Source organism: Paenibacillus alkalitolerans, assembly GCF_016482785.1.
Lineage (GTDB): Bacteria > Bacillota > Bacilli > Paenibacillales > YIM-B00363 > Paenibacillus_AE > Paenibacillus_AE alkalitolerans.
Genome location: NZ_JAEMXM010000017.1, coordinates 1 through 57,671, shown reverse-complemented (window position 1 = coordinate 57,671; position 57,671 = coordinate 1). Strand labels below are relative to the sequence as shown.

The window sequence follows — 57,671 nt, the reverse complement described above, 5'->3', positions numbered from 1 at the left end:
TTTACCTAGGGATAGTGCGGCTCCGCGGTGAATGCACAAATCCTTCAACGCCTTAATCCCCTGCGAAGTACGAAAGACGACAATCCGCTCTCCCATGACGACCGCACCGACCGGTTTTTCACGGACTTCTTTGGAAAACGCCACCGGATGCCACTCTTTCATTAAAACGACGTCCATTGTCATATCCGGTTTCTCCTCATTGCAAAAATTCGGTGGTATATGCATTGTTCGCTTCATCCGGATTATCGATGAGACCGATTTCGGCCAACTGACCGGCCAATGCGGTCCAACGCTCCGCGGTCATCGTGCCGGCTCCGCCCGCCTCGGCATCTCCCCCGAATATCAATTCCATTTCATTTTCCGCGGTCGCTTTCATACTTTCCAACGTCAGATCGGGATTTGCTTTTGCAATAACCGGATTAATTTCTTCATAATTGGTTTTGTAATATTCCCATCCCTTGATGCTGGCTTCAACAAACGATCTCACCAGCCCCGGCTCGTCGCTGATCATTTTCTCCGTTGTAAACAGCACGTTCGCATATGGCTGATATCCGAGATCGTGAATACGCAGAAAGGAGACCTCCGCATTTTGCTGCTTCAAGAGGTACGGATCGGATGTTACGTAGCTTTGTATAGCTGACTTTTGATCTGCAAGAAATCCGCTGTAATTTCCGGTAAAGGCCACTTCCTCGAAATCGTTCAGATCGTACGCTTTTTTCATATACTCCCAATACATGGCGCCCGGTGCGATATAAAGCGAGCGGCCGCTTAAATCTTGGGCGTTCGAAATGTTCTCCCCGGCATGAAACATGATGGCTTGCGGATTAATTTGGAAAATGGCGGCCACAGCCACAACCGGTATCCCCTCCTCTCGAGCTGCCAGGAGTTCATCCGCTTGCGCCATGCCAAATTGAACTTGACCTGAAGCCACTTGCTGAATCGCGGACACCTGCGGCCCTCCCGGCAAGATCGTCATATCCAATCCCGCTTCCTTATAAAAACCCTTCTCCAATGCGGCATATTGCCCGCCATGCTCAGGCTGCGCGAACCAATTCGTTACTTGGGAAACTTTCGCCAACTCCTTGGGCGCGGCGGAATCCGCCGGCTTGCCGCATGCGCTCATGAAAGAAACGGACAAGCCGATGATCAACAACAGGTGACGCAATTGTCTTCTTTGTTTCATTCGGTTCCCCCTCCGCCCCGGCACGCCCTATTAAGTTTGCAGATGAGTTCAATGCTATAACTTTAACAACGTGTAATTTACCTGTAAACATACATTACATATAATTGTGTAGCTGTATAAATATTTCACATTAATTTATTGTCTTTGCACAGAATACAAGCTCACTGTGTGAATATATATGACGTTGATATAACGAAAGATTCTATCGAAGCAGGCGCGGCCGTCAAACCGCCTCCTGTTTCACTTCGGCACAACGTGGTTCATCCGTGAACCACGGTGTTTCACTGTGGAACAAGCGCGCCCGTGCAACCGCCTCCTGTTTCACGTCGGCACAACATGGTTCATCCGGGCACCACGGTGTTTCACTGTGGAACAAGCGCGCCCGTGCAACCGCCTCCTGTTTCACGTCGGCACAACATGGTTCATCCGGGCACCACGGTGTTTCACTGTGGAACAAGCGCGCCCGTGCAACCGCCTCCTGTTTCACTTCGGCACAACCTGGTTCATCCGTGCACCACGGTGTTTCACTGTGGAACAAGCGAGCTATATTGATAACAATAAAGAGCGAATCGCGGTTGAAGAAACCATGATTCGCTCTTTTTTGCGGCGGTTAACCGTATTTGTAGGTGATGCCGTAACCGCCCTTCGGGTACACCCATTCGATGTTGTCGTAGGGGCATGCAATGCGGCACGTCCCGCATTCGATGCAATTTTCGTACGCGACCGTCGTGATCTTCAGCTTTTTCTCCCAATCGTACACATCGGACGGACAGAAATAGTTGCAGTCCTTCGTCGTACACTTCAGGCAGTTGTCATGTTCCTTGATGATCAAGTGGGAAACATCGTCGCACTTGTAGCGGATGGTAAACAACTTATCGGAAATCGACTCGGTCATCCGTTCATCGCCCTCCAGCTTTTAAAGCCCAGTTTCAGCAGATTCACCGTTCCGCCGGCGGCTTCCTTAATTAATTTTATGGCCAACTTTTGTTTTTGTGCCTTGGAAACGCCGTCGACCAAAAACATATGGTAGGCGGCCTCGTTAACGGCTTGGGGCAGCTTGTCGAACAGAAGCTCCGGGTCTTGCTCTTTCAGCATTTGATGCATTCCTTTATACTTCTTCAAATCTTGCTCGATAAATGAGTTTCTGATTTTTTGATCGTATTCCTTGAGTGTCTCGCGCGTGAAGTCGTTTCTCTGTTTCGCCTCGATAATCGCTTCTCCTGCGAAGCGGCCCGAAGTCATAGCGAGGTTCGTGCCCTCCCGGTGAACGAAATTGACCAGCTGCGCCGCGTCTCCGGCGATACACCATCCGTCTCCCGACAGCTGAGGAATGGAGTGATATCCGCCCTCGGGGATCAGATGCCCCGAGTATTCCAACACTTCCCCTCCTTGGATCAATTTGCGGATCATAGGATGCTGCTTCGCAGCCTCCAGCAATGCATACGGCTTTATTCTCTTTTCCCTCAGCTGGTTCACCATGACGCCGACGCCGAGGGACAGCGTTTCCTTGTTCGTATATAAAAATCCCATCCCGGCCATTCCTAAAGATGTGTCGCCGAGAAACTCGATGGTTACGCCCTCGTCTCCTTCCAGGTTAAACCGGTCCTCTATTTTCTCTTTCGGCAGGGCAATGACTTCCTTCACCGCCAACGACACTTCATCGGGCCGCCACTCCTTGTGTACGCCGAGCGACTTGCCGAGCAGCGAGTTGACTCCGTCGGCTATTACCACCACATCGGCGTACAGATCCCCGTCCGGCCGGTCCGTCTTCACTCCGACGACACGGGTGCCTTCTTTCAGCAATTCCACGGCCACGGTTTGATAGACCGGGATTGCGCCGGCTTGGACCGCCTTGTCCGCAAACCATTGATCGAATTTCACGCGCAAGCCCGTGAAGCAGTTATAAGGCAATTTGTAAGCTTCGTTGCGATGGCCGAACGTCACTACGGATTGCTTGCCCATCATCCAAACCCGCTGCTCGACGATATGCCGTTCCATCGGAAATCCTTTTTCCGTCCAAAATTCCGGAATGATGTCTTCCAATTGTTTGCGGTACAACACCCCGCCGAATATATTTTTAGCCCCCGGAAACTCGCCGCGCTCCAGCAGAACGACGCTCAGTCCGGCCCGGGCCATCGTAAGCGCCGCCGCCGCGCCAGCCGGCCCGGCGCCAACGACAACCGCGTCAAACTTCTCATTCATGAACCTCCACCCTTTCCACAGTCAGCGTTCGTTTCTTCTTCACTTCGGCCGTGATGGCGGGAACGATCTTGAACAAATCTCCGACGATCCGGTAATGGGCTGTTTGAAAAATCGGCGCATCCGCATCTTTATTAATGGCGACGATCACTTCCGAATTCGACATCCCGACCAGATGTTGAACCGCCCCCGAAATTCCTATGGCGAAGTAGAGCTTGGGTCTCACCGTATACCCGGTTTGTCCGACCTGATGCTCATGCTTGATCCAGCCCGCATCGACCGCCGCTCTCGAGGCGCCCACCACTCCTCCGAGCGCGTCGGCGAGCTCCTTCAACATCGCGAAAGGCTCCGGTCCGCCCAATCCCCGGCCGCCCGCAACGATAATTTCCGCCTCTTCCAAATTCACCTTTCCTGTCTCTTGAATGAAGTCCAGTACTTGCGTCGCAATTTGCTCCTCGCTCATCGTATTCTCGACTTTTACAATTTCCCCGCGGCGGGAATCGTCTCGCGGCAGCGCCTGAAACACGCCGGCGCGGGCGGTCGCCATCTGCGGCCGGTATTGTTTGCAAAGTATGGTGGCCATCATTTTCTCGGAAAAAGCCGGGCGGCTTGCAAGCAATAGCCGGGAAGGCGGCGGCTCGACATCCAATTCCGTCGTATCCGCAGTGAGCCCGGTCGGAAGGTGGGTCGCGATCGCCCCGGCCAAGTCCCTTCCCGTGCCCGTCGCCCCGAACAAGCAAATCTCGGGCTTCGTCTCGTTGATAACCTTCATTGCAACCCGGCTGTACGGCCTCGTCCGGTACTCTCTGAGTTCCGGCGCTTCGCACAAAAACACTTTATCGGCCCCGTAATAAAGCGCTTCTTTCGCCAGATGCGCCACATTATCTCCGATCACAAGCGCCATCAGTTGTACATCGAGCTTGTCGGCGAGCCGTTTGCCCTCTCCCAGCAGCTGCCAGGAAACTTTCTTGGCTTCCCCTCCCCGCAGTTCCACGAACACGAGCACTCCCCGATAATCCGACCAATCTTGCGTTCGTTCGGCTTCTCTCTTTGCTGACACAGCCTTCTCCTCCTTTGCTCCTTCTATGCGCCAATCCGAGGGCAACCTTCGGTTTCCTCCATGCTCGTTCTATGCGCCAATCCGCGGACAACCTTCGGTTGCCTCCTTTTACGACGTCCACCCTAATCTTTCCGGCAGTTCGGTATCCCACAGCTTCCCCACCAATTCTCCGGCGACTTGCTCCGGAGTGTCGCCGTTCACGAATAGACCGTTAATCTTCCTCACTTCAGGCACCCAAGTCTTGCTTACGATTGTCGGCGAACCTTTCAACCCGATCTTGGCGGCGTCCAAATCGGGGAAGTCGGCGGTTGTCCATATGTAAGGCTTATACCTGGCTGCACGGATCATTCCCGGGAGCGGAGCTCTGCGCACTTTGTTCAATTCCTTAAGTGCGGTGATGAGAAGCGGCATGGAAGACTCGACAACTTCGACACCGTCCTCGAGAAACCTGTGCACGGTTACTCTCCGGGCGGAAGGGTTCACATCGGCCACCTTGCCCACGTATGTCAGCTGCTCCAAGTCCAATCGGCAAGCAATTCCCGGACCAACCTGCCCGGTATCCCCGTCCAGCGTTTGCTTTCCGCAAAACACTATATCTGCCGGCCCCCACTGTTCCTCCACTTTGCGGATCGTCTTCGCCAAAACATAAGACGTCGCAAGCGTATCCGCACCGGCGAACTTCCTGTCGGTTACGAGGATGGCCTCGTCCGCGCCGAGCGAAATGCATTCCTTCAGCGATTTTTCCGCCGGTGGCGGACCCATCGTCACCACCGTAACCCTCGCGCCGTGTTCATCCTTGATGCGCAGCGCCTCTTCCAATCCATGCAAGTCATAGAAATTGACAATGCTGGGAACCCCTTGCCGGATCAACGTATTGTTAACGGGATCGATGCGAATTTCCCGGCTGTCTGGCACCTGTTTAATGCAAACGATTAGGTGAAGCATTCCGTTACCTCCTTGCTTGTGTTTAAGCACTACGCGCCAATCTTACGATTGGCTCCTTGCTTGTGTTTAAGCACTACGCGCCAATCTTACGATTGGCTCCATGTAGATGGCTCACAGCTTATCCCAGTCGTCCCAATACGGATGGACGAATGCATCGGTAAGCTGATCTTTGCGGGAACTCGTTAGGATCGCTTGCGACAGTTTCCATGCGTTATCGAACGATGAGGGAGCGGTCGTATGAAAAAGCGGCGGAACGGACCAAAAGACCCGCTCTTCGGACACCGGAAACACGGTGACTTTCCAGCCGGCACTCCATTCACCTTCGCTCCACCACAATGCAATGAGCCAATGCGTGAATGCTTGGGCAATCCCGTCTTTCCGAGGGTAGATTTGTTTCAACTCATTCTGGTCATTCTTTCCAATAGGGACAAGCGGCCTCTGAAAGAGGTTTCCAAGATTCAGTAACTGGCTCATGCATACAGCCTCCCACATGAGTTTGTAACGACGTATATTGGCCGAGGAATCGTGTCTTAAGCGCTTCTACTTCCGATACCAAGTACTGAAGGTTATGTTTAATCATATGCGGACTTAGGGAATATATTGTCTTGATCTTTGTCCAAAACAAAAAAGCCTGCCAAATCGGCCGGCTTGTATTTGTGCGAAACAAAATAAGCGCCGCGCGCGACAGCAACGGCTTCTGTCGGCACAGCGCTTATTATTGCAAATCGCGGAGCCTGTGGATCCACTCCGTTAATTTCTCTTGGGTTTGATCGTATTCGGCTGTTCCCCAAAATCATCAAAAAAAAAGAAGCGGTTTCCCGCTTACCTCTGATGAATCAGTTCAATTGCGCTTTTCGCAGGGACGCATCCCTGGATGCCCCGGCATCGATCATGTTGATCCGGTGCAGCCAAAGCTCGGGCGTGAGTCCGTTCCGGCGTGCTTGATGCAGGCGATCGGCATGATCCCCGCTGTTGTCGTAACGGCCCAGCTTCTCAATAACCGGGAGGTATGCAATTACAAGTTCACGTGCATCCGACAACGTATAGCCGTAACGCTTGGAAAGGTGAGTAACGATCCCTCTCTCATAACGATCCAACCTGGTCCGTCTTGCGGTCATGAAATTGCCACCTTCTTCCGTTAAAAATATGATAGCCGGTTAAGTCCAATGACTGTTCAAACTTCGTGTTGCAAAAGGCGACTTGATTACCCAACTGCATAGTGTTTAACCTTCTGCCGCTTCGCGATCTGACGATTTGCCGGTAAAACCAGAGCGCATCTTTCTTCAATTGTAGCGCATCTTCGACGATCTTTCCAGTATCGTTGTCGGCCATGGGCCCGAACAGGAGATCCGGATGACGGACGCAAGGGTCGTAGCCTTGCCGGGCTTGAGTACGGTGAAGGTAGATGAACCGCGCCCATGGAAATGTTTCCGACAAATATACCCTTGGCTCATACTCAAAATCAATTTTCTCCGCATCAAACGCGATTTGTAATACACAAGGACAGGGAATGTCGATACCGGCGTATTTCCTGGCGGCTTCCCGCGCCCACCTCTTGGCCTGATCCAGTGATGTAGTGGTATAGAAGCCTGCGCCAAAGTCCCGGTCCGGCCGCCAATATGTACTGTCAAGCAGCTTTGTCCGAAAGGAATCGAGGCAAACATCAACGGTGCCATGATACAACGTTTGCGGATACATTATCGTAGGATTCATTGGGACAACCTCCAATATCCATTTAAACACAAAATCACGAGTGGAGTAAGCCTTATCCCAAGAATCGTTTACGGGGCCAGCTGGTGTTCAAGTCGCCGCCGTTTGATATGCTTGCGCCAACATTGCCTCTGCTTCCGATTTCAGCAAATATAGCCTGTTGTTTTCAAACCGGAACGACACATCGACAGCCGATTGTTCGGCAACCGTTCCTAACCGAACGGCTTTGCCCGCATTAGGACTGAACTCCAGCATCGTGCCGCCCATCGCCAACGCAGCGGTTTTCGATACCGGATCCCACGTTACAGTCCCTTTGCCGGACGCCCAGTCCCGCAAGGCGACCCACTCCCGCTCGGGATCTTCAGTCTTCCCCAATACTTGTACCGGCCGCGAAACGTCCGTTTCCGGGCGGGCGGCAAGCATCGGATGCGATTCACGGCTCGCCTCGTGAATGGCGGCCAGCACTTGTTCATGCTGCCTCTCGGTCATGCTGCGGTTCCACTTCAGCTTTCCGACGCGAAACGTCACCGGCTTCACCTTCTCCGTCAACACCTCAAAGCTGTAACCCTTACCTTTGAAATAACGAATAATTTCAGGCAGCGCTTCGACCGTCCCTTTATGGCCCGATCCGTCATGCATCAGCAGATTCACTTCATGCGACAATCTCGCCCGCTTTACATTGCGTACGATCTCCCCGGCGGGAACCCCGCGCCGTTTCGAATCGCCGGAATCGAGCGTCCAGTCGTGTATGATGTAACCCGCTTCTTGCAAATAAGAAAAATAGTGAGAATCGAAGTTTGTATACGTGCCGCCCGGCGCCCGCAATAGCCGCACCCGCTGGCCTGCAATCCGGGTCAGTGTTTCGTCGGTCTTGCGTACCTGCTCCCAAAAATGTAGGAAGCTGCTGTACAGATTTTCATATTCATGATCGTATGTATGATTGCCAAGCGCATGACCTTCGCCAGCGATACGTCGCACCGTTTCCTCTCTTGCTTCCGCCAATTCGCCAAGAACAAAGAAAGTCGCTTTCACGTCATGCTCTTTCAAAATATCCAACACCTGAGGAGTTAATTTGCTAGGACCGTCGTCAAAAGTTAAATATACCGTCGGCCTCTCAGGGATAACGTACTTTTGTTCGGCCGCTATTTCATTCGACTTAACCTCCGCACCCTCGGCCGCTCCCGCATATAACCACGAAAGAAGCAGCACCGTAACCATCGTCAACATTGCAGCTCTTATTCCCGAAGACACTCTCATTTATAATAACCTCCCGAATGAGTTTGCGGATTTGATAGATTATATGGGGGCGCTGCGAGAAATAGGACAAATTTTTTATTCCGCAAAAATGCAAAAAGCCGTTCCCGCGCAATAAGGGCACGCTGGGAACAGCTTTTTTTCATACGAATTACAAACGCAACTCTACCAATTTTTTAACCTGCGGTTATACATCGATCTCCGGCCGTGCAGGCGTCCGTCTTACGATGACATGCTCCAAAATGTTTCGAGGCATCTTATGCGCATAACCGGCTCCCAAACCGAATGAAAACGCCGGGTAATCATCATAATAATCGTTACAATACTAAGTGCGGGAAGTGAATCTAGGTTGCGGATACTTATGCTTTCTTTCGTGCTCTTTATCCTTAGCGCTTGCTTCGTTGTCGGCCTGGACTTGCTGCTGCAATACGATTTGCGTACATCACTTAAAAATTTGTTGACTCCATTCAGATTCTCGACGGGTCCGGAATACGTATTCATGTCGGTTATCGTACTGTACGTGTTCGTCAAACCGCTCGTTCTTAATCTCTTAAAGAAAAAGTAACCGCCGCCCGCCGCTTGCACTCACCCTTGCGGCCGGAACCGTCTGCGCACAGCGGCAGCCGCCAGCAGCAAGACCGGTATCCCCCCGCCGAACGTTAGCCAAACGGTGTATAATAATAAGTCCCCTTCTTCGATTTGCTCCAAAAAACTTCCGGCGATCATCATAGAAATATAAATAATGATAATTCCGACAGGATAAACAAGCCTGCGGTAGTCCCTTACTTGGAACAGATCCGCAGCCCCCATAACCGCCGCATAAAAATAAACGGCGACCTTAAAAAAATCGCCGATGATCAATGTGAGCACGACAAGCACATCCAACCGCTGAATAAACTCTCCTATATTGATCAAACTGATCGTGGCCAATAGCGGGAACGTAGCCCGTCCCGCGATATCTATACCGAGAACGGCTATGTTGACGGCGGTCGAGAAGCTGAGAATAAGTCCGCTGATCAACACCGCGGCGATCCCCGCGCGAATCCCCGGAACCGGATGATTCAAATATGGCAGCAAGAAAGTAAAACAGACCACTTCAACGTGAGGGAACTCGATGGTCTGCCGCAGCGTCGTGTCAATGACAGGGAGCCAGCCGTTGGCCAATACCGGAAGAAGACGGTTGACGTCAACTATTCCCGCGAATATCAGAAGGAGTATGCTGAACAGTCCGGCTGCCGCCAACACCGCCAAGAAGATTTGGGCCGTTCTTGCCAGCACTTCAATTCCTTTGCATAGAACGTACCCGACCGACATGACCATAATGGCGGCCACTATAATAACCGGCGTCCGATCCAACACCGCGCTGACAAGCAGATCCGCCCCCTCCCGCACATCTCTTGCCGCACCGTTAATGAACCAAAGCACGTACAGTAAACCCAGCGGCCAGCCGATCCATTTGCCCAATATCGCCCGCATATATCCTGTGAGCGAAAGCTGCGGGTACTTACGATAAAGCGAAGCGTACACAAGAAATACGGCCAAGCCAGCCGGCAGCCCAAGCAGAATGGCCAGCCAGGCGTCCTTCTCCGCCTTGATGCCTAGAACGCGAATGACCGCGGTTCCCATGTCAAACAGAACGAGTATCGCAAACAATTGTCCCGGACTGATTCTCGTTTTTTCCACCGCATTCACCGCCGTGTGTACCGCAATTATTTCTTTTCTTTGAAGAAGGGGCTCGTCCTCATGCCCGTACGCCGGATAATGGATTCGACGTTCACTTCGACGCCGCATTCCGCGAAAATCCGGCCCCAATCCTTCTCCATCTTCTTCCACGCCTTAGGACCCTCGCGTTCAACCGCTTCCCCGAATCCGAAAACATCGGTTTTCAGTTTTTGCGCGGCCTTCACGGCCGCCATTACATCTTTCTTGGTCGCTTTGTTCCATTGCCGCTGCAGCTTGAGAATTTCCGCCGATTTGTTGAGATCGACCGCACACAACGCTTCGCCGACATTGCCGATTTGTTTAATATGAATGCGGATGAGCGGCCGTTTCCCCTGAACCTTCGCCTCGAGCTTAGTCATGGAGCGAACAATTTCAATCGCGATTTTGCCCTTTTTCTTATCGCAATCGAGCACGACAATACTGCTTTGCATATTATTGGTAATCCACGAAACGCCCCGGGCCGGACCGTTATCGATCCATCCCGCCAGCTTGCCCTCCTTAATGAGGGCCATGCCGGCGATTTGCAATTTTGCCTTAAGCTCGGTCTCCTCCACATTCGATTTATTCTCCGCGGCCGGACGATCTCCGACAAGCTTTATTCCGCTGATTACCGGACCTCCACCTTTTCTCTGCAGCCCTCGGATCGCATCGTCGATCTCCACCTCGTAGCTCTCGCCCAGCGCTCTTCCCGTCACCTTCAGTTTTCCCAGAATGGCGTTGGCGGGTATTCCCTCCAGTGACGTCAGTGCCTTTAGAATCGTCTCGGCCTCGGCTCCTCTTGCAATGAACACCCTCGTCGTCATTCTCATCTCATGATCCCGTTCCATCAAATCGAATACCTCTTTGAGCCCCTCTCTCGCCAACCGTTCCCCGATGACGAAATCCCTCATGTGTTGAACGTTAATTCTTCGAGGCACTAGCAGCGACGCTTTACGGATCGCTTCGAACATAGTCTTACCCGTGCTGGAGTATACCGTAATCGGCACTGTTCTTCCGGTCGCTCTTTGTCCGGCGACTTCATTCGCGTTTACGATCTGAAACGTTACCCGGAATTCTCCCCGGGGCGCCTTATCGACTCCCATGGCCAAAGCCATGGACAACTCGTTCAATTCCCGGTAATTCCAGCAGCCCGCGAGGAGAAACATCGCTATGAACAAGAGACCAAGGAGGCCCGCTTTACGTTTCACGTTCTTCCTCTCCTCCCCATATCGGGCGGGAAGGCCCCTCCACTGCGCCCGACAACCGCGCACGCGTAGCCAACGTTTTGTACGGTGCACGCCATATCGCGTCCTGCTGATGCCTGAGTCCGAACGGAGCGAACGGAGACATGTACGGTACCCCGAAAGACCGCAAGCCGCACATGTGAGCCACCATCAGAATCATCCCCATGATAACTCCGTAGAAACCAAATGTGGATGCAGCAATCATCAACGGAAACCGGATCAGCCGCGCCGAGTTGGAAAGTGTGATGCCGGGCGTTGCAAAGCTGGCGATGCCGGTCAGCGCGACGATGATGACCATCATCGCCGTTACGATCCCCGCTTCCACAGCCGCTTGCCCCAACACGATGGCGCCGACGATCGACACCGCTTGTCCGATCGCTCTAGGCATTCGGGTTCCGGCCTCCCGCATAATCTCGAACGTGATTTCCATTATTAAAGCTTCGATGAATGCGGGAAACGGAACACCTTCGCGCTGAGCCAACAAATTGATGGCTAACGTCGTCGGGATCATCTCGTGGTGGTGGGTGGTTACGGCAATGTAGATGGACGGAAGCACGAGCAGAAGGAAAAAACTGAAATAACGGATCCATCGCATGAATACCGTGAAATCGAACCGCTGATAGTAATCTTCCGCCGCTTTGAAAAATTGCGAAAAGGTAGTCGGCAAGATAAGGGTGTTCGGTGTGCCGTCAACGAACACCGCGACCCGCCCTTCCAGCAAATTTCCGGCCACCACATCCGGCCGCTCCGTATTGAACACCGTCGGAAACGGCGTCAACGTTTCATCCTGAACCAATTCTTCGATATTGCCGGATTCCAACACGGCATCGATTCGAATGTCTTTCAACCGCCGCTTCACTTCCTCGACAAGCGAATCCTCCGCAATTTCCTTCAAGTACATAATTGCGACTTCCGTCTCCGACACGTTCCCGATTCTCATCGATTCCAGCCAAAGCTTCGGGCTTTTCAGTCTGCGCCGGATCAGGGAAACATTGGTGGCGAGAGATTCATTAAAGCTGTCTTTCGGACCGCGGATGTTGACTTCTGTTTTCGGCTCCGATACGCTTCTCCATTCGCCGCCCCGAATGTTTCCGACGATCGCCCCCGGACACCCGTGGACAAATACAGCGATTTCTCCGGATAAAATGTGATACAGCATCCCGTTCCAGTCGTTCTTAACCTTGACATCGCCGACAGTCACCGCGCGTGACAGGATGACGTCAAACATGCTCTGGGGTTCGATCGGTTTCCCCGCGTCTTTCTCAGGTTCCAACAATAACGCGCGGGCGACAAAGTCATTCACCTTGTCCTTGTTCGTCAACCCGTCTAAATAGACGGCCGCAACCCGGATTTGCGGTTCGATTCCTATGTCAAACGTGCGGACAACCACATCCGGACTATTCCCCAGCTCTTGCTTGATACGGTTCAGCGTGAGCTGCAGATCGAGCTCAAGCGGTTCGTTCTTCTCGGCAAATCCGATCTCGCGAATGCGTTCTTTGTTCTTCTTGTGTTTCTTCTTCAATCGAGAAAGCCATCGCAGTGACATAAGCAGGCCCCATTCAACATCGGTTCTGTTTCCAGTATTCGACATTTGAACGGCAACTATGCAATGGACAGACGAGTCGTTGATTGCTTGATTCAAGCTTCAATACCTGTAAGCTTCATAATGCCCGCCAATTGATCGATATCCACTTCAATATGCTGATTGTAGTGAGGTATTCCTGCAACTCTAATAAATTCAAACAAGCTTTTCGAAGAGAACCCTCTCTTGCCGAGTAAATAATAATAATCTAGACCGGCGTAATTGCTCATGACCCAATAGATTGTATTCACATAGTAAGGAGAGAATATCTCGACGACCTTCGTCCCCGGTCTGCAGAAAATAATGTTCGTCAAATTCGCTCCGTGGGGAGCAACGACGATATCCGCAGACGCGAAAATTCGGATTTGTTCGGTTACCGGCATACCGCTTAGCGTCATTTTTTTAAAACCGTACTTTTCCAGCAACCCCATTACCTGCTTCTCATTGACGACATTCCTGCAATCGGAGTCTTCACGGCTTATATAAATCCTTCTATACACATTTGAATGCCCGTACGCAATATACTTGGCAAACTCCTTTCTAAGAAACCGAACGGTCCATGCGGGATAATGAGACCGGCTCCCGATCAAGGAGGGCACAAGCAGCTTCTCGGCATTCAGTTGTACATTCCCGTCAATAGTTATTCTTGCGTCCGGAGGAATACCCAGCATATTCAACGTTTCGTCTTGGAACGACAGCAATGGTTTGTAATACGTATTCAACACATACTTGTCTACGGCTATTCCTGTTTTCCTAATTAAATCAATGCGAGGGAGCACGTCCATCATCCAATGGAAATACGAATCGCTTGCCGTATGGGTAAGAACGCCCAGCGTTCCCCCGCAGTTTTTAATACGCGGCAATATTAATTGCCGAAAGACGGAATGCTCCTCGGGAGATGTCTCCCAATACTCCATCGAGACATCCCACAACAGTTTATTGTCATCCGTGATGACGGCCCCCTTCCGCCCCCATAACCTGCCGCCGGGAATAACCGCCACAAACGCGTTCAGATGAACGCGCTGGTGGAATTGCCGAGGCATTGCTGAAGTATCCAACCCTTTCGGCATTGTAAAATTACTAGGATGATCGTTGTAAAATTCCATAAAATTTTGTTCCGGTTGGCCGGCGCGGAACCACTCCTCCGTGGTCCGGTAATATCCTGAAGGCGGCAAACGCTCTTGTTCCCAGAGTATTTCGGTCAATTGAAACTCCTCCTTTCTTAACAAATCGGGAGCATGGGAATATGGATCACTTTCGGCATCCCGTCGGCAGCGAACCGAATTTCTTGATCGCTGTATTCCCGCGACTTTCCAACGATCCGATACTCCCCGTGCGGCAGATCATTAAACCGATATTTTCCCTCGCTGCCGATAACCATTTCCCTTATCAGTTTATCTTTATCGAATAATTGAACTTTCCCCTCGGTTAAACGCTCTGCGGTAAATTTATGGTACACCGCACCGCCAACGGAGCATACCAAGGCACCTTCCTTGCTCAGCCACAAACCGTTGTTCAATTGCTGCAGCATTTCTTTGTCAGGAACCTTATAGTTATCGGAGGCAGCGAATGAAATACGATCCCATGTATTTCGATCCTTAAACACTATCGCGTCTCTTGGAGTAAAACCGAACAAATGATTGTACGGCTCTACCGGATCGGGCAAACCGGGAATGACGATGTCTTCCAATTGAAATGAGAGTTTTCTCGTATCATTGTTCAAACCCGCTGCTTTCGGCACGAATGAAGAGCTGGAGACAATCTCCAGTACCCCTTTCATTACAGGCTTTATTTTCGCATGAACGGTAAAATTCCCAGCGTCGATTTCCGATTGTTCAACGAGTTCTCCGTTAATATAAATTGAGATGACGAGATGTTCAGGCCATATATATTTGAAGCCGTAAATAAATAATGATGTTTCTCTTCTGATCGTAGGCAAAGAAATCATATATCTGGCAGAGACCCACCCGTCGAAATAGCGACCCGTAAATTGTTCATCCTTCATATTAATCTCACCTTTCTCTATCAATCTATGGAATAGAGAAATAGAAGAAACGGCGGCAGACCAATATTTTTCATATTTTCAACCCCCCAGACATTGGAATGTTGGGCCGTTTGATAATAATGGATACTTTTCCATCGCTCGGGACAAAATAACATAAACTCGAGAAAAGGAAATGATCGCTAATGCAGCAAAACCAAATGCAAGGCCAACAACAGCAGCCGGTCATGCAGCAGCCGCCGCAGGTCATCACCACGAAGGACCATTTGTACTTAAAGGACCAGTTGTCTTGGGAACTGATCGCGATGAAAAAATGCCGTCATTTCGCCGGCGAATGCTCCGATCAAGAAATCGTCCAAGCCATCGATCAGGCGGGCCAAATGCACCTGCGTCATTACGAAATGCTGTTGAACCATCTGCAAAACAACAACATGGTCGAAATGCAAAAGGTGCAGCAGCTGCAGCAATAAGTGATTTATTATAAGGAGCGTGCCTGAAATGAACCAGAACCAAAACCAGAGCCAGAATCAAAATCCGAATGCGATTAAAAACCCGAAACCGCCTTATGAACCAAATGTCAAAGGTCCCGAGATGAACGACCGCGACCGGCTCAACGACATTTTGGCGCTGGAAAAATACTTGACGGACAGCTTTAACGTATCCGCCAGAGAAGCAAGCCATTCAAACCTGCACCAAGACATTATGACCATCCTGAACGAGACGCACCAATGCCAGTATGAGATGTACCAGTTAATGTTCCGGAAAGGACACTACAAGCTGGAGGCTGAGGATCAGAACAAGCTTGACCAGACCCATAAACAGTTCAACAACTATTCTTCTCAATTCCCTTATCCAAGCGCGCTTCAATAACGCAACAAAGAAAGGCCATGGCCTCAGAGGTCATGGCCTTTCCCTTTATTACACGGTCTTGCTGCTATGCGTGTGCGGTCGAAGTTCTTTTTGTGCTTCGATAGAAGTTTTTCTTATTACAGTGTAAAATTATCCTGCAATTATTTGATAACTAGGGGGATGAGTTACATGATAGCTCCGGCGGAGAAATCGCAATGGCGATGAACGCTTTTCAGTTCGCGGGCACACCGGCGATTTATTTTGGCGTAGGGACCGCATTGAAGCTTGTCGATGCGCTTCCGCAGGGGACGCGCCGCGTCTTGTTTGTGATGGGCGGCTTCCAGCGGACGAATGCGGAGTATTGGGAAATGATTACCGCCTCTCTCGCCGGGAAAAATATCGCTTTTGACACCGTACATATCCATCACGAACCGACAGTGGAATGGGTCGACGACGTAACGGACCGTTACCGGCCGCAGCCGTTCGATGCGGTCGTCGCAATAGGCGGCGGCAGTGCTATGGACGCAGGCAAAGCCGTCGCGGCGATGCTTCTCACCGAGCCCGGCGATACGATTCTGAACTATTTGGAGGGACAGCCGGCGTATCGGCCGCACAACGGCAACAAGGTGTTCTTTGTCGCGATCCCGACCACTTCCGGAACCGGGAGCGAAACGACGAAGAACGCGGTCATTTCCATTCCCGGCGGGTTCAAGCGCTCGATCCGGCACGACCGGTTTATTCCGGACGTTGCGATTGTAGACGGACAATTAACGCTCAGCTGCCCTCCCTCCGTTAAGGCCGCGAGCGGCTTGGACGCTCTTACGCAGTTAATCGAATCGTATGTGTCGACGAAGGCCTCTCCGCTAACCGACGCGCTGGCGCTTTCAGGCATTGAAGCAGCCGCGAGGAGCCTGCTTCCGATCTGCACGCATGCTGCGGATAATGCGGCGCTGCACGAACAAATAGCCTACGCTTCCATGCTTTCCGGCATCACATTGGCGAATGCCGGACTCGGCCTCGTTCACGGCTTTGCCGGACCCCTTGGCGGCAGCTTTCCGATTCCGCACGGCGTTATTTGCGGGACTCTCTTGGCGGAAGTAACGAAACGGAACATTGAACAGTTGGCAAAGGAGACGAGCGATACGGCAGCGGAAGCGTTAGCGAAGTACGCTAAAGTCGGCGCCATCTTGACCGGGCGCGACGATAGAGATGTGAGAGCTAGCTGCGAACGGTTGGCGGCGGTCTTGGAGGAATGGACCGAACTGCTGGAAATCCCGGTATTGGGCTGGTTTGGCGTCGACGCGAATAACATCGACGCCGTTATTGCCGCCGCCGACAACAAACAAAGTCCCGTCCAGCTGGGTAGCGCCATCATGCGCGAGATACTGCTTGCAAGGCTATAACTCCCTTTTCAAGCAGTAACTTGTTCTGCAGCCCGTTTTGTGTTTTATCGCGACCGCGGCACGCACAAAAGACGCTAACCTCTTACGGCTAGCGTCTCTTCTTAACTTTCTACACGCCTATATTTTCAAGAAAAGCTTCCAGCGCTTCTCTAACCTGCGCCGGCGTATCCATTTCCAATATCCGATCGGCAAGCTTCATGCATTCTTGCCGATCCAATCGTGTAATAACCTGCTTTATCTTCGGAATAGCGGTCGGAGACATGCTCCATTCATGCAAGCCCAAGCCGATCAACAGCGGGGCGGCCAACGGATCTCCCGCCATGCTTCCGCACATTCCGGTCCATTTATTATGATTGTCGGATGCGTCGATCACATGTTTTATCAGACGAATGACGGACGGATGGAAATAATCGTATAAATAAGAAACCTTCTCGTTCATTCGATCCACTGCAACCGTATATTGCACCAAATCGTTCGTTCCGATGCTGAAGAAGTCCACCTGCTTCGCAAAATTCGGGGCCAGCAGCGCGGCTGACGGGATTTCAACCATGATCCCCAGTTCAATCGTATCGGCGACCGGAGTTCCTTCATTTGCAAGCTGTTCACGCACTTCCTCGTAAATCGCCTTCGCTTGCGTCCACTCTTCCATCCCCGAAATCATGGGAAACATGATCTTTACATTCCCATGTACGCTCGCACGCAAAATCGCTCTCAATTGCGTAACGAAGAGCTCCTTCTTGTCCAAGCAAAGCCGGATCGCGCGATAACCGAGAAACGGGTTCATTTCATCAGGAAGATCCAAATAAGGCAGTTCCTTATCCCCGCCGATATCGAGCGTGCGGATTATGACCGGTTTCCCCTTCATCGCTTCCGCAACGGATTTATACGCTTCATATTGCGTCGCTTCGTCAGGCATTTCCGAACGGCTCATAAATAAAAACTCCGTTCTGTATAAGCCGACGCCTTCAGCGCCTTTGTCGAGCAATCCTGCCGTCTCTTCGGGAGTGCCGATATTTGCGGCAACCTCTACGCCAAATCCGTCCACTGTCACCGCGGCCCGCCCGGCAAACTCTCTAATCTCCTGAAGCCGCGCTTCTTCACTTTCCATCTTCACTCGATACGCGTCCGCCGTCCCGGCCGACGGATTCACAATGCATTCGCCCGTAGTGCCGTCAATAATTAGTTCATCGCCGCCCCGAATTTCATCCAACCCGGACCCGAGTCCCAAAACAGCGGATATTCCCAATGAATTCGCCAATATGGCGGTATGAGACGTTTTTCCGCCTACACGCGTAACAAAACCAAGGACAAAGCTTTTATCGAGCTGCACGGTATCCGAAGGAGTGAGATCGTCCGCAACGATTATCACTTTCTCGTCAATTTCCGTCAGCCGCTTTCCCCCATGCCCCACGAGCTGTCCCAACAGCCGGCTTCCTACATCCCGGACGTCGGCTGCTCTCTCCCGCATGTATTCATTGGGCATGCTTTCAAACACGTCCGCAACTTGCTTCACAATTTTCTGAACCGCCGTTTCCGCGCTGCATTGCTCATTCTGAATGAGCTTCTGCATCGGAGGATAGAAGCCGGGATCGTTCAAGAAGCTGATTTGCCCCTTAAGGATCGCCGCCTTTTCTTCCCCTAATTTGACTTTCGCGCGCTCAATGAGCGACTCCAGCTCGTGTATGCATTTGGTTTTCGCATCTTCAAGCCGGGGAAGCTCCGTTTCCGGATCTCCCGGCGTATGCTCAACCGTCTCGGCAATACGAACGGGTGCGTAAACGAACGCTTTCCCGATTCGAATTCCCTCGGACACTCCCAAACCTTGGATTTTTTTTTCAGACATGACGTATCCTCCCGAGTTACCGATGCGACCCCGGTAATTAAGCCTCGCCGAACCCGCTTTCGACCAATTTCACCAGCTCGTCAAGGGCTTGTTCTTCATCTTCGCCGTTAGCTGTAATCGTGATGACCGAACCTTTTTCCAATCCTAATGTCATCAAGCCCAAGATGCTTTTCCCGTCCACTTCCGTATTGGTCGCAAGGACCTTAATAGTGATCGTTGATTTGAAAGCATTCGCCTTTTCGGTAAATAGTTGTGCAGGACGAATATGAAAACCGGTAGCGTTCCGGATTGTAGCTTCTTTCGTAATCATGGTACACCTCCAATCAGATCGTTTCCAACAGTGAGAACAATTGTTGCGAATTTTCCACTTCCATCAGTCGGTTCCGGAAATCTTCATCAATCAGCTTGCGGGATATAGCGATCAAAATTTGCAAATGCTCATTGCCGGCCGCCTCTTCGGGAACCGCAATCATAATGACGACGGATACCGGGTTGCCGTCAATGGATTGCCAATCCATCGGCCGGGTAAGCTTCGCGAAGGCCAAACCCGCGGTCGTTACACCCTTCGACTTGCCGTGCGGAATCGCAACGCCGAATCCGATTCCGGTCGAACCGGTCTTCTCGCGGTTGAGCACCGTTTCCAAATAAGCGGATTTATCCGAAACGCAGCCGGCGGCAGCAAGGCCGTCAATCATCGACTTGATGCAGTTTTCTTTATCGGAAGCCTCAAGCGGAATAAAGATGGACTTTTCATCGAGCAATTCGGTTATTTTCACAGTAAAATTCCTCCTGTCAATCAGCTTTTGCCACAACTGGTTTCTTTACAACCGCTATCGTAACGGCAGTTACTAACATTCCCGCAAGAATCGCGACGACATACAGCCCCAATTGACCGACCGCGTGCGGAATCGGAAGCACGAAGATGCCTCCGTGCGGCGCGCGAAGCGTTGCGCCAAACAGCATCGACAGCGCTCCGGTAACCGCCGAGCCCGCCATAATGGAAGGTATCACGCGCAGCGGGTCGGCCGCCGCGAAAGGAATCGCTCCTTCCGTAATGAAAGAGATGCCGAGTACCGATGCGGCTTTTCCGGCCTCCTTCTCCTCACGCGTAAATTTCCTTGGCGCAATGAGGGTCGCGAGCCAAAGCCCAAGAGGAGGCGTCATTCCCGCGGCCATGACCGCAGCCATCGGCTCGAAAAAGCTGCTCGCCGTGAGGCCTACCGCAAAGGTATATGCCGTCTTATTCACCGGTCCGCCCATATCGAACGCCATCATTGCGCCGAGAATCAAGCCCAGCAATGCCGCATTGGCCGTTCCGACCGTTGACAGCCATTGCGTCAATCCGTCCATAATTCCTTTAATCGGCGTTCCGATCACGTAAATCATCAATAAACCCGTGATCCCGGATGCGAGCAGCGGAATCAATAATATCGGCTTCAAGCCCTCCAAATTCTTGGGAAGCTTAATCCAATCCTTCAGCAATTTCGCGACATAACCGGCCAAGAAACCCGATACGATCCCGCCAAGGAATCCGGCACCCAATTGGGAAGCCAGCATGCCTCCAATGAGCCCGGGCGCAAGACCCGGTTTTTCCGCGATCGAGAACGCGATAAAACCGGACAAGACCGGCACGATCAAAGCAAAAGCCGCTCCGGCGCCGATATTGAATAATGCGGCCGCCATTGTTCCTTCTACTTTAAAAGCCTCAATCCCGAAGGCAAATGATAACGCAATCAGCAAACCGCCGGCGACGACCAAAGGCAGCATGTGCGAAACGCCCGTCATCAGATGCTTGTATGCGCCTTTGCGGGCGGCGCCGCGCTCCGCCTTCGTCTTCTCGACCTGTGCCGCGTAATCGTCCGCATTTCCCGCCTCTTTATTTAACGCTTCCTCCAAGAGCCCGTTCGGATTTTTGATAGCCTCGGCAACCCCAACCTTTACTACCGGTTTGCCGGCAAACCGCGATTCCTGCACGTCGGTATCCGCCGCCACAATAATCGCATGAGCTTCGGCAATCTCCTCCTCCGTGAACTCGTTCTCGACTCCAACCGCGCCTCTCGTCTCGACTTTTACGGGAATACCCTTTTCTTTCGCCGCTTTAATTAACGACTCTGCCGCCATATAGGTATGGGCAACGCCCGTCGGACACGCCGTTACTGCCAGAATCTTTTTCACTGTGACTTCCTCCTTCTATAATCAAACTATATTCGTGTAATTTGAACCAGCTCGAGCTTAGCCAGCACTTCCTCCAGCGAGCAAACCTCGGTTCCCGGTTTCGAAGCGGTTATCGTACCGGCCGCGGAACACCATCTCGCGGTTTCTTCAAGCGGTTTGTGATGCAAAATGCAATACACCATCGCGGCAACCATGGAATCGCCGGCCCCTACGGTACTTAGCGGCGTTATGGGGAAAGGCTTCGCCCGAATCGCTCCCGATTCGTGAACCAAAATCGAGCCCTTGCCGCCCATCGATACGTTCACATATTGAATTCCCTTGGCAATGAGCTCCCTGGCCGCGGAAACGATTTGTTCATCGGTTGAAAATGTTCGTCCGAATAACAGCTCCAATTCATGAATGTTAGGCTTAACGGCATAAGGAACTGCTTCGATCCCGTGCTTTAATGCTTCGCCGTCCGCATCCAATACCGTCGGGATCCCCTTCGCGCGGCCAATTTCAATTAATGTTTTGTAGTAATCTTTCGGAGTGCCGGGCGGCAAGCTCCCGCCTAAAACGACAATCGAAGCTTCTCCGACATGCTCTTGATACCGGACAATAAACCGATCCAGCAGAGCATGGTCCGCTGAAAATCCCGATTCGTTCAGTTCCGTCGTTTGCTTTGATTTCTGCTCGATAATTTTGAGGTTGGTCCGCGTTTCTCCATTCGCTTCCAGGAAATCGGTTCGAATACCCATCGATTTTAGCTTTTCCTGAATGACATGGCCTTGAAAGCCACCATTTAACCCCCATGCCGTCACGTCCAATTGAAACTTCTTAAGGACTTTCGCGACATTAATGCCTTTCCCGCCGGCATCCGTTCTTATGTCCTGTATGCGGTTCAATCCTCCGAATACGAACTCATCCACTGTCACCGTCTTATCCCAGGCCGGATTCAGGGTAATCGTAATAACGGATGACGATGTCGATGTCGATGTCGATGTCATGTAGCTCCACCTCTTGCCAGCGACGCTAGCGTAATGTTTACTCCTGCCGTCTTCAGTTCTCCAATAGCATCCCCGGATATTCCATCATCCATGATACAATGATGAACCTCGCCCAATTCCGCCACCTTCGCATAGGATACTCGGCCGTATTTGCTATGGTCGGCCAACAAAATTACTTTGGCCGCACATTCTATCATCCTGCGCTTTGTCGCCGCTTCGAGCAAATTCGGCGTCGTTAATCCCGCCTTCGGGTCGATGCCGTTAATGGCAAGGAAAGCTTTATCCACCCGTACGGAGTCAAAGGTTCGATCCGCAACGGGCCCTACCGTCGCAAGGGTTTCGTGTCGCAGCGTTCCGCCGGCTAGCAGCAGATCTATACCGGGATGGTTGGCCAATTCTTGCGAAGCCATTAACGAGTTGGTCACAACGGTCAGCTTATTGAACGCTTTCAATTCCTTGGCCAAATAGTACGTAGTCGTGCCTGAATCCAGAAGAATGATATCGCCTTCATGAATCATCGCGGCTGCCGTCTTTGCAATCGCTTCCTTTTGTAACCGGAAACGGTCCTCTTTAACCGTGAAGGGCGGCTCTATATTATCGTCCTGCAAAGCTATAGCGCCGCCGTGGGTCCTGCGCAGCCGGTTCGCTTCTTCCAATTCCTTCAAATCTCTGCGCACCGTCGACTCCGATACCTGAAAATGTTGGGCTAATTCCTGCACAGAGGCGCGGCCATGCTCCTGTACATAGTCTGCAATTTGATTTTTCCGTTCTTCTTCGTAAAGCATGTTATCCTCCTCTCCGAAAAGGGGATGCTCATATGATCACGAAACCAATCATTTTACGATATTTCATGACTGATTGTGATCATTTGTGAAACTTTTATTATTATATGTGAGATAAATGGCGTTGTAAATTACTTTATTGCACAAAATCCGGTTTTTATTTAAATTGCATGAAGAAAAAGCTCCGACCGGTTCGGTCGGAGCTTTATTGTTCGAATGGATATCGCTCATTCGGCATTGCCGTTATTGCCGTATAAATATTTCTCCGTCAAAATGGACAGCAGCTCAATGCCGACCACATTATGCCCGCCTTCGGGGATGATCAGATCCGCATATTTCTTGGAAGGCTCGATGAACGCCTCATGCATCGGCTTCACCGTACTCAAATATTGATCGTGGATCGACTGAATGCTCCGTCCCCGTTCCTCGATGTCGCGAAGCACCCGTCGCAAAATACGCACATCGGGATCGGTGTCAACGAATACCTTGATATCAAGCAGCTCGCGCACTTTCTCATCGGAGAGCACATGCAGGCCTTCGATAATGACGATATTGTTCGGTTTCAGTTCTATCGTCTCGGTAGCGGAACGGGTATAGACCGTAAAGTCGTATACCGGAACATGCACGGTTTGGCGCTCCTTCAACCGTTTAAGATGCTCAACCAAAAGTTCATTATCGAAAGCGAACGGATGATCGTAGTTGACCTCGAGACGTTCGGCCATGCTGAGATCCGATTGGTCTTTGTAGTAATTGTCTTGAGATATGAACGTTACTTTATCCGTGCCTAGTCGTTCAATCACGGAACGGGCCACCGTTGTTTTGCCCGAACCCGTACCGCCGGCGATACCTATGATGAGCATTATATTGCCGTAAACCTCCCATACGGAAAGATGATTGTCAAATCAACTCAAGTATTGTAGCACAGCTTCCTTTTATTTTCACATACAATATTTATGATCCTAGGCCCGTGATTGGCCTGCCGGCAGTGCATTTACGAATACCTTTGATTAAGGAGAGAATCGAAACATGAAGCGAGTAGTCTTGTCATACCCGTTGAGCGAGCGGACGCCGACGTTCAAGGATAATCCCCCGGTGGAAATAACGCCTCAATTCCTAATCCAAAAGGGGGCGCCGTTCAACCAGTTTTTCATAAAAACAATCAATCATAATGGAACGCATATTGATGCTCCGTGGCATTTCAACCCGCAAGGCAAAAAGCTTATCGAGTACCCTATTGATTATTTTATCTTCAACCGCGTGACGCTCCTCGACATTCCCAAATCGGATAATGAGCTGATCGGAAAAGAAGATTTGGAACCGTTTGCGCACCGGATCGCGGGCTCCGATCTTCTGCTTATACGCACAGGCTTCGGGAAAATCCGCGATTCGGACCCGGTTCGTTACGGTAATAGTAACCCGGGGTTTGCGGCATCTGCGGCCAAGTTCTTATTAGCATTCGATTCATTGCGCGCCATAGGCATTGACATTCCGTCCGCTTCCGCCGCACAAAAAGTGGAAGAAGGGATTCTCTTTCATCAAATCATTCTCGGCAAAGGCCGGACGATGGGCGGGCCATATTAATTATTGAGGATATGAATTTGAACCAAGATTTGACGGGATTGCAAACCGTTTACGCTATACCATTGTTTATCGAGGGCGTAGACAGCAGTCAAGCGACAATTTTCGGAGAGCGGTTCCATAAGTAAGCACCGTCATATCGAAATGTCATCCCTTGCAGTCCGCGATTAGCGGGCTGCTTTTTTTTATACTTTTTTTAGAATTCGTTTACGGTTTGTTTTGAACTGGAGGGTAAGATCGGAATATAAGAAAAACGTCTAGGGTTAAGAGAAATAATTGAACGGGAGAGGTTGAAATGATTGAAATGAATAAAGGGACTGCTGTCCGCCCTTTAGTGAAGCTCGCCAGAATCATATTTGTTGTCTTGGCGTGGTTATTCCTGGCCTTCATTGCATCCCAGATATTTATAGCCGGTCTCGGATTGTTCGTCGACAGCGATAACTGGGAGTTGCATAAGAGCTTGCCTCAAAATTTTTCGTTCGTCCCCCTTGTCATGTTGGCGGCTGCATTCCTTGGAAAACTGCCTGTACACATTCGGTGGATCTGTCTAGGATTATTCCTGATGGTTGTTGCGCAGTTCCTCACCGTTATTTTTTCATCCGACATAGGCATGCTCTCTGCGCTGCATCCGGTTATTGCAATGTTGTTATTTTGGGGATCTCTAACAACAGTTAAGCATGGCCATAAATGGAGAAAATAACATGAATGGAAGCGCTCGTGCTTTGGGCCGCCGGCGTGCTGATGACAGGTTATATTTCCGTGCGAATTGTGAACGGCTGTGAAAAATATTCACATTACTCTAGGGCAACTGCAATCGTGCTCTTTACCCTCCTGAATGCAATAACAGGTTTTTGGTTTATCAAATTTCATTTATAAATGGTGTGGTGCAATGAAGTTTGCAAAGAGCTGGTGGCTGCTGCTCATCGTTTCCTTGGGGGTCATGACCCCGTTTATCGCTCCATATTTGACGCTAGACCCTGCCAGAAGCCGAATTCCGATTAATCCGGCCAGCGTTCAATATCCTCTGTTACTCGTCCACATTGTGACTGCTTTCATTGCTCTGCTTACAGGATTTCTTCAATTCATTGAAGCGATTCGAATCAATAAACCGGCAATGCACCGATATCTCCGATCTAAGAAATAGCGCCGGCTTCACAGATTGAACCTGTAGCCGACGCCCCATATCGTCTCGATATATTGCGGATTCGACGGATCCGCTTCTATTTTTTCCCTCAGCTTGCTTATATGGACGGTTACCGTTGCATTATCGCCCAAAGAATCAAGCCCCCATATTTTCTCGAACAAGTCGTCTTTACTGAATACCCGATTCGGATGCAGAGCCAAAAACAGCAGCAGGTCGTACTCCTTGGACGTTAGCGGGACTTCCGTTTCATGAACGAACACCTTACGGGACAGCTTGTCGATCCGAATGCCGTTCAGACGTATTTCGTCTTGCTGCCGGACGCGGCCGTCGCTCGTTAACCGGTCGTACCGGGCAAGGTGCGCTTTAACTCTCGCGACGAGCTCGCCGACACTAAAGGGCTTCGTCATATAATCGTCCGCGCCGAGTCCCAGACCGCGTATTTTATCGATGTCCTCCTTCTTGGCGGAAATCATCAATATCGGAATGTTCTTCACCTTCCTGACCTGCCTGCAAATTTCGAATCCGTCCGTCTTCGGCAGCATCAGATCGAGAATGATCAGATCGTAATCCTCTTCAAGCGCTTTCTTGAGACCGATGTCCCCGCTTGCCGCAATTTGCACCGTGTAGCCGCTCGATTCCAAATAATCTTTCTCTACTTCCGCAATGACATGCTCGTCCTCGACGATTAATATTTTCTTCACGACTGATCACCGCCATATTTCGACTTGGGCAATGTAAAATAAATGCTTGCTCCTTCCCCCACTCGGCTTTCGGCCCACACGCTTCCGCCCTGCCCTTCGACGATTTGTTTGACGATGGCCAGTCCAAGCCCGCTGCCGCCCGTCGCTTTGTTTCTGGACGGCTCAGCCCGGTAGAAGCGGTCAAATATGAACGGCAGCGCATCGCTCTCGATTCCCGGTCCGTTATCTTGTATCCGTACCGTCGCCATCTCTTTCCCGTCGAATAATTCCACCCGAATTTCTTTTTGTTCCTTGTTCATATATTTTAAGCTGTTATCCACAATATTCATCACGACTCTGCCCAGCTTCTCGCGATCGGCCATAACGATGACCGGCCGGTCGCCGCGGTTTGAGCATGTGACCTTCACATGTTCCATTCCCGGTTCGATGCGCAATTCCTCAATAAAATCACGCAAATATGCCGATAAATCTACAGGTTCCAAGTGAAACGGCAGCCGCTTCAAATCCAGCTTGGAGAACAGCATCAATTCGTCGATCAGCCTATCCATCTCATCCGTTTTTTTCGCGATCATATTTACATATTTATCCCTCTTCGGACCCGTATCCGCGATGCCGTCCCGAATGCCTTCGACGCATGCTTTTATTCCCGTTATCGGTGTTTTCAGATCATGCGATATGCTCGAAATCAGCTGTTTGCGGTTTTCCTCGTACTGCAGTTGAAGACGGATCGATTCTTTCAACCGGCCCCGCATTTCTTCAAATGCCGCACCTAACTCGCCGATTTCGTCTTTTCGCGCCAATTTCACCTCGTGTTCCAGATTGCCCTCCTTAATTTGTTCCGCGGCGTGTTTCAATTTGAATAACGGCTTAATGAGGCTGCGTGAAACCAAGTACGTCAATATTCCGTTCGTGAGCGCGATCACTGCGAGCAGGGACAAAATCAGGAGCGGGAAAAACCTTCGTGCGGCTTCAAAGAACATGTTCAAATCGGAGAGCACGTATACGGTTCCTTCGCTGCGGTCGCTGAACGTCACGCCGACCTGTTCCACCGAATACCGGCCGCCATCCATTTGGCCCCAATGATGGTTATCCGGCTCGTCTTCCAGTCCCTTAAGCCGGTTATAAAGATCGGGGCTGTCCACCAATGGAGAAACGAAGGCGATCCGATCCTCCCTTATGACAACGAGCCCCGCCTGCATATCATTCAATTGTTCGTCCGTACTTTGCAGAAATGCGCTGTCCGTGAATCGCTCGGGATCCGTCCGCGCCATAAACTTGACGCCGGCGATGAGCTCATTGCGTCTGTCGGCTATTTCCCAGAATGCCGGCATTCCTTTCCTGTCGCCGATTCCCGCGGCATCGTTAACAACTGTGGAAATCATTGTCGTGACAATGACAGCGAACAGCACGACGGGAATGAAGGTCATGGCGATATAGGAAAGTAAAAGTCTCATCTTGATGGACATGAGCGATTCTCCTTACAGTTGTTTTCTTTCGAACAGCATCGACCCCGCCGTATAAGCCATTATACAATAAGAAAGCAGGATAACGAACGCATTAAGCAGCCGATTCGCCGCCGCCCCGGTTCCGACCCACAGCACGTGCCAGTTCGTATAAGAAAAGACGGACCAAACCGAAGCTTGCGGGTAAACGACCGGCAAAAGCTTCGCCGCGGCATACATAATTACGAGCAGTCCGATGGCGCCGGTGGTGCTTCGGATACATTGCGCGACGAGCGCCGCAATCAAACCGACCGCAATCATCGGGACGAAGGCGGCCGCGTAAGCCTTCATACTATCCGACATGCCTTCGGTCAAACTTCCGCCCGACACAACCGCCCCTAAAAGCATGGAAGCGATCCATAGCAATCCTAGTAATACGGCAATGTAAAAAACGAGCGCCAACACCTTGGATGCGAACACTTTCGTTCGTGTGATAGGCCGGACAAGAACAAGCTTCAATGTGCCGGAAGCTTCCTCGCCGGAAAACGACTCCACAGCCGACATAAACAGAAACAAAGGAAACACGGAAAACGTAAACAAATTCAACATCAACATCGGCAAGCCGCTTCCGGCAAGTCCGCCAAGCAGGATGACGGATACGGCCGGAACGATGAGGGTAATCAGCAAAAACACTTTCGTTCTTTTGCGTTTCCACAGCTTTTCCGTCTCATTCAGCGCACTGGCATATAGACTATACATAAACATCCGCTTCCTTCGGCGTCTGAATTTGCGCCATAACGTATTGCTCCAGCGTCATCCCGTCTTCCAACAACTCATGAATGGCCCCAAGCCGGATCATATTGCCGTTACTCATAATCCCGATACGATTTGCCGTCAAACTCAGGTCGTGAATCATATGGCTGGAAATCAAAAATGTTATTCCGCGTTCACGGGCCAATTGCCGAATCGTATTTCGGACTTCGACCATTCCTTCAATGTCGAGGCCGTTCGCCGGTTCGTCGAGAATAACAAGCTGAGGATTCGACAGCAACGCGGACGCCAACGCCAGCCTCTGTTTCATACCGAGCGAATAGCCTCCCGCCTTTTCATTCTTGTATGGAGAGAGACCGGCCTGTTCGAGCACTTCTCCGATCCTCGCCTTCGGCAAATCCGGATAGAAGCGGGCGGCCAGCTTCAAATTGTCGTATGCGCTCATATAGTCATAGGCATCCGCTTTTTCAATGACACAGCTTACACGCTCCATTGCCTGTTCGAACCGTTCCGTCAGGCTATGGCCGAATATCCTCACCTGTCCTCTATCGGGCCTTATTAATCCCGAGATGATTTTCAGCAAGGTAGTTTTACCGGCGCCGTTGGGACCGATCAACCCGAAAATATCGCCCTTCGAAATGTCGAAGCTGACGTTCCGGACTCCGCGGCCGTTTCTATAGAGCCTGGTCACTTCCTTCACTTCCAACAGTTTATCCAAAGCTAAGAATCACTCCTTCTTGATGTACTTGTTGTCATAGGATGGCGCAACCGGACAGCACTCTGTCCGGTTGCCTTCCTTGCCGCTTAATGGTGCCAGCCGCGATTCATGCGGTCATGCTCGACTTCCACGGTTTGCTTCCCCGTTAAGTCGACTCGTTCCGGCACGGTTTCGTTAAGCCCGGAGAAATCCACTTGAAGCTTAAACACGAGATCGTGATATTCGCCGGAATCGTCGGAACCGGCAATTCGGATCTCCGCCTTTTGCCGCTCAAGCACGTTATCCGGGTTGATATTGGCGTCGAGATTGATTGTTTGTATCTTGACATTGTCCGTCAGCTTCGGAACGTTCACTTTCATATCGGCGTGCGTTCCTTCATCCCATCGATCGCAATCGGCAAGCTTCGAGACGGCTAATGTTCCCAACGCATTCACAACCGCGGGAATGCCGCTTCCGGAAAGATGCAGCGCAGCTTGCTTGCCTCCGTCCGATTCCGCTTCCACCGTCGCAAGCTCCCGCATATTGCCCATTAACGCGTCGAATACTTGCTCCGCCGCTTTCGGCGGGTGCGTCGGCTCGCCTTCATGCCGCCACTTCGTATCGTCATGTTCCATAACCCGATATACATCTTCGTCGCCGCTTTTGAAAATCACTTTCCCGTCCTGCCGGAACACATTCAAGGATTGCGTCCGGGTACCGTCGTCAAAAGCCGCCGCCACGCTCCCGGAGTCCGACTCTTTGTTCAGCTTGATGCTCGCAGTCCCTGCAAGCACCTGCTTCCCGTTGTCGGTCACCGTCAAGTCCACATTGGCAGTCATGCTCGTTAACGCCTTCGTGTTTTTCAGCGCTTCTTTGTATGCATCATATCCGGATGTGTTGGCCATAGCGGAAAAACCGCTGACAAAGAGCAGCACCGCGCCGACGCCGAAACCGATTCCCACCGTCCACCATTTTTTTCTCATAGTTATCCTCCGCAATGAAATATTCGAAGCTTCCGGCCGCTTCCATTACACCGTTCTCTCTTTCACCTCCAGACACCATTTGCCGAAGCCTTCTGTATTACATCGTAACCGTCATGTCTAAACCGCCTCTAAATCAATTCTAAAAAAAGTATAAACAATGCAAAACCCGTTCAAAGAACGGGTTCGGGGAGCAAACTGCTTATATTGTAAATTTCCACCTCACTGCACGTCGGGCATATTTTATAAACGAATCGTTTGCGAGCTTCATGATAGAGGGAATCCGGGGAGTAGAAGTTCTCATGCATCTTTGCCAATTCTTCTTCCCGGTATTGTTCCAGAGGCTTGATCCGTTCATCCTCCATTCGCATCCGTCTTTTCCGTTCCAACAGATGCCCGTAATCGGTCCGCTGCGCCAGCTTTTCCGCCAAAACGCTCACCTTGGAGCAATATTCGTACACATTTTCCCCGAAAGCTTCGTCAATAAGCCCAATCCGCACAGCTGTGTTTGTGCCGAGCGAGATGCAGTTTTCAGTCAATTCCTGTGCGATCTCCGAGCGTACCCGTCTAGGCAGCAAGTACGTCCAATACTCCGATCCGTACAAGCTGCCCATTCCTTTATAATGAGGATTCAAGACAATGCCCTTGCGGGCGTAAACAAAGTCGGCTGCAAGGGCAAGTATGACTCCTCCGGCCCCGGCGCTGCCCTGCATCGATGAGATGACCAAATGCGACTCCGTTGTAACGATTTCTCGGATCAGGTCATTGATGGCATGAATATTATTCCACGATTCATCGGCCGGACTTTCCGCCGCTTCAATGACGTTGAGATGAATGCCGTTCGACCAAAAGTCGGAGCCTCCAATCAATACGATCACTTTCGTATCTCTTTTCAGAGCCGACAGGTACGCCAGCCTGAGACGGTTGCATTGATCGGTGCTCATCGCGCCGTTATAGAAGTCGAAATGCAAGTAACCGACGTTATTATGCTCTTCGTACCATATCTCGCGGTACGTCCGGCCCGCATAGCTATCGTCGAACGCCAATGGGATCTCGGGCACGTCCTTCAGCTTGTCTCCTAATACGGTTGTTGCCGGAACCTTAAAATATGTATTATGAGCATCGGATTTCCTCTTTAGATGCGTAATCCATATTGCTCCGTCCCCCGTTGCCCGGCAAATCGCCCCGTCTCTCCGGGCAATAACATCGCCGGGTTGTCCCTTCAATATATCTTCCTCATGCGCTCCGTATAAATAATACGATTCTCCGAATATTTGGTCCAATACTCCGGGTTGGCTGTCCGCGCTGCGAATTTTCCGGGCGATTCGTTCAGTGCTCTCCGACCAGTCAATCGCTCTATCGGATTGCTTCATCGGAACATGCAAGCTCCCTTTGACGTCCGGCTTGCTGTAATCGAGCGGCTCCGGAATATACTCCCCCTTCTCAAACCGGTCGACCGCCTGCAAAAGAGCTTTCATCGCCGCTTCCGTCGCTTCATGTCTATACAGATTGCTCTTGCTCGCATTTCTCATTGAAAAATTGACGGACGCCCATATGTCCCCGGCATCCATCTCTTCGCTTGCTTGCAGCACGGTTACTCCCCATTCCTCCGCGCCGTTCAATATCGCCCAATCCAACGACGACGGACCGCGGTCTCCTTTGATCCCGGGATGGACGATCAAACAAGTATAATTGCGCCAAATCGATTCGGGAATCGCTTTTTTCAACATCGGTGCGACGATTAGATCCGGTCCGTGCTTTTCCACCGCCTGAATCATTTCGCAATCCCCGATGGCCAAACACACGCTTACTTCATGCCCGATTTCGGTGAGCTCCAAATACGCCCTCCGGCTCATGCTGTTATGCGCTGTCGTAAGAAATAAAATTCGCATATAATAACACCCCTTTTCGAAATATTAGTGCATACGGAGATTGTCTTTTGCTGCGATCAGCTCCTTAAAAAAAAATAAAAGGCCGCCCAAAAATTGAGCAGCCAATAATATGCATACTAACTCCTAAAGTGCCGGAATAATCGCATTTTGGCAGCCCGGCTATCTTAGCTTTCACCTTAGACCCGTGGCTTTGCGTCCCTGTCTTTAGACAGGTTTGCCTTTTTCAAAATCATATAAGTAGAGTACTATATGTATTTCATGTTGTAAATCTTATTCCACCAACGCGCGGAACGCTTCCGCTTGCTCCGTATCTCCGCTTATCAGCAGTTTATCTCCCTGATGAATTTCCGTATTGCCGTGAGGGATAATGAACGAGTCTCCCCGGTATATTCGGAGAATCAGGATATCCCTTAACAGCGGGAAATCGGACAGCAGCTGCTCATGATAATTCGGATTGTTCACCGAGATTTCGTGGATCGTATCGTCCCGCTCCGAGATCAGTCTCAATGCGCCCGGACTTTCAATCAATGTGCGGAGAACGGTTCTGGAAGCAAATAAGGTGGAGAACACCTCTAGTCCTTCTTTTTGCACAGCCTGCTGCAGCTCGGGATTTTCGATGCGGACGATCACCCGCGCCGCTTTATTGCCGGAGACGTAACGCGCGATACGCAGATTCAGCTCGTCGTTCGTCGAAACGAGCACAACCATGTCCGCATCGAACACGCCCAGTTTGTCCAGTCCGTGTTCATCCAGATTCGGGAGCTTATGAATCTTAACCTCCGTATCTTCCTCCGCCCCCGCTTCCTCGGTATTCGATGTACTGGATGTAAATAAACGCACGTCGTATTCGCCTTCTTCGATCAAATCATGGACAACGGACATCGATACATGGTTGACGCCGACAATATGTATTACTTTCTTCCTGACCGCTTCCCGCGGCGACATCTTGTTGTATACGACGGGGAAAATGAGGCAGCTGACGATAGCCACAAGTATCAGCGCTCCATGCAGCGATTCGTCGATCATGTTCATTTCAAGCGCAAGCGTTGACGCAGCAATTACCAAGCTTAACGTGGTGGCAAGCAACACGCCGGAGCTCAGCACCTGCCGCCAAGGATACCATCTCTTCAAATAAAGCATCGGTATGAGCTTGCTTAAGAAGATAAGCAGCAACAGAAGCGGTATCAGGATCAGTATTCTCGGATCGGTCAACAGCGGACCCAATTCCAAGTTCACTCCGACCATTACAAAGAAAATAGGGATTAAAAAACCGTAACCGAACGATTCAAGCTGATGGACGAACTGCTCCTTCGGTCTGAGCAGCGACACCATGACACCGGCCAGAAAGGCGCCGAGTATATTCTCAACCCCAAGACTTTCTGACAGCAATACAATAGACAGCATCAGTGCGAATACAGCTCTGGTGGCGAATTGCGCCGTTCCCTGGCTAAGTGTTTCAAAGGCTTTGCGGGAAGCGAACCGTTTGATGAGCCAAAAGATAACCGCCACCAGTACAAAGAAGAGGACTAAGAACAGCAATCTAGTCACATTTTCAGATAAAATGCTGACGTAAACCGCCAATAAAATCATCGTTACAAAATCCGCAATGACGGAAATTAGCAGCAGCGTCTGACCCAACTCCGTATTAAGGATCCGCCTCTCCTTCAATACGGGAACCACAACGCCTAAAGAGATCGTTCCGATAATAAGCGTCATCAAAAACGGTCTATCGATCAGCCCCAAGGTTACAAGTCCATAAGAAAATGCGCCGGATACGAGAAAGATGCCCATGAAAATTACGACGGACGCGCTTAAAGGATTGAATCCATTTTGGGAGGACGTTTTCTTCTTGCGGAATGAATCGAAGTTAATCTCCAACCCGGTTAAAAACATCAAATAAATGAATCCGAGCAAGGACAACAAGGTGAGCCAAGAATCGTCATGGTCTACCAAATCGAACCCGCTTTTACCTATAATCAGGCCGGCTATAATTTCCGCCACCACGACCGGCAGCAACTTCAACCGCAGCTTATATAAAATAATCGGCACTAAAAAGGATACCGATACGACCAATATCAAGCTCTCCAACGAATTGCCGCCATGTTCCAAACGATGCCCCTCCTTATCGATGACTTTATTTTACCCGCTTTTCGGGCCGGCATTTACCTTTTGGCGTCCTGGTTGAGCGAAAGCGGTAACCCGACATTATAGCGGCGAACGTAAAAATAATGCAGCGCCCTTCCGGGGCTGCAAATCCGGGACTGACGCCGCGCTATTGTCTATCCTCTATAATACACGCGGCTCTGTTCATTCACCGCAAGTCCTCTTGCGGTGACGTGATCCAAACCGTTCCTGACGGCCTTCTCCAATGAAGTGCCGCTACGCGCATAGCCTAACAGCTTAATCGTTTCTTTAATCAAATCCTCCTCCGGCAAGCTGATCTGATTAAACAGCACCTCGCAAACGGCGTTCGCGACTTCCTCAGGCGGCAAGTCCTCCGCGCTTCTGCGATCCTGATCGCCATCGGACACCCGGTATATATTGTATTGAGAGAGGTCCGCATCAGCAGGCCAATAAAACTCGATTCCGTCCGAAATCGTGCTCTTCACGTTCATCGCGGCAAACAGAGTATCGAAGTGCCGTTCGATGCGCGCACCCGCCCGGGTCAAACCCCAAGCTTGCAGCACCCTCTTGGAAAGCAGCGATCTGCTGACCGGTCCCTCTTCCTTAATGACTTGCTCGATTTGACCCAAAACGAGTTCAGTATTTGCAGGATTGTAAAATTCCTCCGAGGGCAGCTCTACTGCCGGAAGAGTTGCCGGTTTGTAGACCGATCTCCAGGCCGATTGAATTACAGGTTGGGCAGTCTCCACAGGCGAGTCTGCGGATTTCAGTTCATGTCCGCTTTCCGCTTCTTCTCCACCCGATTGCGCCGCATCCGTTTCGGCGACACTTTCTTTATCTCCGCCAGCTTTTGCCGACTTAACCGCTTCATGGATGCGCTGTATTTCCTTCGATGGATTATCCAGCCAATCTATCGACCAAACGCGGTGAATTCGCCATCCCAATTGCCGCAACACTTGTTCCCGGAGCGATTCTCGGTCGCGGGCGGTTTTTCCCGCTTTGTAACCGTCGCCGTCACATAGTACGGCAAGAAGATACGTGTCCGGTTTGTCCGGATTGACGATTGCGAGGTCGATCCGGCAGCCGGAAGCGCCAACGTGCGTTTCTACTTTGTAACCTTCCGCTTTCAAAGCCTCCGCAATCGGTGTCTCTAATCCTATGGACTCCGCTTTAAGCCGGTCCGCTTCCATTCGAAGCGCGGGAAGACCCTTTTCCGCATATTCCAAGAATGACCTTAATGCGTTTACACCCTGTGCCCGTGTCCTGGCCGCATCCAAGTGTTCCGCGCGCAAAGCGGAGAACACATGCATCTCATGGCGCGCCCTGGAAACGGCGACATTCAATCTCCGCCATCCCCCTTCCCGGTTCAACGGTCCGAAATTCAACACTACCTTGCCCAAGGCATCCGGTCCGTATCCGATCGAGAACAGAATGACGTCGCGCTCATCTCCTTGAACATTCTCCAGGTTTTTCACGAAAATCGGTTCATACATCCGGGTAGCGGCCGACTCCAGCTCGCCGTCCATGCGGAAAGCTTCATCCAGCAAGTCCTCAATCAGCGTCTGTTGAATGGAATTGAACGTCACCACGCCGATACTTAGCTTCGACAATTCCGGGTCACGCAGCCGGCGTGTAATTTCCTTCACAACCTCTTCGGCTTCGGCACGATTTTGCTTTGTTTTTCCGCGGTCATAGTAGCCTTCTACCGGATGCCATTTCACATTAGACCTTCTCTCGTGAGGGGATGGGAAGGTCAGCAACTTGTTGTCGTAGAAATGCCGATTGCTAAACGCTATCAAACTCTCATGCCTGCTTCGATAGTGCCATAGCAGGTGTTCTTGAGGCATGCCGAGCGCAAGGCAATCATCCAATATGCTTTCCAAATCCTCTTGAGCAACCGCGTCATCGGCATCTTCAGTCGTCGTATTCATAAAGAAACTGGTCGGCGGCAGCTGCTTGGGATCTCCCACGACGATAACGTTGCGGCCGCGGGCCATGGCGCCGACTGCCTCGCTGGTCGGCAGCTGCGAAGCTTCATCGAAGACGACAAGATCGAACGGCGCATATTTCGGATCGAGATATTGCGCAACGGACATCGGGCTCATCAGCATGCAGGGGCAGATCCGGTTCAACAAATTCGGGATTTGCTCGAACAGCTTGCGGAGCGACATTCCTCTTCCCCCGCTCCGGATGGCGCGAAGAAGAATCCCCGCTTCGGAGCTGGATGCCGCCTGATTGTGCAGCGGGGGAATCTTGGCGGCAAGACGAGCCGCAATCTCCTGTCTCGTTAGCTCCTCAAACCGTTCCATCGTTTCTTGGAACCCTCTGATTTTTTCTTCGAACAACCTTCCGGAAAACGACGCCAGCTGCTTGTCTTCCGCCAGTATATAGTGAATCGCGGCTTTCCACCACGCTCGTTCAAATGCCGGTATAACTTCCGCGTGCCGAAGGTCCCCATTCTCATATGCGGATATAAGCGAAGATAAACCGGATTCCAACGCGCGTTCCCGGACTTGCCTCCAGCTGCACCATTCGCGAAGCATGCCGATGTTGTCTGTCCACTGCCGCACCTTCCACTCACGGAATTCAAGCCACGGCCGTGCAGCCCGCTTCCTATCCATGTCATGAAGATCAATCGACAGCTTATCGGCCAACTGCTGCTCCAGCTGCATGAATTCCTGTTTGGCATTGAGATATCGACTGATAGATTCTCCATATCGTTCTGTAAAAACATTTCTGCCGGCAGACAGCAAATCCGCAATGCGGACCCGCGCTTGTCTTGCCTTCAGTCCGTCCTGATGCAACCGATGCAGCGATTGATCCAGCTCCCGAATCCAATCAATGGCGTCATTCGCAGTTTCCCAGTCTGCTTCCCCGCTCTTCCACAGCGGTCCCAGCAAAGAAGAGGCGACCGGCTCCAATTGTTTCAGCTCGGCAGTCTCCGTCTGGTATTGGATAATCAAATTCAACGTTTCGGCCGTGTCTTTCTTTTGCGGTACCGAGCCGGAAGCGGCCATGGCTTTGAGCATTTTATAAATACGGTTCTGCTTGAAGTGTCTCGGCAAGAACCATTGCATGTCCGCCCTTCTCCATTCGGAGAGAGCCATGGCGGCGTCGAAAGCTAACGCTTCGTCTGAAAAACGAGCCGTAATGCGACAACGCGCCTCGTTTCGCGCACGGCCGTGTCGAACGGCTTGCTCCGCTTGCCCGATTGCCGATTCCAGCTCTCCGGCGCCCAGCAAACCGGTTGGAACCGATTCCGGAGCTAATCGCAGCGCTTCCGCCGCTTCCGCCAGCCGCTGCAAATCTTCGGGCTCAGGCTGTGCGGCGGAAAATCCCATCCAATCGGCAAGCTCCGAATACGCAGCTTGAACATCCGACAGCTTGGACGCATAAGCAGCCAGCAAATCTTCGACTTCCGAACGAAATGCCGGCGTATAGGTTGTACAGGCTGCATCGGTCCATGCATTGCCCGACGGGTGTCCGGCCGCCTCCCCCGCGACACGAAGCTCATTCGCCAGTCCCGCCCAGGCCGCGGAATGTTCTTCAGTCATCCCCCCGACAACGGTAGGATCGAAAGCTAGTGCAGCCGGCGACGATTTTACAAGGTCATAGCGCACGATCGCTTCGCATAGTGAAGCTCCGAAGCCGTATTTGCGATGCAAAGATGCGACATAGGCATTGAGCTCTCTTCTGGACGCAGCCAGCCGCTCGGCCTGTTTTGTCCACTCTGCCGGAGAAGCGGTGCGCGCCGTTTCGAGCGTTTGGCGAAGCTGCTCAAGGACCGCCTTCTTCGTGCTCTTATTGGAATGAAGCTCCAGGCAGTACGGCCCCAGTCCGATTTGCTCCAACCGTCTCTGAACAACACTGAGCGCCGCCATCTTTTCGGCCACGAAGAGAACGGTCTTGCCTTCCGCTAGAGCGGAAGCGATCATATTCGTTATTGTCTGAGACTTTCCGGTTCCCGGCGGACCATGCAGGACAAAGCTGTTATCGTTGATTGCAGCGCTCACCGCGGTAATTTGGGAGGAATCGGCGCTGATCGGAAGAAGGAGTTCGCCTGGAGCATAAAGCTCATCCAATCTGTCCGAATCGGGAAAAGTTTCGCCCGGCTCCCAGCTCAGACGGCCCGTCATTAAGCTCGCAACCACTTTATTCCTGGCAAGGTCATCCGACCGGCTGCGAATATCGTTCCACATAACGAACCGGCTGAAGGAAAACAGTCCGACAAAGGCGGCTTCGACAATGTCCCACCTCGGCATATTCATGATGACATGACGGAGCGTCGCGAAAATACCCGCGAGATCAATCCCCGTATCATCGCGAGGAAGCGGATCCAATCCCCCAATATGAATTCCGAAATCCTGCCGGAGCATCTCCAGCAATGTGATGTTGATTTGCGGTTCCTCATCCCGAATCCGGAGCACGAAACCCGCGCTGCTGGATTTTCGGATAAGCTCCACCGGAACCAGTACAATCGGTGCGTAACGCGGCATTTCGCTGGCGGCAGACTCATACCACCGAAGAAGGCCGAACGCGAGATACAACGTATTCGCGCCGTTCTCCTCCAGGGATAATCGGGCGGAACGGTATAGATGAATCGTCTTAACCGCAAGTTCCTTGTCGCTTGCATCCGTACGCAGACGTTTATTCAAAAACTCTTGCTCGGCAAGAACATGGAGCGGATGATCTTTACTTACGCTCCGGAATAAGTCCGCGCTTCTAGCCGTGTCATCCCAGTCGGAAGGCCGCGGAAGAAGCTGAAATTCCTGACCGCCGGCCAACGCGTCCTCAAGCTCGCCCAAACGCGAAGTCAATAAGGGAAGCGCCGATTTCGTCATGCGAAAATTGAGCAGCGTATTGCGCAAAGTAAGATCGAGCAATTTTCTTTCCCACTGCTTCTGCTTGGTGACCGCGATCGTTGAGACTTCAGCGGGACGCTCGCGGATCGTCACTTCATCGGGAGCTTTTACTGTCATCTTAACTTCATTAGGCTCCTGCGCGATGTCCCAGCCTTCGGGAGTCGGAATCCGCAAGGGAAGCGGCCGGATTGCGCTGGCACGGGCGCGTTTGACGTCGATGAATCCGAAGAAGCTGTCGGGATCGGCCAGATGAAGCCTTGCCGCCGCTTCGGCTTCTTCAAATGACGATTCATTTCCGGCGCACAGCAGCGTAGATTCCATGATGCTTATTTCGTGCACGCCGGCTGCAAGTCTTTTCGTGAGCAGCGAAATATCGTCCTGGACGGTTTCCGCAAATGTCTCCTGAACGAGCCATACGCCGGTAAACGCATGCGCTTTAGTGAAAATGACGAGAGGATGCAAGCCGATCGCTTCCAGACAAGCCGCATAAAGCAGCGTGAGATCGAGACAGTTGCCCATACGGTTTCCAATGACGGCATCCGGCAGCCTGATCCGCTGTCCGACTTCCTCGAAGCCGGCGGGAGCGACGCAATATGTAACCTTATATGCTTGCAACGCCGAGAAAATCGCCGCTGCTTGATGTCGAACCCGATTCGGGTTTCGGCTTTGATAGGCGTCGAAGGACGGGTTTCCGGTCCAGCTTTCCAAATATGACGCCGCATCGCCAATGATTTTCGCAACCGCCGGATGGTTCGGCATAATGAACGCAGCCGCCATTTCCGGCATGGAGGCCAACCCTCCCCACTGATCGTAAGCTAACACCGCAATCGTCGAGTTTTCTTGATATAACACATTGTCCTGCTGCGCAACTTCAAGCTGAAGGAGCCCGGCAAGCCTCTCCGTTAAACCCGCCAAGAAAGCGCCTGTTAATTGCAAATGAACGGTGCCGAGATCAACTTCTTGTCCGGCGGGTACAATATCCAACGTCTTTGACCATTCCGCCGCAAATTCCGGTTCGGCAGAAATTTTGACGGTTACCTGATGCAGATCGTTATCCGATGTGTTGCTAAGTATTACTCTCCGGACAACCGGCACAAAATTTTGCTGCATAGAATAGTTCACCATATCGTATCGAAGCCAATTGCAGCTGATTATATTTTCGGTTACTCTCTCCATTCGCGAGTCACTGCCTCTCCGTAAAAACAATAATGCTATTATTATACCTCTAGTGGTTTTTTCTTCCTACATTATTCGACAAAAAATGATAGCGGCAAACAAGAGTTTTATTCGTTTATGTGAATCGATTGACAACCAGGTTAAGTACAGCATCTTCCGTAAACGCTTCGGGTCCAACTTAAGGGAATGAGAAACCCGACCGCTAACGGTCGGGTTTCTCATGGTGGAGGGCATTCGCGGCTGTGCATCGCCGCAATTCAGACCATAATTTTGTTCCATCTATATAAAACCAAGCTTCTGTGATTCTCCGGTTAGCCATTCGCGGCTTCTTCCTTTAGAGAAGTCCGATTTCATCTCGGTGATCAACCGGTCCAAGTTCACTTGGTTCTCGTAATGCATCTGCAGAGCGGCTGATACATACAACTCGCTGAGCTGGGCGAAGGTAAACCCTTCCGTTTGCCGCGCCGCCACGGTAATCTTGTCGGCATCCAGAAGACGGCTCATCCCCTTATGCATCAGGTACGACAGACGCAGCGCTTCATCCGGCAGCTTTACTTCGTAAGCCCGGTCGAACCGGCCCGCGCGGTTCATGAGTGCGGGGTCGATTTTCTCCGGATAGTTGGTGGTTCCTATGAGGAAAATGCCTTCCTTCGACGTGGCGCCGTCAAGCGTGTTCAGAAAGTAGGATCTGCATGATTCCGGCATCGAATCGATGTCCTCGACAACGAGCACCATCGGCGCCATCTTGATCGCGGCGGCGAACACCTCTTTAATCGATTCGCTGTTAGTGTACTCGGTAATTTGCCAATAGGCCGCCGGCGCGCCGACGGTAGCCGAGATCGATTTAACGAGCGTCGTTTTCCCGTTGCCCGGTTTGCCGTACAGCAAAATCCCCCTTTTGTAAGGAATATCGTACGTTTGAAAAAAGGCGCGGTCCTTCGAGAAAAACTCATCGGCAGAACGGTAGATTTGCGTCTTGAGCGCCTCGTCCATAAACACTTCGTCGCGAGTGACGGGATTGGCGGTTAATTCGCGGCTTCGTTCCAGCCCGTCGTGCGTATCGGTGAACACGATGATTTTCCGGTCCGCAATCTGGCGATCCCGCATTTCCGCAAGAAAACGGCCCAAACATTCATCGTTTTCTGCGAAGATAAGATCCTCATAGCCCAGCCCGTGCGACACCATCAACGGGATTCGGGCAAACGCGACGCGGTGCTTCGGGTAGACGAATATGTTATTGCGGACGGAAGGTCTAATATCGTAGCCTGTGCGCTCCTGCTCCGGATCGGAAACATAACGGAACGCTTTCGTTTCGGCCAAGCCGAATAAGCTCGCTATATGCTTAACGCCTTTGTAACCGCTGCGAATGTCTTCCTCCAAAGCGTCCCATACGTCGCTGCTTTCTTCCTGATAGTAGAGATGGAATTCGCATTCAAACCGATTGCTTAGAAGATCGATGATGCCTTGCACGGCGGCGGCGTAATTGAAGTATTCATGCGTTTCCGGCGGATGTGCGGCTGCGCCGGCGGTTCGTATGACAAAAGGCCGCTCAACCGGTTTATAGTTAACTGTCATTCTACTGTTTATACTCCTTTATATTTTTACTAAACAACACAAAAAAAGACCGCAAGCCCATTCGCTTACGGTCTTCTTGCGCAATGTAAAAATAAGTTACTCCTAACCCGTTTCTTCGATGACGAAGAGGATGGGGCGATAACCTAGTCTTTCCCTTGCTCAGGGCCGTAGAGGCCGATGGACAATGAACGTCTTATTCAATTGTGTCAGTGCTGCATTACTACGGAAGTTAAGTCCGGTCATGTCCGGTCGGCCTCCCTTCTTTTTCAGATATTGCTTATAATAAGCACATAATTTAAAGTTGTCAATAATAAAACAGGAAGAATATTATTGCAGTGAAATTTCTCCCGTTTTGTTGAACCTCTTGATGTCATGCGCTTGAATCATGGACGGGGATGAGAGGTAAAAGCCTTTCACTTCGACATCGCGCGACAGCCTCATATTGTTGCGGTCGTTTAACTCGTAAACTTGAATTTTCGTAATTTGATAGTTCGTGCCGGGATAACGGTAGTCCCCTATGATCGTCAGCGACTTGTCATCGATGTAAAACCTGCCACTTGAACGTTCGTAGATCGGCCACTGCTGCTTGAAGCTCTTCTTTCGCAGCGCTAAAAGTCACCGCTGTTTTCATTAATTTTCACACGAATACCCGCTTTCTTCTTATTTGCCTATCAGACGGAGCTTGGCGCAATAATGTTTCATTAACAACGGGACAAAAGGAAAAATTGTTTTTGCGGAGAACAATTGAAGAGGCCGGTGCTGCGTAAGGAGTTGATGACATTAGTAACGCTAGGTTCTTTATCAAATCTGTCTTTCGAAATGGGACGTCTCAATCAGACAGGACTTCACGTTTCAATTGATCTTTGATTTCGGGAGCCAATTCCAGCCAGTGGATACTCCAAAGCGCGGCTTCTAAAGCGTATAAAGCAGTAAGATTAACTTGATCCGGATATCTCGATTTCAGCCTTCTGTAGGTTTCAACCGACCCGATCCGGTTAAGGTCGTCGTATCCATGAACTCCGATTTCTTGTAACCAGGACTCCGTTTTCGCTCCTATATTTTTCAGGTTCATCGTTTTTTTCGTCCGCATGAAGATCACTCCTCGTTATAATTCGATATCGTTTCACGAAGTTGATTGAAGATCAGCCTTCGCAGTTCCGCCGGCTCCTCAACTATCGCATCCGTTTGGCAACCGATAAAAAAGGAAGCCGCCCAACTCATATAACCCGGAGAAATCCTTCTGTTTATATACCCGGTTCCGTCTTCCATTACGGTTAATCCGCTCCCAAGCCAATCATCGTTTCGGCATAGGAGAACACCGCGTCGCGTTAATCGAACTCTCAAGTCATATTCCTCTTGCTTTTCCGCCCGTTCCTGCTCTTTGCCGAACCAGTCGGCGATAAGCAGCTTGTCATGATTTTTCTTCCTCGTTTGATCCGGGCTGTCGGCTACGGACTTGATGCGGTCTGCGCGAAACAGGCGGTATTCGCCGGTGTGAAATTCGAATGCAGGGCAGTACCATTTTCCATTCATGGAATAAAGCCCCACCAGTTGAATATCCCTTTCGGTATATCCATTCTCCGATTCGTAAGAGATATGAAGTATATTTTGCTCCATGGCTCCTTCAAGCAAGGAGGATAAATGAGACGCTTTGCATCTCTGGACAGGCACCCAAAACAGCAAACGGCGCTGAAGCCGGTCAATTCGCTCTTTGACGTCTTCCGGCAACACATGATAAAACTTGGCGAGCGCCGACTGCCAATCGGACTCCATGGGCAAGTCACGGTAAAATTTCAGCGATTGGCCGGCAAAAAACAGTGCAACCGCTTCTTGTTCCGAAAACGATATAGGAGGCAGCGTCCGCTCCTTCAGAATCCGGTAACCTCCATGAACGCCAAGTTCCGCATACAGCGGCACTCCAAGAGAGGAAAGTTCGTTTATGTCACGGAGAACGGTCCTTCTGGAGACGCCGAACCGTTCGGACAGCTCTTTTAAAGTGAACTTCTGTCTGGTATTCATCGTAAGCAGCAGTTCGACGAGCCTTTGCGTTTTGTTCATCATCATCACCTTATGATCAGTATAACATGGAAAGGTGACACAAATTGTCCATATTAACCGATATACTGGGCACGTAAGACAATGAATCTATTTCATTAAGGAGATGCATGAATGATGAAGCCATGTCTGGAAGTCGTATCGTACCGGTTAAAGCAGGATGTGAGCGCAGAAACGTTTATGAGATATGTCAACATTTTGCAAGAAGCTCTAAGCGGGAGAACCGGATTTATCAAACGGGAGGTTTTCTTTAATGCGGAGAGCGGCGTTTGGGTAGAGATAGCGGAATGGGAGAGTCATGAAGCTGCTAAACAATGCGAAGCCAAAATCATGCAGGAGCCTTTTATGGCGGAAGCCATGGGACTTATTGATGAAGCCACCATACAAATGCATTTTGTGAAGCAAGTTATTTAAGGGCTCACGTTCCAAGTCGTGATGCTATATTGCCGGAGGATATAAATTCTTTATCTTCGAAAAAGGCACTGATCTCTGAGGTCAGTGCCTTTACGTTTTTACTGCTACTGTTCCACTTTGATCCAACTAATCATCGGCTTGGATCCGCCTGCCTTGATCGCTTTCACGATCAGTTCCCCGTTAGTAACCGCAATTCCTTCGAACGTCTTCGCTTCCCGTTTCGAACCTATCACATAGTCGGTAAGTTTCGTTTCTCCGTTGATGGTCAGGTTCATATTCCGGTCACTCGCCGCCCATGGATCATAAAACCCTACCGTAACCGTATATGTCCCGTTCGGGATTTGGAAGCGGTAAGCAATCCCTTTGCCGTTCAAATTCCCGTCGTATTGGCGAATAGTTTCGTATGCATCGGTTGCATCGGTACGCGCCCAAGTCATTCCGTCATCGGCTTCGTATCCCCATTTGGTCCCTGTAACCGGATCGCTGCCATAAGGCTGCTCTTCCAATGTCTGATACGCTCCCATCGTCTCGCCTTCCTCCAAGCTGTGAGGCGTACCGTCGCCGGCGTCGACATAAAACAGCACTTTGCCGGCATTGCCGACAGGCGTCGCTTCCACCGGCTCCGAAGCCGATTCCTCCCCGCCGCGATTGGCAACAACGATGAATGTGTAGGCAGTATCGTTTGCCAGTCCGGTGACGATCGCAGATCCCGGGTTAGCCGGCACTTCGGTATAATTCGCATCGCCGTCCGCCGATGGCTTATATCGGACAACATAGGATTCCGCATAGTCGACTTCGTTGTACCGCAGCGCAACTTGCCGGTCGCCTTCCTTCGCCTGGTATATTTCCGGCTTGGACAAGGACGAGTATGGCTCGCGTGCAACCTTCAAGTAGGCAAATTGCGCATCCGCCCAGCTGTGAAGACCGATGCGGCCGCCCGTATACGCCGTGTCGGTGACGTCAAACACGCTCTCGCCGTCGATCAATGCCTGGATTCGTTTCCCTTGCAGACGAACCTCCAGTTTGTACAGCTCTCCCAGTTTCGCGGTGAACGGAACCGGATTCGCCAAATTTTGGCCGTCCCGCCGAATTACCAAAACCCCGTTCTCGAAACCGAACATATACCCTTGATTATGGCTGCCACCACGGAAGGCGATGCCCCAATCCGCTCCGAGCGTCGCATGCTTGGCTACGGCCGTAATCGTTCCGTCAATGATTCGCATGTCTCTGACGCCGAGCTCGCCCTGATGGTCTCCGCCGGAAATTTGTTTCAATAAACCGTCTTCAATGGCCCAGGAGCTGACATCCTGTTGATACGGCGACATATCGCCGTTATCGAATCCGTCTTCGAGCCGCACGTCTTCATTGCCCGGCGTTACGAGCGTTTCGGTGACTCCGGTGCCTTCACCGCCTGTTCCGATGGCGCTCACACGAACGGTATACGCGCTTCCATTAGACAACCCTTCAATATTTGCTGAGCTTGTATCGCTTTGCAAATCGGCAACGGTCTTCGAACCGGATATCACTTGAACGCGGTAGCTTGCGGCGCCGGCCACGGGCGTGATCTCCAGATGTGCGCCGTTGTTGCCCGGAACCGCAATCACTTTGCTCGGTGCCGGAATATCGGGCGCCACTTGAAATTCAGCCGAAGGAGGACTGATTTCCTGACCGTCCAACGCTTCGACAACTCCATAATAGGTCGTGCCGTTTGCAAGGCCATCGACTTGGATCGAACCGCTCGGCGTGCCGCCAGTCTGTTCGTTATCGTACTTGCCCGGCTGTGTGCCGTAGCGAACGCGATACGCCGGAACACCCGGCTCTATATCGAAGCTAACCGTGAAGCCGCCGTCGATACCGGTTGCCGTGACACTGGTTGGAGCCAACAGAGCCGGTGTGCCATAATTGCGCTGCGACGGCGGACCGAAGCCATGCTCGTTGCCGGCTCGAATCGTGACGAAATATTTTTGACCGTTCTCCAAACCTTGCAGAACGAAAGAATCGCCGGACATATTCGTCAATTTCCGTTCCCGGATATCGCTTTGCGCTCCGTAGCTGACGATATACTCATATGCACCTTTAGGAGCGCGGAAATCGACCTTCAAACCTTTATGCAGCGGCTTTACGCCGACGATTTCCGGAGCGTCGGGCTTCTTGTTCGCCTTGACCACATCTCCGTTCAACGTCACTACCGAGCGCGCGGGGATAACGGTTTCAAACGTTCCGTCCGATTGAACAGGCGTATCCTGACCTCGGGCAAGATCTTGACCCGCCGAAGTAATATACGGCTTTAGAACGGAAACCGTTTCTTGCATATCGAGCCCGCTCAAGGAAAGCTTGATGCGTTTGTCCGAGCTGCTGTCGTTGACGAACACCGCCGTTACCGTATTTTCCTCGTCATGCTTGTAAGCTGAGCCGAAAAGTCCGCTCCGCGCCTCCTCATCGAGCCCGGTAAGCGCAATGCGGTCGGCGCCGGGCCGGATGAACTTACTGTAGTTGCCGAGCGCCCACAATATTTTCGACGTCAAAATATTTTGCTCGTCGCCCTCTTGATTAAAATCGGTATATATTAAGCCGTCCTTGTAGTCTTCCTTGGAAACCGCGGTCCACCACTGCCATGCCGATGCATTCGCCCGCGCCAAATCGAAATGAATTGTGCGCGCAACATGGAGAGCCGGGTCGATGCCAAGATCGCGGCCCGGTCCGTAAGAGCCGAGAATGCAATATTCTGACATCCAGTATTTCGCGTTCGGATCGTATTTCCTCAGGTTTTCAACCAACAAATCCCTTAGCTTGCCCAGACGGTCGTCGCCCGGCGCACTGTAGTCGGACCAGTAGGAATGCGAAGCGATTTTATTGCCGACGGCTTTCTTGAGCTCCGGGTCACCCAAAAGGTCTTTGATGTATTCTCGGTACTTGCCGAGTCCCAAATTATTGGCGCCGCCCGTGTACCGTTCCTTGTTTGCGAACATTTTGTAATATTCATCATCCAGCAGCGCCGTAATTTCCACCCCGTCCGGAGCGCTGATTTGCGCGGAAAGCCCGTTGGCAAGAAGCTGCCGGTAAAGCTCGACAATGACGCGTTTTATATCGTCGTTATTATAGCGATTTCCTTCTTGTCCGGCTTTGTTCCAGTCCCATGTCGGCTCGTTAATCGGGCTTATGTAATCAAACTCGTAGCCTTCATTGTTAAAATGCTCCAACACATCAATTAAGTAGGCGGCAAATTCGTCCTCGTACCCCTCCTTCAAATTGGTGGAGCCAACCGACGAATCCGGTTGAGCGTGGCCGTTCTTCGTCATCCAGACCGGCGGACTGTTGACAAAGCCAATCAGTGTATCGACGCCGCGATCCTTCGCCGCCTTTAGAAACCACTGCTGCCCCGCCTGTTTGCTCCAATCATACTCCCCGTCCTCTGTCGATTTGAACGCCTCCGCCCGCCGCCATGGATTTGTAATGATCGCCTGGTCCGTCTCGGTCGAGCCCGCACCGATATTAAAGCGCCAGGCCGACAATCCGATCCCCTTCTCACGAGAAAAGAGAAGATCTGCAACACGTGTTTTGTTTTCCTCCGTCCAATACTTTCCCAACTGCTCCATTGACCACGCATCGGATGCGCCGAAATTGTCGATCTTCTGATACTTGGCCGATGCATCGATCGATATAACGGCATCGGCCTGCACGTTCTCTTCCATCGCCGGACCGGCGGCCAAGCTGCCGCCCGCCACACTAAAACCAAGACAACATGTGAGAATCGGGGCAGTAATTTTTGTCAAAAGTTTACCTCGCATAAACCTGACTCCTTTCGGGATGATTTAATCAGGTGCCGGATCTGTTCGCGGTTCTTCCTGTGTTTCTCACTTCCTCACGCTTCCGCCGCAATGGCCACCCCCTTCATTCCGTATGCCTATGGGCACCGTTATGAAACCCGTTTCATAAAGTTGAAAAATGGTGCGTGCAAAGCCGGCAAATCCGTAAGCAAACTGACAACATTAGTGAAACCGGTTTCATAAAACATCCAGGCAAGCCTTTTGAAAGGGATTTCACGCATATTGTATCGGTGCCGGAGCCGTCCGTCAATACGAAGATTGAACTAGCCGTCCCGAATCCCGGCAATGCAAACGGCGAGCCGATGCAATAACAGGCGTTCAAATAAAGAAACCGGAATTTCCCCTGGACGCGGGAAATTCCGGTTTACTGTCAGTCAGGCAGTGAAATATCTCCTATCTTATTGAACCGCTTCATGTCGTGCGCTTGGATCATCGACTGGGACACCGTGTACAAGTTGTCGCCGATATACAGAATACGTTCCACCGACTTCCGTGCATCGGGCCGGTAACCGGATTTGAGCATATCTTCATCGGATAAGTGAGAGATTCTGCTCTTCAATGTAAATCCACGTTCGGGATCAAGAGCAAATACATAAGCCCCTTGGAATGAGAATTGCCCGTGCGCGGTGCCGTCCGCTTTATCCGCCCCTTCCGGAAGCTCCATCAACGTAACGGGGAACGCGATCACATTTTTCTCCTTCGAGAACAGCAGCGCCTTATGATTGCGCAGAAGCTCCGAATCCGTACCGCGGTCTCCGATGATCTCCACAAACTTCTCTTTCGGATTGTTGACGTCCGTAATGTCGAATAGCGCCATTTTCATCCCTTGGTAATAAGCAAAATCGCCTTCCTTCGCTTCTACGGCGTCTTTGCCGAAGCCGATAATATGATTTTCATCATACGGATGGAGGTAATCGCTGTAGCCCGGAATTTTCAATTTGCCCAATATCTTCGGTTTTTTCGGATCCTTCAGATCGAACACGAACAGCGGATCCACCTTCTTGAACGTCACCATGTAACCGCGATCGCTCATAAATCGCACGGAATAAATGCTTTCCCCCGGCGCTATGCCGCGAATTTCTCCGACCGTTCTCAGGCCTTCGTCCAAAATAAACAAATGGTTTTCGGATTGATTCGCCCCGTTCCCCCGGAACCCGTTCGTTGTCGTCGCTACACGAAGGTAGCCGTTGTGCTCATCCATCGAGAATTGATTCAGCAGCCTGCCGTCGACTTCGCCTTCGCCGGCGTATGCGGCGGTTCCTTGATTCAATGTAAATTTGAAGATCGAAGTATGCTGCACCGGGCCGCCGATAATAAGTTTGCCTTCCGGTTTATTTTCACGACTGGTTTCATAACGCGGCGTACTTACGTACAAGTTTTCTTTGGAGGCGTATATGTCGCTGCCTCCGCCCAAATAGGCCGACACAGACAGCTGCTTTGAAGGATCCGACACGTCCAATCCGGCCACAACCAAATAGTTCGGCTCCTGAATATGCGGGAAATAGCTGATTCGGTCCCATGGGATCACTTTCTTGCCTACCGGCGCCGCACTGTCGCGGTAAGACGGCAAATAGAACTCTTTCGGCGTTTTGCGGTTCGTTTCAAGCGTATGGTAGCCATGTATAAAATGGTTGGAAACCACATAGAGCGCATTATCAATTTTTCTCGACGAGAGGTACGCGCCTTTCACTTCGGCATCGCGCAGCAGCTTCATGTTATTCCGGTCGTTCAACTCGTATACTTGTATTTTCGTAATTTGGTAGTTCGTTCCGGGATAACGGAAGTCCGCGATGATTGTCAGCGTTTTCTCGTCTACGAAAAATTCCCGGGGATACATATTTTGAGCGCCGAAATCCTTCGTCCAGACGACTTTCATGTCCTCGGGCGGATTCACCTTCGTCACGATGAGCTTATCATGCTGCAGCTGGTATATGTACGTTCCGTCCGTCTTGATCACGTCCGCTTCATCCACACCCGCCACTTGAATGTTAGTACCGGATTGGTCGACTACCGCCATTTCAGCTTTCTCTTTGGATACGGCCACCGATACCGACATGTCCGCGGCATAGAGGTAACGTCCTTGCGGGCGCGCGTTCTTCATCAAAGATACGAACCGCTCAAAGCTGCCCACCTTCGGGAGCGACGCTTTAGGTGAACCCGAAGAGGCGCCTTGGACTGCCGCTTCCGCCGTTGTTTCCAACTGGCCTGGCGAGCCTTTCCAAACAAAAGCTCCCGCAACCGCCGCCAACAACAAAATGATAACCGTCGATTTCCTTTTCACACGAAAACTCCGCCTTTCTTCCATTTACCTCTCAGACGGAGCTTCTTGCATAAATGTTTCATTCTTCCAATGTAAAATCCCCGGGAGCGAGTTAAGGAAAACTCAATTGAACAGGAATATTCTCCTTAAGAATCTTAAGAAATGAACGTCCTTAAAAGAATCCAATCGCTTGCTCAGATAGTTAAGCTCCCATTGTTTCTCTGCAAGGTTCTTATTTTTTTCGGCTATTTCCTTATCGAATCGATTGCGTTCATTGTTCAGATTTGTTCTGGCGGTATCCTCTTCCCTCTTTAACAGCTCGCGTTCGGGAGTATATGTTTGCGTAATGTTATTTATCTTGTGCTGTGCCCCGGTTTTATAAGTTTGTTCCAAGTCATTTAATATTGATTTCCTGTCACTGTACTTTGATTTTACTGCAGCCATTTCACTATGAGGAATGGATTGTGGCATGCCGGCACTATATTTGCGCTCTATCTTTTTCTTCCACTCTGCCAGAGCTTTCGCTTGGGACGGACTCATTCCCGCATGAGCGGATCCCCCGTTTTTTAATATCAAATACGCCTTCTCAATTTTTTTGCGGCCATAGGACTGTACTATATTAATGTCCAAAAAATCAGCCGGCGTACGAATTCCGATCGATCTTAAACGCCGTTTGATTTCATCGTCGATACCCTGTATTTTTTCTTTACTGATCCTATGCTTCTTTAGTTGATCTTCCAGCCAAGTTTTTTGAAAAGAAGCCAACGCGTGGGCAAGCTCCGTTTGTTCCTCATGATCTATGGTTTGTCTTTCCCGCACGATTTTGCTTACATCACTCTTCAGTTCCTTCTCCACTTCGTCCGTTTCATTCTTTTCTTGTGCCGATACATCCCTCTGCCTCCGCAATATATCGTTTATTTTGTCTTCCTCCGTTTGTTTGAACTTTTGCTTTATATCGTTGATTTTGTTCAATTCGCTTGTCAGATCGGAAACCGCATGTTGAAGTTCCTTTATTTTTTCAGACGTGGCTCTCTTTTCCTTGACAGCGGGAAGGTTCATAAAGCGCCGGCTTAAGAAGGCCGTCTCAACGCCTAATCCCAAAGCAGTGCATGATACAACAGCTGCAACCGGGGCATTTCCGTACATAACGGTTGCAGCCGCTATCGAGGCGGTTAATACCAGCAATGAAACGGTTCTTTCGAAAACGAACCCATATGCCGATAGAGGGTTACATGGTGTTGCTTCCTTAGCGAGATGATCCAGTACCCACGACGAGCCGGCAGGATACGATGTTTCGGGTTCCGATTGAACGGCGGGCAACCGCATCTTAGTAGCGAGCCAATCCGAAAAGGCTGTTATATAAGCAATTAATCTCGTTGGGGCGGCGGCAGCTATAGAGACAACGGCAATGGCGGCCGGCGGAGACACGTTATCAGCCGGCGATTCGGGATCGGGGGGCAGAGGAACCGCCGGCACTTCCAGTGACGTAACATCACGAAAAGAGGATGCCAGGGAACGCAACGTTCCGTCATCAACTTGCTCCAATAACTTAAAAGCGCGAGATTCGCCTGGAGACACAAAGTCTTTCTGCCGAAAGAGCAAACTTTCTTCAGCTTCTCCCGCGCCAAGCGAATCCCATAATGAGGCATCCGCACAAACGGCAATAATTGAAATCAAAATGACCCATACCGAAAAATTATCGATGTAAAGCCCGAAATGCTCTTTGTTTCTTCCGGGATGTTGATAATTTCTATGGCCGAGCTCATTGCTTTGCATACCGTTTAAACCAGGAACATACATGCCGTCATAATCGATCAGAATCATTTCATCACTGTGAATCAATATATTGCCATGCTGCAGGTCGCCATGCGCAATGTTTGCCGTCTGCAGCTCAGTGACCATTGTAAAGCATTTTTTTGCCAGACTTTTCAAAATCTCATCATTATGCAAATTTCTTCGGATGTAATGAAGCAGCGATTCCCCCTCAACCCACTGCATTTTTACGATAGGAAACCAATTGCCGTTTATTTTTATGCCTTCGGAGAGGTACTCGAAAGGGACGAAATAAGGGAGATTAACGGAGTTTAAGTGCAAGCTTATGGCATCGTAGCGAAGTTTTTGATCCTTCACGTTATTGGTAAAGCACCTGACCGCCCAGTCCGTCTCTCCGCACTTTATTTTGTAGACACTGGCGAAGCCGCCCGAAATGGGACGAGGCAGCCCAAGCTTATCCAATTCAGGGAGTCCGGCTTGAAGCTCCGGGTCTTGGAAGCACATTTGCGGATTTTGTATCGCTTCCCTATAATCCTGTGGAGTGGGCCAAAACATCGCCTCACATCCCTCTACAAAAAATTTATGCGAATTAACGTAACGTCATCATTTCTAAGATAAAAGCTGCCGTTGCGCCAAATTGACCGCCTTTCCGCATGCACTAAATTTGTGAAATCATGTTCACCGGCTAACCCGTGTATTTTCTTCACTACGCTCGTGTCTTCCTCGTAACGTGTCAACATCCAGCATGCCAGAGCATCGGTCATTAACAAAAAGGAGTCTCCCGTTTGGGCGGTGCCGGTCCATCTTTTAACGAACGCTTTAAGATCCATGTTATTTGCTGCATTAGTCGATATGAGCACCGGCCTATTATGAAAATCATCCGTGGAACCCACAGGAAAAGAGGCGATAATTTTATCACCCCGAATATGAAATATACAGCTGTCACCGACCGCTATTGCATCAAACTCCGCGAAAAAGCCATCCTCCCCCGTTAAACGAAAAGTGATTCCGGCTAATGTAGAAAATGCCCCGCTGTTAAGCTTCTCTTGAGCGTACCAAGGAAGATCCTTGGCATGTATTGTTCTGCTCCAAACCTTCGACAATTTGGAAATGGATTTATGGATGTGTTTACCGTCAAATTTGCCGCCGCAATAAGCGTTTGCAAGCAGACCCGCCCATATGCCGGCAAACGATGATTCGCTGGCGCCGTCAGCTATGGCGAATCTAAAGCGCCCCGGATCATCATTCGCAAAAATGTCGCAGTTGAAGGCATCTTCATACTCATCTATGCGGTTGCCCGCCTTTTGCAATGAAAAACATGCGCTTTCTATTTGCACCATAGCACCGCTACCTAAGATTGGCGGGACGCGTTCCGATGTCGAGCGCCTGGATCACAAGGGTTAAATCGGCATTTAATACAAATCCCCTTGCTCCATCCGAAAGATTCAATTGATATTCCTGATTGGCCACCCAAATCATAAATGGTGTCAAAATACTTGAGTTGTCGTATAGCATTCTCGAATATTTGTCAGGCAGCTCATCCGACGTTTCCGGAAAACGAAGCTCAACCGCATTCGGATTCCCGGATATATGCAGGTTGAACAGCAATACATTTCCATCGTCGGTAGAGAGATCTCTGATTTGTTCCATTGCGGCAGTAGGATCACCGTCGTTTGATTCTCCGTCCGTAATATGAATGACCACCGGCGGAAAACATTGAGGGTATTCGCCGATCCATTGGCTCAAAATGGTATGGGCGGTATTCATCGCTTTGCACATCGGAGTCCCGCCGTTCGCGACAGGATCAAACCAGACAGGAAACTTTACAATTTGATCCACAAGCCCGCCTGCCCCGTCCGGAATTTTCTTCGCTCGTTTTTCCAGTCTAGTGGGATGATCCGCTATTTCACTGATCGGTACCAATTCCTTTCCGGCTAATGCACCGCCGAACGCCGGCCCGACGGTGGCGCCATAGCCGATCACGCCAACGTGATAGTAGTCGCGTATACCTTCCGACTTCGCACACTTAATAATAAGATTTTGCAATAAACGATTTATCGCATCCGAAACGCTTCCGGCTTTCGAGCCGGCCCCGAACGGGTCGGACATCGATCCGGACTGGTCGATAATAAACAGAAAACAAGACGGATTCGAACGGCTGATTTCAGCTGAGTACATCGACTTCCCCCCTCAAAATTGTACATATTTCCATCCTATTCGGGCGGGAACGAAGATTTGTGCTTTTGCGGAAAAAAGATTGGGTTGGTCTTTTTACAGCGGCAGTTTTTTAGTTGGGATGCTTCCTTGAAAAATATCCCCCATGTATAAAATACATCGTACTGAGCAATATATATAACAAATGGTTTCACATAGTTTTAAATGATTTCATATAATGAACAACTGAGTATAATGGAGGTATGGGGTGATGAAAATGCCATTAACATATTACGAAAGGACCGAATTTACTGAACACGCGGATGAGATTGTAGAACGAATAATCAACGACGAAAAATACAGCATGCTTTTATTTAAGGTTTTGGCTTTAAATATTAGAAATATTGATACCATTGCATATGATTGGGACGAAACCATTTTTGAAGACCGATCGTTATTCCGAAGCAAATTAATCGAATTGCTGCAACATGCGGCAAACGAAGCGTTTGCTTTAAGCAAACAGGCAGCAGCAACCGCAATCATAGAAAGGCCTCGCCCTACAGTTGAACTAAGGGGATATACTTCCAGAGACTTAGCCAAATTCTTCGGGGTATCACAAACAACTATTAACAAGTGGGTAAAACAGGGGAGATTTGAAGGTGTTTCTCGTACTTATGAGGGGGAAAACTTATATTTTTCACCAGCTACTTGGTTCACTTCACCGAACGGAAAGAAGTATCGCATTAGCGACATTGTAGCACAGTATGAAGAGAAACATGCCGCTGATAATTCAAACTCCAAAAACGAGCTCGCTATTGCAGAGGAGCAAATTGCTTACTATACAAATAAATATAAAGGTAAATATGAAGACACACTCGGGGCAAAACAAGATCAGTGGACGCCACAAGAGGAGATGGACGCCCACACATGGAAATTCTATTTGAAGAAATTAAATGTCCCTAGGGATTCCCGCTAGCCAATTACAAAATGATCGGGTACTTAGCCTTCGATGGCTTTTCGCTCGCAAGTATCTTTTAATTTGCCGGTTTTTTCTTTAGAAAGAAACCAGCCGCCGAGCGTGACCAAAATCAAGACCGCGTAGAACGAGATTTTCCACACAGGATTCTTTGCAAAGCCTTCCGGCAAGACGGACAGCGCCGGGTGGGAAAGCGTGTATACTGACAATTTGACGCCAACCCAACCCACGATGAGAAAGGCCGCGATCTCCAAACCGGGTCTCTGCTGCAGCAGTTTAACGAAGAAGGACGCGGCAAAGCGCATGATGATAAGGCCTATGAAGCCTCCTGCAAAGATTACTAGAAAATGACCGCCATCCATCCCGCCGATTTGCGGCAAAGCAGTGTTGGGCAATGCTACCGCCAAAGCGACAGCCGCCAATATGGAATCTACGGCAAATGCGATATCCGCTAATTCGACTTTCAGGACCGTCATCCAGAAGCCCGCTCCGTTCTTATTTGCGGCCGCCTCCGGCGTCACCCTTGATTCGGTCTTCTTGACGATCGCCTTGCGGAACAAGTGGTTTAACGCGATAAATATCAAATAGACGGCTCCGATCGCTTGAACCTGCCACACATCGACAAGAAACGAGATCGCGAATAAAGAAGCGAAGCGGAATACGAATGCGCCGGTCAATCCGTAAAACAGAGCTTTTTTTCGTTCCCGGTCCGGCAAATGTTTCACCATAATCGCCAGCACCAACGCATTGTCCGCCGCCAAAAGTCCTTCCAAAGCGACAAGAACCAACAGCACCCAACCATACTCAAGCAAAATAGAAAAATCCATAAGTATCGCCCTCTCCTCTTACTTATTCTCCTCATATGCCCGCTCCGCCGAAGCAACGAAAAAAGCCTCTGCCGTTCCCGGCAAAGGCTGATGATAGCACTAAAAAAGACCTCTGCCGGGTTTGGCAAAGGTCTCGCTAACAACGCTTGATTACGTTACGTTGCAACAAAGCCGGAGGCGTCGCGGCCACGAAATGACGACTTTGTTGAAGTAGCTACTCCCCTTCGGGGCGTATGAAGTTATTTATAATATAGCGGGATTGAAGCGGTGATGTCAAGAGTTTAATGGCAGCTAGTTTGATGGCAGCTAGTTTGATGGCAGCTATTCAACGCATCTGCGCAATTCGAAGCATCAGCACCGCCGCTTCGGCGCGGGTCGCCGGTTCGAGCGGAGCGAAACGATCGCCGCCGCGTCCCCGGATAAGTCCCTGTTCCGATAATTCGGCAACGGCTGCCGATGCCCATGCCGGAATATCGCTTGCATCGGAATAAAGTGCTCGGGCATGTTGGTTGTCGTTATTCTTATCGATCGCCCGTAAGATCATCACCGCCATTTCCGCACGGTTGATGAATTGGTCCGCTTGGAAAGTATTGTCCTCGTAGCCGTTAACGATACGATTCTGCACGGCAATCGAAATATCTTTTTCCGCCCATCTTGGCAGACCGTCGGCAAACGACGATACCGGCAGGCTGCCGGTTTGCTCATTGAGGTTCATGGCTCTTACAGCAGACTGGCAAATTCAGCTCGCGTTATCGGCTGATTCGGCCTGAATGTGCCGTCCGGGTAGCCTTGAACCATCAACATCTTTAAAGTTGCAAAAAACAGCGACATGAGCTGCTTTATACGGCAGTTCATGTCGCGCTTTTCTTACGGAAACCTAAAAGCTTATCAAATAGTCGAAACCGTCCATACCTTGTCTTTGCAAATCCTGCACCACTAGCTTGGCAAGGACCGTGGCGCCTTTGCGGTTAAAGTGCAGCCAATCGCCGGTCTTATAAAGAAGCTCCGTCTCTGCCGGCCCTATGGAAGTAAAGTACGCTGAGCTTAGAACATTAAGATCCACAAGTCCGACATTTTGTTCTTGCGACAAAGCAATAGTTGCGTGCCTATAGAAATCATCTTCGGCATAGTGCACCAGGTTCACCCCATCCGTAGTCCAGCTTATGGCGCGTCCTTGCGGGGTCACTAAGACAACTGTAGCCCCTTTCGCTTTCACCGCCTCGACGATTTGCCGCATATATATTTTGAATTGACCTTCAGAATACGCTTTCTCATCATTGATCCCCATTTCAAACAGGAAATAATCGCCCTTTTTAACAACCTTCGTCAGAAATCCCCTTCCTCAACGAAGTAGGTGGGGGATGAATGACGATTTTCCCGAACATTTCCGCAGGTGATGGGCTGGGGAAACAGCAGCTTCTTTATGAGCCAGTTGGAATTTAGCTGACAATCCCTTCCGAAACGAACGTATGTGTGGTATTATGAATAATACGAACAAACGTTCCTTCGGAGGGGGTAAGCCGTT

53 protein-coding genes and 1 riboswitch (1 of these 54 running past the window's edge) are annotated in these 57,671 nt (G+C 50.7%); of the genes, 10 read left to right on the top strand and 43 right to left on the bottom strand.

What is annotated here, in order from left to right; translation table 11 throughout:
• The 11 genes from JET16_RS21595 to JET16_RS21545 form a co-directional block, all read right to left on the bottom strand.
• Window positions 1–183, bottom strand: partial view of an aromatic ring-hydroxylating dioxygenase subunit alpha gene (locus JET16_RS21595; RefSeq protein ID WP_199620297.1) — the beginning only. 801 nt of this gene lie to the left of the window's left edge; only the first 183 of its 984 coding nucleotides appear in the window; its start codon is at window positions 181–183; its stop codon lies beyond the left edge, outside the window.
• A 13-nt stretch (window positions 184–196) separates the two neighbouring features.
• Window positions 197–1,183: an ABC transporter substrate-binding protein gene (locus JET16_RS21590; RefSeq protein ID WP_199620295.1), complete on the bottom strand. Its 987-nt coding sequence runs from the start codon at window positions 1,181–1,183 to the stop codon at window positions 197–199.
• Between the two features lie 223 nt (window positions 1,184–1,406).
• Complete coding sequence (locus tag JET16_RS21585) at window positions 1,407–1,670, bottom strand: hypothetical protein (RefSeq protein ID WP_199620293.1); 264 nt, start codon at window positions 1,668–1,670, stop codon at window positions 1,407–1,409.
• Window positions 1,671–1,793: 123 nt separating this feature from the next.
• Window positions 1,794–2,078 (bottom strand): ferredoxin family protein, encoded by a 285-nt coding sequence (locus JET16_RS21580; protein WP_199620290.1) that lies wholly within the window; start codon window positions 2,076–2,078, stop codon window positions 1,794–1,796.
• The gene (locus JET16_RS21575; RefSeq protein ID WP_199620287.1) at window positions 2,075–3,385 is read right to left on the bottom strand and encodes an FAD-dependent oxidoreductase; all 1,311 of its coding nucleotides are present in this window, start codon (window positions 3,383–3,385) and stop codon (window positions 2,075–2,077) included. The genes JET16_RS21580 and JET16_RS21575 overlap by 4 nt, the downstream gene beginning before the upstream one ends.
• The gene (locus JET16_RS21570) at window positions 3,378–4,442 is read right to left on the bottom strand and encodes an electron transfer flavoprotein subunit alpha/FixB family protein (RefSeq protein WP_199620284.1); all 1,065 of its coding nucleotides are present in this window, start codon (window positions 4,440–4,442) and stop codon (window positions 3,378–3,380) included. The genes JET16_RS21575 and JET16_RS21570 overlap by 8 nt, the downstream gene beginning before the upstream one ends.
• A gap of 108 nt (window positions 4,443–4,550) precedes the next feature.
• Window positions 4,551–5,387 carry an electron transfer flavoprotein subunit beta/FixA family protein gene (locus tag JET16_RS21565; protein ID WP_199620283.1) on the bottom strand — a complete coding sequence of 279 codons (837 nt, stop codon included), beginning with the start codon at window positions 5,385–5,387 and terminating at the stop codon, window positions 4,551–4,553.
• Window positions 5,388–5,498: 111 nt separating this feature from the next.
• Entirely contained in the window at window positions 5,499–5,861 is a 363-nt protein-coding gene (locus JET16_RS21560; protein WP_199620282.1) for a hypothetical protein, read from the bottom strand.
• Between the two features lie 362 nt (window positions 5,862–6,223).
• Complete coding sequence (locus tag JET16_RS21555) at window positions 6,224–6,505, bottom strand: hypothetical protein (RefSeq protein ID WP_199620281.1); 282 nt, start codon at window positions 6,503–6,505, stop codon at window positions 6,224–6,226.
• Window positions 6,471–7,100 carry a DUF3990 domain-containing protein gene (locus JET16_RS21550; protein ID WP_199620280.1) on the bottom strand — a complete coding sequence of 210 codons (630 nt, stop codon included), beginning with the start codon at window positions 7,098–7,100 and terminating at the stop codon, window positions 6,471–6,473. The genes JET16_RS21555 and JET16_RS21550 overlap by 35 nt, the downstream gene beginning before the upstream one ends.
• An 87-nt stretch (window positions 7,101–7,187) precedes the next feature.
• A complete protein-coding gene (locus JET16_RS21545) occupies window positions 7,188–8,354 on the bottom strand; it encodes a polysaccharide deacetylase family protein (RefSeq protein WP_199620279.1) in 1,167 nt (388 codons plus the stop codon).
• A gap of 346 nt (window positions 8,355–8,700) precedes the next feature.
• Between JET16_RS21545 and JET16_RS21540 the strand changes: the two genes are divergently transcribed.
• Entirely contained in the window at window positions 8,701–8,916 is a 216-nt protein-coding gene (locus JET16_RS21540; protein ID WP_199620278.1) for a hypothetical protein, read from the top strand.
• 20 nt (window positions 8,917–8,936) lie between these two features.
• Here the strand turns inward: JET16_RS21540 and JET16_RS21535 are convergent, their stop codons facing one another.
• The 5 genes from JET16_RS21535 to JET16_RS21515 all read right to left on the bottom strand — a co-directional run bounded on the left by JET16_RS21535 (window position 8,937) and on the right by JET16_RS21515 (window position 14,883).
• The gene (locus tag JET16_RS21535; RefSeq protein WP_199620275.1) at window positions 8,937–10,034 is read right to left on the bottom strand and encodes a GerAB/ArcD/ProY family transporter; all 1,098 of its coding nucleotides are present in this window, start codon (window positions 10,032–10,034) and stop codon (window positions 8,937–8,939) included.
• 26 nt (window positions 10,035–10,060) lie between these two features.
• Entirely contained in the window at window positions 10,061–11,260 is a 1,200-nt protein-coding gene (locus JET16_RS21530) for a Ger(x)C family spore germination protein (RefSeq protein ID WP_199620272.1), read from the bottom strand.
• Entirely contained in the window at window positions 11,250–12,842 is a 1,593-nt protein-coding gene (locus tag JET16_RS21525) for a spore germination protein (protein WP_199620269.1), read from the bottom strand. Before JET16_RS21525 ends, JET16_RS21530 begins: the two co-directional genes overlap by 11 nt.
• Before the next feature lie 92 nt (window positions 12,843–12,934).
• Window positions 12,935–14,083, bottom strand: a complete 1,149-nt coding sequence (locus JET16_RS21520; RefSeq protein ID WP_199620266.1) for a glycosyltransferase family 61 protein — start codon at window positions 14,081–14,083, stop codon at window positions 12,935–12,937.
• A 17-nt stretch (window positions 14,084–14,100) separates the two neighbouring features.
• Window positions 14,101–14,883, bottom strand: coding sequence for a hypothetical protein (locus tag JET16_RS21515; protein ID WP_199620263.1), 783 nt, complete (start codon window positions 14,881–14,883; stop codon window positions 14,101–14,103).
• A gap of 182 nt (window positions 14,884–15,065) precedes the next feature.
• Between JET16_RS21515 and JET16_RS21510 the strand changes: the two genes are divergently transcribed.
• From JET16_RS21510 to JET16_RS21500, 3 genes are all read left to right on the top strand, one after another.
• Window positions 15,066–15,350, top strand: coding sequence for a hypothetical protein (locus JET16_RS21510; RefSeq protein WP_199620262.1), 285 nt, complete (start codon window positions 15,066–15,068; stop codon window positions 15,348–15,350).
• A gap of 28 nt (window positions 15,351–15,378) precedes the next feature.
• A complete protein-coding gene (locus tag JET16_RS21505; protein WP_199620260.1) occupies window positions 15,379–15,750 on the top strand; it encodes a spore coat protein in 372 nt (123 codons plus the stop codon).
• A gap of 194 nt (window positions 15,751–15,944) precedes the next feature.
• Window positions 15,945–17,132, top strand: a complete 1,188-nt coding sequence (locus JET16_RS21500) for an iron-containing alcohol dehydrogenase (protein ID WP_199620258.1) — start codon at window positions 15,945–15,947, stop codon at window positions 17,130–17,132.
• A gap of 109 nt (window positions 17,133–17,241) precedes the next feature.
• Here the strand turns inward: JET16_RS21500 and ptsP are convergent, their stop codons facing one another.
• From ptsP to udk, 7 genes are all read right to left on the bottom strand, one after another.
• The gene (gene ptsP, locus JET16_RS21495; protein WP_199620256.1) at window positions 17,242–18,975 is read right to left on the bottom strand and encodes a phosphoenolpyruvate--protein phosphotransferase; all 1,734 of its coding nucleotides are present in this window, start codon (window positions 18,973–18,975) and stop codon (window positions 17,242–17,244) included.
• A gap of 37 nt (window positions 18,976–19,012) precedes the next feature.
• Complete coding sequence (locus tag JET16_RS21490) at window positions 19,013–19,285, bottom strand: HPr family phosphocarrier protein (RefSeq protein ID WP_199620252.1); 273 nt, start codon at window positions 19,283–19,285, stop codon at window positions 19,013–19,015.
• A gap of 13 nt (window positions 19,286–19,298) precedes the next feature.
• Window positions 19,299–19,751: a PTS sugar transporter subunit IIA gene (locus tag JET16_RS21485; RefSeq protein WP_199620249.1), complete on the bottom strand. Its 453-nt coding sequence runs from the start codon at window positions 19,749–19,751 to the stop codon at window positions 19,299–19,301.
• 16 nt (window positions 19,752–19,767) lie between these two features.
• A complete protein-coding gene (locus JET16_RS21480) occupies window positions 19,768–21,150 on the bottom strand; it encodes a PTS fructose transporter subunit IIC (RefSeq protein WP_199620246.1) in 1,383 nt (460 codons plus the stop codon).
• Window positions 21,151–21,176: 26 nt separating this feature from the next.
• Window positions 21,177–22,136 (bottom strand): 1-phosphofructokinase, encoded by a 960-nt coding sequence (gene pfkB, locus JET16_RS21475; protein WP_199620245.1) that lies wholly within the window; start codon window positions 22,134–22,136, stop codon window positions 21,177–21,179.
• Window positions 22,133–22,921, bottom strand: a complete 789-nt coding sequence (locus JET16_RS21470; RefSeq protein ID WP_199620244.1) for a DeoR/GlpR family DNA-binding transcription regulator — start codon at window positions 22,919–22,921, stop codon at window positions 22,133–22,135. The genes pfkB and JET16_RS21470 overlap by 4 nt, the downstream gene beginning before the upstream one ends.
• A gap of 224 nt (window positions 22,922–23,145) precedes the next feature.
• A complete protein-coding gene (gene udk, locus JET16_RS21465; RefSeq protein ID WP_199620243.1) occupies window positions 23,146–23,778 on the bottom strand; it encodes a uridine kinase in 633 nt (210 codons plus the stop codon).
• A gap of 166 nt (window positions 23,779–23,944) precedes the next feature.
• Between udk and JET16_RS21460 the strand changes: the two genes are divergently transcribed.
• The 4 genes from JET16_RS21460 to JET16_RS21445 all read left to right on the top strand — a co-directional run bounded on the left by JET16_RS21460 (window position 23,945) and on the right by JET16_RS21445 (window position 25,640).
• Entirely contained in the window at window positions 23,945–24,499 is a 555-nt protein-coding gene (locus tag JET16_RS21460; protein ID WP_199620242.1) for a cyclase family protein, read from the top strand.
• 292 nt (window positions 24,500–24,791) lie between these two features.
• On the top strand, window positions 24,792–25,196 hold the full coding sequence (locus tag JET16_RS21455) for a DUF6220 domain-containing protein (RefSeq protein ID WP_199620241.1): 405 nt from the start codon (window positions 24,792–24,794) through the stop codon (window positions 25,194–25,196).
• Window positions 25,197–25,201: 5 nt separating this feature from the next.
• The gene (locus tag JET16_RS21450) at window positions 25,202–25,372 is read left to right on the top strand and encodes a hypothetical protein (RefSeq protein ID WP_199620239.1); all 171 of its coding nucleotides are present in this window, start codon (window positions 25,202–25,204) and stop codon (window positions 25,370–25,372) included.
• Window positions 25,373–25,385: 13 nt separating this feature from the next.
• Window positions 25,386–25,640, top strand: coding sequence for a hypothetical protein (locus JET16_RS21445; RefSeq protein WP_199620236.1), 255 nt, complete (start codon window positions 25,386–25,388; stop codon window positions 25,638–25,640).
• Window positions 25,641–25,648: 8 nt separating this feature from the next.
• Here the strand turns inward: JET16_RS21445 and JET16_RS21440 are convergent, their stop codons facing one another.
• The 11 genes from JET16_RS21440 to JET16_RS21390 all read right to left on the bottom strand — a co-directional run bounded on the left by JET16_RS21440 (window position 25,649) and on the right by JET16_RS21390 (window position 43,918).
• Complete coding sequence (locus JET16_RS21440) at window positions 25,649–26,341, bottom strand: response regulator transcription factor (protein ID WP_199620235.1); 693 nt, start codon at window positions 26,339–26,341, stop codon at window positions 25,649–25,651.
• Entirely contained in the window at window positions 26,338–27,807 is a 1,470-nt protein-coding gene (locus JET16_RS21435; protein ID WP_199620234.1) for a sensor histidine kinase, read from the bottom strand. The genes JET16_RS21440 and JET16_RS21435 overlap by 4 nt, the downstream gene beginning before the upstream one ends.
• Window positions 27,808–27,819: 12 nt before the next feature.
• A complete protein-coding gene (locus tag JET16_RS21430) occupies window positions 27,820–28,542 on the bottom strand; it encodes an ABC transporter permease (RefSeq protein ID WP_199620233.1) in 723 nt (240 codons plus the stop codon).
• Window positions 28,535–29,272: an ABC transporter ATP-binding protein gene (locus tag JET16_RS21425; protein ID WP_199620232.1), complete on the bottom strand. Its 738-nt coding sequence runs from the start codon at window positions 29,270–29,272 to the stop codon at window positions 28,535–28,537. The genes JET16_RS21430 and JET16_RS21425 overlap by 8 nt, the downstream gene beginning before the upstream one ends.
• 86 nt (window positions 29,273–29,358) lie before the next feature.
• The gene (locus tag JET16_RS21420) at window positions 29,359–30,234 is read right to left on the bottom strand and encodes a hypothetical protein (protein WP_199620231.1); all 876 of its coding nucleotides are present in this window, start codon (window positions 30,232–30,234) and stop codon (window positions 29,359–29,361) included.
• A gap of 170 nt (window positions 30,235–30,404) precedes the next feature.
• Window positions 30,405–32,123 carry a hydrogenase maturation protein gene (locus tag JET16_RS21415; RefSeq protein WP_199620230.1) on the bottom strand — a complete coding sequence of 573 codons (1,719 nt, stop codon included), beginning with the start codon at window positions 32,121–32,123 and terminating at the stop codon, window positions 30,405–30,407.
• 146 nt (window positions 32,124–32,269) lie between these two features.
• Window positions 32,270–32,352, bottom strand: a riboswitch (cyclic di-GMP riboswitch).
• Window positions 32,353–32,393: 41 nt separating this feature from the next.
• A complete protein-coding gene (locus JET16_RS21410; protein ID WP_199620227.1) occupies window positions 32,394–34,232 on the bottom strand; it encodes a monovalent cation:proton antiporter family protein in 1,839 nt (612 codons plus the stop codon).
• 170 nt (window positions 34,233–34,402) lie between these two features.
• Complete coding sequence (locus JET16_RS21405) at window positions 34,403–40,285, bottom strand: DUF3320 domain-containing protein (protein WP_199620225.1); 5,883 nt, start codon at window positions 40,283–40,285, stop codon at window positions 34,403–34,405.
• A 279-nt stretch (window positions 40,286–40,564) separates the two neighbouring features.
• Entirely contained in the window at window positions 40,565–41,860 is a 1,296-nt protein-coding gene (locus tag JET16_RS21400) for an AAA family ATPase (RefSeq protein ID WP_199620223.1), read from the bottom strand.
• Window positions 41,861–42,689: 829 nt separating this feature from the next.
• The gene (locus JET16_RS21395; RefSeq protein ID WP_199620222.1) at window positions 42,690–42,950 is read right to left on the bottom strand and encodes a TfoX/Sxy family DNA transformation protein; all 261 of its coding nucleotides are present in this window, start codon (window positions 42,948–42,950) and stop codon (window positions 42,690–42,692) included.
• 5 nt (window positions 42,951–42,955) lie between these two features.
• Entirely contained in the window at window positions 42,956–43,918 is a 963-nt protein-coding gene (locus tag JET16_RS21390) for a helix-turn-helix transcriptional regulator (RefSeq protein ID WP_199620221.1), read from the bottom strand.
• Window positions 43,919–44,029: 111 nt separating this feature from the next.
• Between JET16_RS21390 and JET16_RS21385 the strand changes: the two genes are divergently transcribed.
• Complete coding sequence (locus JET16_RS21385; RefSeq protein ID WP_199620220.1) at window positions 44,030–44,329, top strand: hypothetical protein; 300 nt, start codon at window positions 44,030–44,032, stop codon at window positions 44,327–44,329.
• Between the two features lie 104 nt (window positions 44,330–44,433).
• On the opposite strand, the gene JET16_RS21380 is transcribed toward JET16_RS21385, so the two are convergent.
• From JET16_RS21380 to JET16_RS21360, 5 genes are all read right to left on the bottom strand, one after another.
• Window positions 44,434–48,021: a glycoside hydrolase gene (locus JET16_RS21380; RefSeq protein ID WP_407673173.1), complete on the bottom strand. Its 3,588-nt coding sequence runs from the start codon at window positions 48,019–48,021 to the stop codon at window positions 44,434–44,436.
• A gap of 505 nt (window positions 48,022–48,526) precedes the next feature.
• Complete coding sequence (locus JET16_RS21375) at window positions 48,527–50,437, bottom strand: beta-propeller domain-containing protein (protein ID WP_199620218.1); 1,911 nt, start codon at window positions 50,435–50,437, stop codon at window positions 48,527–48,529.
• Window positions 50,438–50,539: 102 nt separating this feature from the next.
• Window positions 50,540–52,348 carry a BUD32 family EKC/KEOPS complex subunit gene (locus tag JET16_RS21370; RefSeq protein WP_325176753.1) on the bottom strand — a complete coding sequence of 603 codons (1,809 nt, stop codon included), beginning with the start codon at window positions 52,346–52,348 and terminating at the stop codon, window positions 50,540–50,542.
• Between the two features lie 410 nt (window positions 52,349–52,758).
• Window positions 52,759–53,529, bottom strand: coding sequence for a protein phosphatase 2C domain-containing protein (locus tag JET16_RS21365; RefSeq protein ID WP_199620214.1), 771 nt, complete (start codon window positions 53,527–53,529; stop codon window positions 52,759–52,761).
• Between the two features lie 7 nt (window positions 53,530–53,536).
• Window positions 53,537–54,367, bottom strand: coding sequence for a vWA domain-containing protein (locus JET16_RS21360; protein ID WP_199620213.1), 831 nt, complete (start codon window positions 54,365–54,367; stop codon window positions 53,537–53,539).
• Window positions 54,368–54,614: 247 nt separating this feature from the next.
• On the opposite strand from JET16_RS21360, the gene JET16_RS21355 reads away from it, so the two are divergent.
• Window positions 54,615–55,319, top strand: coding sequence for a MerR family transcriptional regulator (locus tag JET16_RS21355; RefSeq protein WP_199620212.1), 705 nt, complete (start codon window positions 54,615–54,617; stop codon window positions 55,317–55,319).
• A 23-nt stretch (window positions 55,320–55,342) separates the two neighbouring features.
• On the opposite strand, the gene JET16_RS21350 is transcribed toward JET16_RS21355, so the two are convergent.
• The 4 genes from JET16_RS21350 to JET16_RS21335 form a co-directional block, all read right to left on the bottom strand.
• Window positions 55,343–56,146 carry a TerC family protein gene (locus tag JET16_RS21350; protein WP_199620211.1) on the bottom strand — a complete coding sequence of 268 codons (804 nt, stop codon included), beginning with the start codon at window positions 56,144–56,146 and terminating at the stop codon, window positions 55,343–55,345.
• Window positions 56,147–56,471: 325 nt separating this feature from the next.
• The gene (locus JET16_RS21345; RefSeq protein ID WP_199620210.1) at window positions 56,472–56,861 is read right to left on the bottom strand and encodes an S-layer homology domain-containing protein; all 390 of its coding nucleotides are present in this window, start codon (window positions 56,859–56,861) and stop codon (window positions 56,472–56,474) included.
• A 5-nt stretch (window positions 56,862–56,866) separates the two neighbouring features.
• Window positions 56,867–57,001: an S-layer homology domain-containing protein gene (locus JET16_RS21340; protein WP_199620209.1), complete on the bottom strand. Its 135-nt coding sequence runs from the start codon at window positions 56,999–57,001 to the stop codon at window positions 56,867–56,869.
• A 22-nt stretch (window positions 57,002–57,023) separates the two neighbouring features.
• Window positions 57,024–57,476: a GDSL-type esterase/lipase family protein gene (locus JET16_RS21335; protein WP_325176754.1), complete on the bottom strand. Its 453-nt coding sequence runs from the start codon at window positions 57,474–57,476 to the stop codon at window positions 57,024–57,026.
• Window positions 57,477–57,671 lie beyond the last annotated feature (195 nt).

Coding starts and splice junctions, on each gene's coding strand:
- JET16_RS21590 (WP_199620295.1), bottom strand. CDS start 1,183: ATGAAACAAAGAAGACAATTGCGTCACCTGTTGTTGATCATCGGCTTG.
- JET16_RS21580 (WP_199620290.1), bottom strand. CDS start 2,078: ATGACCGAGTCGATTTCCGATAAGTTGTTTACCATCCGCTACAAGTGC.
- JET16_RS21575 (WP_199620287.1), bottom strand. CDS start 3,385: ATGAATGAGAAGTTTGACGCGGTTGTCGTTGGCGCCGGGCCGGCTGGC.
- JET16_RS21565 (WP_199620283.1), bottom strand. CDS start 5,387: ATGCTTCACCTAATCGTTTGCATTAAACAGGTGCCAGACAGCCGGGAA.
- JET16_RS21560 (WP_199620282.1), bottom strand. CDS start 5,861: ATGAGCCAGTTACTGAATCTTGGAAACCTCTTTCAGAGGCCGCTTGTC.
- JET16_RS21555 (WP_199620281.1), bottom strand. CDS start 6,505: ATGACCGCAAGACGGACCAGGTTGGATCGTTATGAGAGAGGGATCGTT.
- JET16_RS21550 (WP_199620280.1), bottom strand. CDS start 7,100: ATGAATCCTACGATAATGTATCCGCAAACGTTGTATCATGGCACCGTT.
- JET16_RS21545 (WP_199620279.1), bottom strand. CDS start 8,354: ATGAGAGTGTCTTCGGGAATAAGAGCTGCAATGTTGACGATGGTTACG.
- JET16_RS21525 (WP_199620269.1), bottom strand. CDS start 12,842: ATGTCACTGCGATGGCTTTCTCGATTGAAGAAGAAACACAAGAAGAAC.
- JET16_RS21515 (WP_199620263.1), bottom strand. CDS start 14,883: ATGAAGGATGAACAATTTACGGGTCGCTATTTCGACGGGTGGGTCTCT.
- JET16_RS21510 (WP_199620262.1), top strand. CDS start 15,066: ATGCAGCAAAACCAAATGCAAGGCCAACAACAGCAGCCGGTCATGCAG.
- JET16_RS21505 (WP_199620260.1), top strand. CDS start 15,379: ATGAACCAGAACCAAAACCAGAGCCAGAATCAAAATCCGAATGCGATT.
- JET16_RS21500 (WP_199620258.1), top strand. CDS start 15,945: ATGGCGATGAACGCTTTTCAGTTCGCGGGCACACCGGCGATTTATTTT.
- ptsP (WP_199620256.1), bottom strand. CDS start 18,975: ATGTCTGAAAAAAAAATCCAAGGTTTGGGAGTGTCCGAGGGAATTCGA.
- JET16_RS21490 (WP_199620252.1), bottom strand. CDS start 19,285: ATGATTACGAAAGAAGCTACAATCCGGAACGCTACCGGTTTTCATATT.
- pfkB (WP_199620245.1), bottom strand. CDS start 22,136: ATGACATCGACATCGACATCGACATCGTCATCCGTTATTACGATTACC.
- JET16_RS21470 (WP_199620244.1), bottom strand. CDS start 22,921: ATGCTTTACGAAGAAGAACGGAAAAATCAAATTGCAGACTATGTACAG.
- udk (WP_199620243.1), bottom strand. CDS start 23,778: ATGCTCATCATAGGTATCGCCGGCGGTACGGGTTCGGGCAAAACAACG.
- JET16_RS21460 (WP_199620242.1), top strand. CDS start 23,945: ATGAAGCGAGTAGTCTTGTCATACCCGTTGAGCGAGCGGACGCCGACG.
- JET16_RS21455 (WP_199620241.1), top strand. CDS start 24,792: ATGATTGAAATGAATAAAGGGACTGCTGTCCGCCCTTTAGTGAAGCTC.
- JET16_RS21450 (WP_199620239.1), top strand. CDS start 25,202: ATGGAAGCGCTCGTGCTTTGGGCCGCCGGCGTGCTGATGACAGGTTAT.
- JET16_RS21445 (WP_199620236.1), top strand. CDS start 25,386: ATGAAGTTTGCAAAGAGCTGGTGGCTGCTGCTCATCGTTTCCTTGGGG.
- JET16_RS21435 (WP_199620234.1), bottom strand. CDS start 27,807: ATGTCCATCAAGATGAGACTTTTACTTTCCTATATCGCCATGACCTTC.
- JET16_RS21430 (WP_199620233.1), bottom strand. CDS start 28,542: ATGTATAGTCTATATGCCAGTGCGCTGAATGAGACGGAAAAGCTGTGG.
- JET16_RS21420 (WP_199620231.1), bottom strand. CDS start 30,234: ATGAGAAAAAAATGGTGGACGGTGGGAATCGGTTTCGGCGTCGGCGCG.
- JET16_RS21415 (WP_199620230.1), bottom strand. CDS start 32,123: ATGCGAATTTTATTTCTTACGACAGCGCATAACAGCATGAGCCGGAGG.
- JET16_RS21405 (WP_199620225.1), bottom strand. CDS start 40,285: ATGGAGAGAGTAACCGAAAATATAATCAGCTGCAATTGGCTTCGATAC.
- JET16_RS21400 (WP_199620223.1), bottom strand. CDS start 41,860: ATGACAGTTAACTATAAACCGGTTGAGCGGCCTTTTGTCATACGAACC.
- JET16_RS21395 (WP_199620222.1), bottom strand. CDS start 42,950: ATGCGGACGAAAAAAACGATGAACCTGAAAAATATAGGAGCGAAAACG.
- JET16_RS21390 (WP_199620221.1), bottom strand. CDS start 43,918: ATGAACAAAACGCAAAGGCTCGTCGAACTGCTGCTTACGATGAATACC.
- JET16_RS21385 (WP_199620220.1), top strand. CDS start 44,030: ATGATGAAGCCATGTCTGGAAGTCGTATCGTACCGGTTAAAGCAGGAT.
- JET16_RS21380 (WP_407673173.1), bottom strand. CDS start 48,021: ATGGAAGAGAACGTGCAGGCCGATGCCGTTATATCGATCGATGCATCG.
- JET16_RS21365 (WP_199620214.1), bottom strand. CDS start 53,529: ATGGTGCAAATAGAAAGCGCATGTTTTTCATTGCAAAAGGCGGGCAAC.
- JET16_RS21360 (WP_199620213.1), bottom strand. CDS start 54,367: ATGTACTCAGCTGAAATCAGCCGTTCGAATCCGTCTTGTTTTCTGTTT.
- JET16_RS21355 (WP_199620212.1), top strand. CDS start 54,615: ATGAAAATGCCATTAACATATTACGAAAGGACCGAATTTACTGAACAC.
- JET16_RS21350 (WP_199620211.1), bottom strand. CDS start 56,146: ATGGATTTTTCTATTTTGCTTGAGTATGGTTGGGTGCTGTTGGTTCTT.
- JET16_RS21345 (WP_199620210.1), bottom strand. CDS start 56,861: ATGAACCTCAATGAGCAAACCGGCAGCCTGCCGGTATCGTCGTTTGCC.
- JET16_RS21340 (WP_199620209.1), bottom strand. CDS start 57,001: ATGAACTGCCGTATAAAGCAGCTCATGTCGCTGTTTTTTGCAACTTTA.